This is a genomic window from Streptomyces sp. WAC 04229 (assembly GCF_003947455.1).
Taxonomy (GTDB): Bacteria; Actinomycetota; Actinomycetes; order Streptomycetales; family Streptomycetaceae; genus Streptomyces.
In genome coordinates this window covers 1-55,949 of record NZ_QHJH01000022.1, presented here as the reverse complement: position 1 = coordinate 55,949, position 55,949 = coordinate 1, and the positions used below count along the sequence as shown (strand labels likewise).

51 protein-coding genes and 3 pseudogenes (1 of these 54 running past the window's edge) are annotated in these 55,949 nt (G+C 73.1%); 16 read left to right on the top strand and 38 right to left on the bottom strand.

What is annotated here, in order from left to right; translation table 11 throughout:
* The 4 genes from DMH12_RS09470 to DMH12_RS09455 all read left to right on the top strand — a co-directional run.
* On the top strand, positions 1–306 hold the 3' portion of the coding sequence (locus DMH12_RS09470) for an alpha-glucosidase/alpha-galactosidase (protein ID WP_125491112.1). It extends 1,020 nt beyond the left edge of the window; the window shows 306 of its 1,326 coding nt (coding positions 1,021–1,326); its start codon lies off the left edge, out of view; the stop codon is at positions 304–306.
* Between the two features lie 83 nt (positions 307–389).
* A complete protein-coding gene (locus DMH12_RS09465) occupies positions 390–1,643 on the top strand; it encodes a Gfo/Idh/MocA family protein (RefSeq protein WP_125491111.1) in 1,254 nt (417 codons plus the stop codon).
* 221 nt (positions 1,644–1,864) lie between these two features.
* Entirely contained in the window at positions 1,865–2,983 is a 1,119-nt protein-coding gene (locus DMH12_RS09460; RefSeq protein WP_125491110.1) for a M23 family metallopeptidase, read from the top strand.
* Between the two features lie 113 nt (positions 2,984–3,096).
* Positions 3,097–4,629 carry a CYTH and CHAD domain-containing protein gene (locus tag DMH12_RS09455; RefSeq protein WP_125491109.1) on the top strand — a complete coding sequence of 511 codons (1,533 nt, stop codon included), beginning with the start codon at positions 3,097–3,099 and terminating at the stop codon, positions 4,627–4,629.
* Positions 4,630–4,681: 52 nt separating this feature from the next.
* On the opposite strand, the gene ppk2 is transcribed toward DMH12_RS09455, so the two are convergent.
* The 3 genes from ppk2 to DMH12_RS09440 form a co-directional block, all read right to left on the bottom strand.
* Positions 4,682–5,689 carry a polyphosphate kinase 2 gene (gene ppk2, locus DMH12_RS09450; protein WP_125491108.1) on the bottom strand — a complete coding sequence of 336 codons (1,008 nt, stop codon included), beginning with the start codon at positions 5,687–5,689 and terminating at the stop codon, positions 4,682–4,684.
* Positions 5,686–6,051, bottom strand: coding sequence for a hypothetical protein (locus tag DMH12_RS09445; RefSeq protein ID WP_125491107.1), 366 nt, complete (start codon positions 6,049–6,051; stop codon positions 5,686–5,688). The genes ppk2 and DMH12_RS09445 overlap by 4 nt, the downstream gene beginning before the upstream one ends.
* Positions 6,052–6,178: 127 nt before the next feature.
* Entirely contained in the window at positions 6,179–7,252 is a 1,074-nt protein-coding gene (locus tag DMH12_RS09440; RefSeq protein ID WP_125491106.1) for an aldo/keto reductase, read from the bottom strand.
* A gap of 119 nt (positions 7,253–7,371) precedes the next feature.
* Between DMH12_RS09440 and DMH12_RS09435 the strand changes: the two genes are divergently transcribed.
* Together DMH12_RS09435 and DMH12_RS09430 are read left to right on the top strand one after the other, a co-directional pair.
* Positions 7,372–7,992 carry a TetR/AcrR family transcriptional regulator gene (locus tag DMH12_RS09435; protein WP_125491105.1) on the top strand — a complete coding sequence of 207 codons (621 nt, stop codon included), beginning with the start codon at positions 7,372–7,374 and terminating at the stop codon, positions 7,990–7,992.
* Positions 7,993–8,156: 164 nt separating this feature from the next.
* On the top strand, positions 8,157–10,700 hold the full coding sequence (locus tag DMH12_RS09430) for a discoidin domain-containing protein (protein ID WP_125491104.1): 2,544 nt from the start codon (positions 8,157–8,159) through the stop codon (positions 10,698–10,700).
* 67 nt (positions 10,701–10,767) lie between these two features.
* Here DMH12_RS09430 and DMH12_RS09425 read toward each other — a convergent pair whose 3' ends face one another.
* The 5 genes from DMH12_RS09425 to DMH12_RS09405 form a co-directional block, all read right to left on the bottom strand.
* Entirely contained in the window at positions 10,768–14,142 is a 3,375-nt protein-coding gene (locus DMH12_RS09425) for a pyruvate carboxylase (RefSeq protein ID WP_125491103.1), read from the bottom strand.
* A gap of 106 nt (positions 14,143–14,248) precedes the next feature.
* Entirely contained in the window at positions 14,249–14,566 is a 318-nt protein-coding gene (locus DMH12_RS09420; protein WP_125491102.1) for a hypothetical protein, read from the bottom strand.
* Between the two features lie 68 nt (positions 14,567–14,634).
* Entirely contained in the window at positions 14,635–15,636 is a 1,002-nt protein-coding gene (locus tag DMH12_RS09415) for an ACP S-malonyltransferase (protein WP_125491101.1), read from the bottom strand.
* Positions 15,633–16,928 (bottom strand): beta-ketoacyl synthase, encoded by a 1,296-nt coding sequence (locus tag DMH12_RS09410; RefSeq protein WP_125491100.1) that lies wholly within the window; start codon positions 16,926–16,928, stop codon positions 15,633–15,635. The genes DMH12_RS09415 and DMH12_RS09410 overlap by 4 nt, the downstream gene beginning before the upstream one ends.
* The gene (locus DMH12_RS09405) at positions 16,925–17,203 is read right to left on the bottom strand and encodes an acyl carrier protein (RefSeq protein ID WP_125491099.1); all 279 of its coding nucleotides are present in this window, start codon (positions 17,201–17,203) and stop codon (positions 16,925–16,927) included. Before DMH12_RS09405 ends, DMH12_RS09410 begins: the two co-directional genes overlap by 4 nt.
* 415 nt (positions 17,204–17,618) lie before the next feature.
* On the opposite strand from DMH12_RS09405, the gene DMH12_RS09400 reads away from it, so the two are divergent.
* Entirely contained in the window at positions 17,619–18,467 is an 849-nt protein-coding gene (locus DMH12_RS09400; RefSeq protein ID WP_125491098.1) for a CAP domain-containing protein, read from the top strand.
* A gap of 6 nt (positions 18,468–18,473) precedes the next feature.
* Here DMH12_RS09400 and DMH12_RS09395 read toward each other — a convergent pair whose 3' ends face one another.
* Genes DMH12_RS09395 through DMH12_RS39705 form a run of 3 tightly spaced genes read right to left on the bottom strand, consistent with a single transcriptional unit; the run spans position 18,474 to position 20,802 of the window.
* The gene (locus tag DMH12_RS09395) at positions 18,474–19,793 is read right to left on the bottom strand and encodes a HAMP domain-containing sensor histidine kinase (RefSeq protein WP_125491097.1); all 1,320 of its coding nucleotides are present in this window, start codon (positions 19,791–19,793) and stop codon (positions 18,474–18,476) included.
* Entirely contained in the window at positions 19,790–20,479 is a 690-nt protein-coding gene (locus DMH12_RS09390) for a response regulator transcription factor (protein WP_163016167.1), read from the bottom strand. The genes DMH12_RS09395 and DMH12_RS09390 overlap by 4 nt, the downstream gene beginning before the upstream one ends.
* 53 nt (positions 20,480–20,532) lie before the next feature.
* Positions 20,533–20,802 carry a hypothetical protein gene (locus tag DMH12_RS39705; protein ID WP_260474152.1) on the bottom strand — a complete coding sequence of 90 codons (270 nt, stop codon included), beginning with the start codon at positions 20,800–20,802 and terminating at the stop codon, positions 20,533–20,535.
* 70 nt (positions 20,803–20,872) lie between these two features.
* On the opposite strand from DMH12_RS39705, the gene DMH12_RS09380 reads away from it, so the two are divergent.
* Positions 20,873–21,085 carry a hypothetical protein gene (locus DMH12_RS09380; RefSeq protein ID WP_125491096.1) on the top strand — a complete coding sequence of 71 codons (213 nt, stop codon included), beginning with the start codon at positions 20,873–20,875 and terminating at the stop codon, positions 21,083–21,085.
* Positions 21,086–21,091: 6 nt separating this feature from the next.
* On the opposite strand, the gene DMH12_RS09375 is transcribed toward DMH12_RS09380, so the two are convergent.
* Both DMH12_RS09375 and DMH12_RS09370 read right to left on the bottom strand, forming a co-directional pair.
* On the bottom strand, positions 21,092–22,714 hold the full coding sequence (locus tag DMH12_RS09375; protein ID WP_185832216.1) for a cellulase family glycosylhydrolase: 1,623 nt from the start codon (positions 22,712–22,714) through the stop codon (positions 21,092–21,094).
* Between the two features lie 216 nt (positions 22,715–22,930).
* Positions 22,931–24,154, bottom strand: a complete 1,224-nt coding sequence (locus DMH12_RS09370; RefSeq protein WP_125491094.1) for a saccharopine dehydrogenase family protein — start codon at positions 24,152–24,154, stop codon at positions 22,931–22,933.
* Positions 24,155–24,298: 144 nt separating this feature from the next.
* On the opposite strand from DMH12_RS09370, the gene DMH12_RS09365 reads away from it, so the two are divergent.
* The gene (locus tag DMH12_RS09365) at positions 24,299–24,997 is read left to right on the top strand and encodes a TetR/AcrR family transcriptional regulator (RefSeq protein ID WP_125491093.1); all 699 of its coding nucleotides are present in this window, start codon (positions 24,299–24,301) and stop codon (positions 24,995–24,997) included.
* A gap of 39 nt (positions 24,998–25,036) precedes the next feature.
* Here the strand turns inward: DMH12_RS09365 and DMH12_RS09360 are convergent, their stop codons facing one another.
* Positions 25,037–26,635, bottom strand: coding sequence for a molybdopterin-dependent oxidoreductase (locus tag DMH12_RS09360; protein WP_125491092.1), 1,599 nt, complete (start codon positions 26,633–26,635; stop codon positions 25,037–25,039).
* The gene (locus DMH12_RS09355; RefSeq protein ID WP_125491091.1) at positions 26,628–28,199 is read right to left on the bottom strand and encodes an alpha/beta fold hydrolase; all 1,572 of its coding nucleotides are present in this window, start codon (positions 28,197–28,199) and stop codon (positions 26,628–26,630) included. Before DMH12_RS09355 ends, DMH12_RS09360 begins: the two co-directional genes overlap by 8 nt.
* A 121-nt stretch (positions 28,200–28,320) precedes the next feature.
* Here DMH12_RS09355 and DMH12_RS09350 point away from each other — a divergent pair, with 121 nt between their 5' ends.
* Complete coding sequence (locus DMH12_RS09350) at positions 28,321–29,382, top strand: MerR family transcriptional regulator (protein ID WP_125491090.1); 1,062 nt, start codon at positions 28,321–28,323, stop codon at positions 29,380–29,382.
* On the opposite strand, the gene DMH12_RS09345 is transcribed toward DMH12_RS09350, so the two are convergent.
* From DMH12_RS09345 to DMH12_RS09330, 4 genes and pseudogenes are all read right to left on the bottom strand, one after another.
* Complete coding sequence (locus tag DMH12_RS09345) at positions 29,301–29,567, bottom strand: hypothetical protein (protein WP_125491089.1); 267 nt, start codon at positions 29,565–29,567, stop codon at positions 29,301–29,303. The genes DMH12_RS09350 and DMH12_RS09345 overlap by 82 nt on opposite strands.
* A 56-nt stretch (positions 29,568–29,623) precedes the next feature.
* Positions 29,624–30,624 (bottom strand): annotated as a pseudogene (locus DMH12_RS09340) (aminoglycoside phosphotransferase family protein).
* Between the two features lie 95 nt (positions 30,625–30,719).
* Entirely contained in the window at positions 30,720–32,936 is a 2,217-nt protein-coding gene (gene katG / locus DMH12_RS09335) for a catalase/peroxidase HPI (protein ID WP_125491088.1), read from the bottom strand.
* Positions 32,937–32,965: 29 nt separating this feature from the next.
* Positions 32,966–33,421 carry a Fur family transcriptional regulator gene (locus tag DMH12_RS09330; RefSeq protein ID WP_125491087.1) on the bottom strand — a complete coding sequence of 152 codons (456 nt, stop codon included), beginning with the start codon at positions 33,419–33,421 and terminating at the stop codon, positions 32,966–32,968.
* A gap of 199 nt (positions 33,422–33,620) precedes the next feature.
* Between DMH12_RS09330 and DMH12_RS09325 the strand changes: the two genes are divergently transcribed.
* Entirely contained in the window at positions 33,621–34,721 is a 1,101-nt protein-coding gene (locus DMH12_RS09325) for a DUF475 domain-containing protein (protein ID WP_125491086.1), read from the top strand.
* Between the two features lie 83 nt (positions 34,722–34,804).
* Positions 34,805–35,227, top strand: coding sequence for a DUF350 domain-containing protein (locus tag DMH12_RS09320; RefSeq protein WP_125491085.1), 423 nt, complete (start codon positions 34,805–34,807; stop codon positions 35,225–35,227).
* A gap of 13 nt (positions 35,228–35,240) precedes the next feature.
* Here DMH12_RS09320 and DMH12_RS09315 read toward each other — a convergent pair whose 3' ends face one another.
* From DMH12_RS09315 to DMH12_RS09280, 8 genes and pseudogenes are all read right to left on the bottom strand, one after another.
* Complete coding sequence (locus DMH12_RS09315; RefSeq protein ID WP_125491084.1) at positions 35,241–36,674, bottom strand: WGR domain-containing protein; 1,434 nt, start codon at positions 36,672–36,674, stop codon at positions 35,241–35,243.
* A gap of 107 nt (positions 36,675–36,781) precedes the next feature.
* On the bottom strand, positions 36,782–37,942 hold the full coding sequence (locus DMH12_RS09310; protein WP_125491083.1) for an oxygenase MpaB family protein: 1,161 nt from the start codon (positions 37,940–37,942) through the stop codon (positions 36,782–36,784).
* A 13-nt stretch (positions 37,943–37,955) separates the two neighbouring features.
* Positions 37,956–39,014, bottom strand: coding sequence for a polyprenyl synthetase family protein (locus DMH12_RS09305; protein WP_125491082.1), 1,059 nt, complete (start codon positions 39,012–39,014; stop codon positions 37,956–37,958).
* Positions 39,007–39,291 carry a polyprenyl synthetase gene (locus DMH12_RS09300; protein ID WP_125491081.1) on the bottom strand — a complete coding sequence of 95 codons (285 nt, stop codon included), beginning with the start codon at positions 39,289–39,291 and terminating at the stop codon, positions 39,007–39,009. The genes DMH12_RS09305 and DMH12_RS09300 overlap by 8 nt, the downstream gene beginning before the upstream one ends.
* Before the next feature lie 127 nt (positions 39,292–39,418).
* Positions 39,419–40,492, bottom strand: a complete 1,074-nt coding sequence (locus DMH12_RS09295; RefSeq protein WP_125491080.1) for a polyprenyl synthetase family protein — start codon at positions 40,490–40,492, stop codon at positions 39,419–39,421.
* 161 nt (positions 40,493–40,653) lie between these two features.
* Positions 40,654–40,776: a type B 50S ribosomal protein L36 gene (ykgO, locus tag DMH12_RS09290; protein WP_125491079.1), complete on the bottom strand. Its 123-nt coding sequence runs from the start codon at positions 40,774–40,776 to the stop codon at positions 40,654–40,656.
* Positions 40,777–40,807: 31 nt separating this feature from the next.
* Positions 40,808–40,957 (bottom strand): annotated as a pseudogene (gene rpmG, locus DMH12_RS09285) (50S ribosomal protein L33); the annotation flags it as partial.
* Positions 40,958–41,095: 138 nt separating this feature from the next.
* Positions 41,096–41,311: pseudogene (locus DMH12_RS09280) on the bottom strand (hypothetical protein); the annotation flags it as partial.
* A 153-nt stretch (positions 41,312–41,464) separates the two neighbouring features.
* Here DMH12_RS09280 and DMH12_RS09275 point away from each other — a divergent pair.
* Together DMH12_RS09275 and pepE are read left to right on the top strand one after the other, a co-directional pair.
* Positions 41,465–42,298 (top strand): IclR family transcriptional regulator, encoded by an 834-nt coding sequence (locus DMH12_RS09275; protein WP_125491078.1) that lies wholly within the window; start codon positions 41,465–41,467, stop codon positions 42,296–42,298.
* A gap of 40 nt (positions 42,299–42,338) precedes the next feature.
* Entirely contained in the window at positions 42,339–43,064 is a 726-nt protein-coding gene (gene pepE, locus DMH12_RS09270) for a dipeptidase PepE (RefSeq protein WP_125491077.1), read from the top strand.
* Positions 43,065–43,096: 32 nt separating this feature from the next.
* On the opposite strand, the gene DMH12_RS09265 is transcribed toward pepE, so the two are convergent.
* From DMH12_RS09265 to DMH12_RS09240, 6 genes are read right to left on the bottom strand one after another with little or no spacing between them, the layout of a single operon-like run.
* Positions 43,097–43,972 (bottom strand): phosphogluconate dehydrogenase C-terminal domain-containing protein, encoded by an 876-nt coding sequence (locus tag DMH12_RS09265; RefSeq protein ID WP_125491076.1) that lies wholly within the window; start codon positions 43,970–43,972, stop codon positions 43,097–43,099.
* Complete coding sequence (locus tag DMH12_RS09260; protein ID WP_125491075.1) at positions 43,972–44,772, bottom strand: sugar phosphate isomerase/epimerase; 801 nt, start codon at positions 44,770–44,772, stop codon at positions 43,972–43,974. The genes DMH12_RS09265 and DMH12_RS09260 overlap by 1 nt, the downstream gene beginning before the upstream one ends.
* On the bottom strand, positions 44,772–45,551 hold the full coding sequence (locus tag DMH12_RS09255) for a triose-phosphate isomerase family protein (protein ID WP_125491074.1): 780 nt from the start codon (positions 45,549–45,551) through the stop codon (positions 44,772–44,774). Before DMH12_RS09255 ends, DMH12_RS09260 begins: the two co-directional genes overlap by 1 nt.
* On the bottom strand, positions 45,551–46,033 hold the full coding sequence (locus DMH12_RS09250) for a ribose-5-phosphate isomerase (protein WP_122619189.1): 483 nt from the start codon (positions 46,031–46,033) through the stop codon (positions 45,551–45,553). Before DMH12_RS09250 ends, DMH12_RS09255 begins: the two co-directional genes overlap by 1 nt.
* Before the next feature lie 11 nt (positions 46,034–46,044).
* Positions 46,045–47,808, bottom strand: a complete 1,764-nt coding sequence (locus tag DMH12_RS09245) for a dihydroxyacetone kinase family protein (RefSeq protein WP_125491073.1) — start codon at positions 47,806–47,808, stop codon at positions 46,045–46,047.
* Positions 47,805–49,172: an MFS transporter gene (locus tag DMH12_RS09240; protein ID WP_125491072.1), complete on the bottom strand. Its 1,368-nt coding sequence runs from the start codon at positions 49,170–49,172 to the stop codon at positions 47,805–47,807. The genes DMH12_RS09245 and DMH12_RS09240 overlap by 4 nt, the downstream gene beginning before the upstream one ends.
* Positions 49,173–49,408: 236 nt before the next feature.
* On the opposite strand from DMH12_RS09240, the gene DMH12_RS09235 reads away from it, so the two are divergent.
* Positions 49,409–50,170, top strand: a complete 762-nt coding sequence (locus tag DMH12_RS09235) for a FadR/GntR family transcriptional regulator (RefSeq protein WP_125491071.1) — start codon at positions 49,409–49,411, stop codon at positions 50,168–50,170.
* Positions 50,171–50,258: 88 nt separating this feature from the next.
* Positions 50,259–51,485, top strand: coding sequence for a cytochrome P450 (locus DMH12_RS09230; RefSeq protein WP_125491070.1), 1,227 nt, complete (start codon positions 50,259–50,261; stop codon positions 51,483–51,485).
* A 14-nt stretch (positions 51,486–51,499) separates the two neighbouring features.
* On the opposite strand, the gene DMH12_RS09225 is transcribed toward DMH12_RS09230, so the two are convergent.
* The 5 genes from DMH12_RS09225 to DMH12_RS09205 form a co-directional block, all read right to left on the bottom strand.
* Positions 51,500–52,762 carry a cytochrome P450 gene (locus DMH12_RS09225; RefSeq protein WP_125491069.1) on the bottom strand — a complete coding sequence of 421 codons (1,263 nt, stop codon included), beginning with the start codon at positions 52,760–52,762 and terminating at the stop codon, positions 51,500–51,502.
* Positions 52,759–53,397 (bottom strand): ATP/GTP-binding protein, encoded by a 639-nt coding sequence (locus DMH12_RS09220; RefSeq protein WP_125491068.1) that lies wholly within the window; start codon positions 53,395–53,397, stop codon positions 52,759–52,761. Before DMH12_RS09220 ends, DMH12_RS09225 begins: the two co-directional genes overlap by 4 nt.
* The gene (locus DMH12_RS09215; protein WP_185832215.1) at positions 53,378–53,737 is read right to left on the bottom strand and encodes a DUF742 domain-containing protein; all 360 of its coding nucleotides are present in this window, start codon (positions 53,735–53,737) and stop codon (positions 53,378–53,380) included. The genes DMH12_RS09220 and DMH12_RS09215 overlap by 20 nt, the downstream gene beginning before the upstream one ends.
* Positions 53,734–54,153 (bottom strand): roadblock/LC7 domain-containing protein, encoded by a 420-nt coding sequence (locus DMH12_RS09210; protein ID WP_125491122.1) that lies wholly within the window; start codon positions 54,151–54,153, stop codon positions 53,734–53,736. Before DMH12_RS09210 ends, DMH12_RS09215 begins: the two co-directional genes overlap by 4 nt.
* A gap of 113 nt (positions 54,154–54,266) precedes the next feature.
* A partial coding sequence (locus tag DMH12_RS09205; protein ID WP_260474150.1) for an ATP-binding protein occupies positions 54,267–55,949 on the bottom strand: 1,683 nt, incomplete at its 5' end.

The window sequence follows — 55,949 nt, the reverse complement described above, 5'->3', positions numbered from 1 at the left end:
AACCTGCCCGCCCACGGCGCAGTCGAAGTCCCGTGCCTGGTCGACTCCTCGGGCATCCAGCCCACCCGCATCGGCGCGCTGCCCCCGCAGCTGGCGGCCCTCAACCGCACCTACCTGAGCACCACCGACCTGGTGGTGCGGGCCGCGACGGAGGACGACCCGCGGCACATCAGGCACGCCGCGATGACCGACCCGGCGACGGCGGCGACGCTGCGGGTCGAGCAGATCTGGGAGCTGTGCGACGACATGGTCCGTGCCCACGGTGACCGGCTCCAGCCGGGGCTGCGGGCGGTGCTCGGCAGCTGATGCGGGCGGTGCTCGGCCGCTGAGCCGACGCGACGAACACGACGAACACGACGAGGGACGAGTACGCCGAGGGAGGCGAGACGATGCCGCGAGTGACGCTGGCGGTGGTCGGTGCCGGTCTGCGCGGGCTGACGTACGCACGCCACGCCCGGGCCACCGGCGCGGGCGAGGTGGTGGCGGTGGCCGAACCGGACCCCGTGCGCCGGGCCGCGGCCGGACGGGAGCTCGGCGTGCCGGCGCACCGCCTGTACACCGGCTGGGAGGAACTGGCGGGGCGGGAACGGCTGGCGGACGCGGCGGTGGTCGCCACCCAGGACCGCCTGCACACGGCGCCGGCGGTCCGGCTGGCGGGCCTCGGCTACCACCTGCTGCTGGAGAAGCCGATGGCGACCGGGGAGCGGGAGGCGACGGCCATCGCCGAGGCCGCGGAGCGGGCCGGAGTCATGCTCGCGGTCTGTCACGTCCTGCGGTACACGCCCTACACGCGGGCCCTCAAGTCCCTGCTGGCCAACGGCCGGATCGGCAGGCTGACGAGTGTGGAGCACCTGGAGCCGGTCGGCTGGTGGCACCAGGCGCACTCGTTCGTGCGCGGCAACTGGCGCCGCAGCGACACCTCGGCGCCGATGCTGCTCACCAAGGCGTGTCACGACGTGGACTGGCTGGTCCACCTCGTCGGCAGCGCCCCGCGGCGGGTCTCGTCCTTCGGCTCGCTCACCCATTTCCGCGCCGACGCCGCGCCCGCCGGGGCGGCCGCACGCTGCCTGGACTGCCCGGTCGAGGCGGACTGCCCGTACTCGGCCAAGCGGCTCTACCTCGGCTGTCTGGGCGACGCGGACAGCGAGTTCTGGCCGCTGTCGGCGGTGACGGACGACTTCACCGAGGAGGGCGTACTGCGGGCGCTGCGCACCGGTCCCTACGGGCGTTGCGTGTACGCCTGCGACAACGACGTCGTGGACCACCAGGTCGTCGCCATGGAGTTCGCCGACGGCGCCACCTGCTCGTTCACCATGAGCGCCTTCACGCCGATGGGGCACCGGCGCACGCGGCTGCACGGCACGCACGGCTTCGCCGAAGGGGACGGGACGAGCATCCGGCTGGTCGACTTCCGCACGGGCGCCGAGTCGGTGGTCGATCCCGAGGTCACGGCGGGGGCTTCGGCGGCCGACGGGCACGGCGGCGGGGACGAGGCGCTGGTCGACGCGTTCCTCGACGCGGTCGCCACCGGTGACGCGAGCGCCCTGGCGTCGGACGCGGCCGCGAGTCTGGCGACCCACCGGGTCGTCTGGGCCGCGGAACGGGCCCGCCGTACCGGCGAGGTGGTCACGATCGGATCGTGACGCGGACGCTTGGTGCGGCCCCGCGTACGGGGGATGACACGGGGCCGCACCAGCAAGCTATCGAAGTAATCCGCGCCCGGCCAGACCCGGCGCCCCCGCGGTCGCCGTCCTCGGCCGGCTCTGCCCGTTCGGGCAGCCCCTTCTGCCTCGGCGTCTCCTGACTCTCCGGCACCGCCGCGTTACCGTCCTCGGGTGAGCATCACGTCCCGGCGAGCGGCCAGGTGAACGACGAACGGCTGACCGTGGCGGAGGCGACCGGCCACACGGACGAGGCACCGCCGGAGCAGGCGGAGCAGCCCCCGAAGCGGAAGCGCCGGGGCCCCGGACTCCTCACCCTGCTGCTGCTGCCGGCCCTGGTGACCGTCATCGGTGTGGCCTCCTTCCTCGCGCTGACGGGCGGACTGCCGAACCCCTGGCCCGACGATCCGGACCCGAAGCGGTCCTCGGGAGTCGATGTCGACCCCTCCTACATCCCGTGGCTGCGCAAGGCGGCCTCGGCCTGCACCGTCCTCGACCCGTCCGTGCTCGCCGCCCAGATCGACCAGCTCTCCGGCTGGAGCGACGACACGGACGAACTGTCGGGGCAGAAGGGCATCGCCGCCTTCACCGACTCGGAGTGGCGGACCTGGGGCAAGGACGACGACGGCAACGGCAAGGCCTCGCCGCGCGAACCGGCGGACGCCATCATGGCGCTGGGCCGGCGGGACTGCTCCCTGGCCGAGAAGGTGACCGAGCTGCGCACCGAGGGCCGGGTCAACGGCGACCTCGTGGACCTGACGCTGGCCGCGTACGCGACCGGAACGGACGCCGTGACGAAGGCGGGACGCGTCCCGGCGGAGGCGGAGACCTATCTCGCCGAGGTCCACAGGCTCCTCCCCCGCTACGAGGCGCTCGACCGGGAGGACCCCGCCGGTGCGGGCGGGGCGGCCGGTGCCCTGCTGACCGCCCCGGTCAGCCCGCTCACCGTCACCTCGCCCTACGGATCGCGCGAGCATCCGCTGACCGGCGTGACCAAGCTGCACACCGGCGTCGACTTCGCGGCGCCCCAGGGTGCGCAGGTCGTCGCCGCGCGCGGGGGGCGCGTGGTGTTCGCGGCGCCGACCCGCGCGTACGGCAACCGTGTCGTGGTGGACCACGGGGCCGTCCAGGGCAAGCGGCTGGAGACGACGTACAGCCATCTGTCCGCCCTGGAGACCGCCGTCGGGCAGTCGGTGGAGGCCGGGACACCGATCGGCCGGGTCGGCTCCACCGGCCTGTCCACCGGCCCCCACCTCCACTTCGAGGTCGTCCTCGACGGCTACTACACCGACCCGCAGCCCTGGCTGGTCAGCGGCGGCTAGCGGCCGCCGGAGAGGGAACTCCTTACAAGGGGGCGGGTATGCCCTCTCCTCCCGGCGCGGTGTCACTCCCGCCGCGCGTGTTTGATCCGCCGGATACCGTCCAGGGACACAACATGACCCAGTCGAAGCACGAGACAGAACGAAAGTACGAGCCCGCCACCCGCGGCGCCGGCGGGCTGCCCGACCTCACCGGTGTCGGTCCGGTCGCCTCGGTCACCGAGGCCGCGTCCGAGAAGCTGGACGCGGTGTACCACGACACCGAGGATCTGCGTCTCGTCGCGACCTCGGCCACGCTGCGCCGCCGGACGGGCGGTGCGGACGCCGGCTGGCATCTGAAACTGCCGCTGACCGGGGACACCCGGGAGGAGGTACGGGCCCCGCTGTCCGACGAGGTACCCCGGGCACTGCGCGAGCTGGCCCTGTCCCGCACCCGGGGCGCCCACCTGCGCCCGGTCGTCCGGATCCGCTCCACCCGGACCGTGCGGCACCTGCGCGACGCGGAGGGCAGGGTGCTCGCCGAGCTGAGCCTCGACGACGTGTGCGCCGACTCGCTGCTGCCGGGCGGCGGACGTGCCGAGTGGAGCGAGCTGGAGGTCGAACTGGCGGACGGGACCGACGCCGGTCTGCTGGACCGCGTGGAGAAGAAGCTCCGCAAGAAGGGAGTCGTCCGGTCCGACAGCCCCTCCAAGCTCGCCCGCGCCCTGCGGGACACCGGATCGGGAACGGGGCGGGAGGTGCCGCGCCCGGACGGTGTGGTCGCCGCCTCCCCCGGCTCGTATGTGCTCGGGTATCTGCGGGAGCAGGTCGGCAGGCTGGTCGCCCTGGACCCGGCGGTCCGGCGCGACCTGCCCGACGCCGTGCACCAGATGCGCGTCACGTGCCGCCGTCTGCGCAGCTGCCTGCGCTCGTACCGGTCGGTGCTCGACCGGCGGAGCACCGATCCGGTGCGCGCGGAACTCAAGTGGCTGGCGGGTGAGCTGGGAGTGGCGCGGGACCAGGAGGTACTGCGCGAACGCATCGGCACCGCGCTGGACGAGCTGCCCGACGACCTGGTGCTCGGCCCCGTCGCCGCCCGGCTGCGGGTGTGGGACGTGTCCCGCGGCGGCGACGCCCTGACCCGGACGCGCGAGGCCCTGGATGCGCCCCGCTACCTGCTGCTCCTCGACGCGCTGGAGGGGCTGCTGCGGGAGCCGCCGCTGCGGGCCAAGGCGTCGGGGAAGCCGGCCCGGACGATGGCCGCGGCGGTGCTGAAGGAGTACGGCCGCCTCGCCGGGCGGATGGAGCACGCCTTCGCGCTGGAGTCCGGCCCCGCGCGGGCGACGGCGCTGCACGAGGCCCGCAAGGCCGCCAAGAAGGTCCGCTACGCGGCCGAGGTCGCGCGTCCCGCGCTCGGCAAACCCGTCGCCCGGCTCGGCAAGCGGGTCAAGAAGGTGCAGAAGGTGCTCGGCGCGCACCAGGACGCGGTCGTCGCCCAGGAAGCCCTGCGGGCGCTGGGCGTGGCGGCGCACGCGGCGGGCGAGTCCGCCTTCACCTGGGGGCTGCTGCACGGCAGGGAGCGGGCGGGCGCACAGGCCCGGCAGCGGGAGCTGCCGGAGGTGTGGGGGGCGGCCTCGGACCCGGCGCTGCGCGCTCCGCTGGAGCACTGAGTACCGTCCGGCCCCTCGGAGGCCGTGTCTCCGAGGGGCCGGACGGCCGGGCTCAGTGCGTCGGGTCCGGATGGGTCCCGGGGCCGGGGCCGTCGCTGCGGTCGGCGAGCGGGGTCGGCGAGAGGTCGGCCGGTTCCTCGTCGGCCTCCAGCAGGGTGTCGGCGGGGCCCACGATCAGCGGGTCGGGCCGGCCCACGGCGCGGTGGTCCTTGGCGGGGTAGTCGCAGCGGTCCAGCAGGCTGCGCATCGCCTCCAGCCGGCCGCGGCGCTTGTCGTTGTTCTTGACCACCGTCCAGGGCGCGTGTTCGGTGTCGGTGGCCCGGAACATGTCGACCTTCGCGGTGGTGTAGTCGTCCCAGCGGTCCAGCGAGGCGAGGTCCGTCGGCGACAGCTTCCAGCGGCGTACCGGGTCGACCCGGCGGATCGCGAAACGGGTCCGCTGTTCGGCCTGGGAGACGGAGAACCAGAACTTCACCAGCAGGATGCCGTCATCGGTGAGCATGCGCTCGAACAGCGGCGCCTGCTGGAGGAACGCGCGGTACTCGTCCTCCGTGCAGAATCCCATCACGCGTTCGACGCCCGCCCGGTTGTACCAGGAGCGGTCGAAGAAGACGATCTCGCCGCGGGCGGGGAGATGGGCGACGTAGCGCTGGAAGTACCACTGACCGGCCTCCTTCTCGGTCGGTTTGTCCAGGGCGACCACGCGTGCGCCGCGGGGGTTGAGACGTTCGGTGAAGCGTTGGATCGTGCCGCCCTTGCCGGCCGCGTCGCGGCCCTCGCACAGCACCACGATCCGCTGTCCGGACTCCTTGACCCAGCGCTGCATCTTGAGCAGCTCGATCTGCAGGACCCGCTTCTCCCGCTCGTAGTCGGCCCTGCGCACCTTGCGGTCGTAGGGGTGGTTTTCCCGCCAGGTGTCGATGGGGGTCCGGTCGGCGTTGAGGAGGACCGGCTTCTCCGGTCTGCGCTCGTCGATCCGCAGGCCGTCGAGGAGGTTCGCCTCGGTGGGCTCTTCGTCGCGCCCCGTCCCGTCCTGGCGGCCCGCCCCGTCCCGGCTCACGCGGCACGCTCCCGCCGGGGCACCGCGCGCAAGGGTGCGGCCGGTGTGCGGGCGGCGCGCACGCGGTACGTCGTCCGCGCCGGGTCGGCGACGGGATCGCCGAGGGTGATCCGCCCGGCGGCGTGCAGCGCGTCGCACTCGGCGGTGGGCAGCGCGACGTAGCAGCCCCCTCTGCCGGTGGCGGAGTCCAGCGGGCGCCAGTAGCTGTACCGGCGGCGCCCGCCCTCGCGCACGGTGACGAAGACGGGGGTGCGCGCGTCGGCGACTATCCGCAGGACCTCGGCCTCACCCTGGCCGAGCGGGGTGTGGCGCGCGGTGGCACGGGAGGCGGTGGTCCGCGGTCGGACGGCGTGAAGCGGCATCGGCAATGGCCCTTCCAGGTCAGTGACTCGAGACCGCCTACCCGGTCCGGCCGGTGTTGATCTCGGTTACCCGCATTCTGCGCCACCACACTGACAACGGCGTGATCCGCGCGCCGGAACTCCCAGGTCAGCCGAGGGCGGAGGCGCTCGCGTGGCCGCCCGCGCGGCTCAGGGGGTGCGGGTTGACCCGGGCGAAACCCTCCTGGCGCTCGTAGGGGAAGTACGGGTAGGGGGCGGCCTTGGCGCTCGCGGCGTCGAGCCGGGCCACCTGGTCCTCGGTCAGGGACCATCCCACGGCGCCGAGGTTCTGCCTGAGCTGGTCCTCGTTGCGGGCGCCGATGAGGACCGAGGAGACGGTCGGGCGCCGCAGCAGCCAGTTGATGGCGATCTGCGGGACGGTCCGGCCGGTCTCCTCCGCGATCGCGTCGAGGCAGTCCGTGACGCGGAAGAGGAGGTCGTCCGCGACGGGCGGCCCGTAGTCGGCGGTGGCGTGCAGCCGGCTGCCGGGGGGCAGGGGCCGGCCGCGGCCGATCCGGCCGGTGAGCCGCCCCCACCCGAGAGGGCTCCAGACGACGGCTCCGACCCCCTGGTCGACGGCCAGCGGCATCAGCTCCCACTCGTAGTCCCGTCCGACGAGGGAGTAGTACACCTGGTGCGCGGCGTAGCGCTGGTACCCGTGGGTGTCCGCGTCGGCCAGCGACTTCATCAGCTGCCACCCGCTGAAGTTCGAGACGCCGGTGTAGCGGAGCTTTCCGGCGCGTACGAGGTCGTCCAGGGTGGTCAGCACCTCGTGCACCGGGGTGCCCGCGTCGTAGGCGTGCAGTTGGAAGAGGTCGATGTAGTCCGTGCCGAGCCGGCGCAGGGCCTGGTCGACGGCCTTGATCAGTCGCGTCCGCGAGGTCCCGGCGTCCCCCGGGCCGTCCCCCGTCGGCAGACCGGCCTTGGTGGAGATCAGCACCTGGTCGCGGCGTCCCTTGACGGCGGCGCCGAGCACTTCCTCCGAGGCGCCCGCGGAGTAGACGTCGGCGGTGTCGAACATGGTCACGCCCGCTTCCAGGCAGATGTCGACCAGCCGGCGCGCCTCGGCCGCCTCCGTGTCGCCCCAGGCGCCGAACAGCTCGCCGCGCCCGCCGAAGGTGCCCGCGCCGAAGCTCAGTGCCGGGACCATGAGCCCCGACGCGCCCAGTCTCCTGTATTCCACAACAGCATCCCCTCGTCCGGCCGTCGCGCACGACGGCGGCTTTTAACGGGACTTTCGTTCCGTTAATGTGGGGCACACGCTAGCACCAGTCACCGCATTACTGGAACAGGAGTCCCGTTATGGCGTCCGAGAGCACAGGCCACGGCACCGTTCGACCCGGCGGCCGCACCGCCCGGGTGCGGTCCGCCGTACTCGGGGCGGCGGGCGACGCACTGGCGGAGCACGGACTGGCCGGCCTCGACCTGGCCGACGTGGCGCGCCGCGCGGAGGTCGGCAGGACGACGGTCTACCGCCGCTGGGGAACCCCGGCCCACCTGGTCGCCGACCTGCTCGCGGACATGGCCGAGCAGTCGCTGCCCCGCACCGAGTCGGGCTCCCTCCTCGGCGACCTGCGGGCGAACGCCCGGCTGGTGCAGCGCACGCTGGCCGATCCCCGCCAAGGCGCCCTGTTCAAGGCCGTCCTGGCCGCCGCCACCTGCGACCCGCAGACGGCGGCCGCCCTGCAGCGGTTCTACGAGGTCCGCGTCGCGGAGTGGGAGCCCTGCGCCCGGCAGGCCGTGGAACGCGGCGAACTGCCGGCGGCCACCGACACCCGGGAGGTGATCCGGGCCGTCTCCGCCCCGCTCTACTACCGCCTGCTGACCACCGCCGACCCGCTCGACGAGGCGGCGGCCGACCGCGCCGCGGAGGCCGCCGCGGCGGCGGCACGGGCCGGGGTCTTCACCCGGCCGACGGCCTGACGGCCGGCCGAACGGAGCCGCCCGGACCGAAGAGTTGCCCGAACTCTTGCCCGGACTCTTGCCCGATCGAGGCCTCACTACTTAAATCACACCTTGAACTAAGCCGCCGCGTACTGCGGTTGGCGCTGGGCCACTCCTTGTCCGCACCCGCAGAAAGCCCACAGATGAGACTCAGATCCTTGGGTGTCGCGCTCGTCGCCACGGCGGCGCTCGTCACCCTTCCCGCGCCCGTCACGGCCACCGCGGCCGACACGCCCCTCTCCCAGGGCCGCACGGCCACGTCGTCGTCGGCCGAGAACGCCGGAACGCCCGCCGGGAACGCCGTCGACGGGAACGCGAACACCCGTTGGTCGTCGGCCGCGAGCGACGACCAGTGGCTCCAGGTCGACCTGGGCGCCACCGCCTCCGTCACCCGGGTCGTCCTCGACTGGGAGGCGGCCTACGGCAAGGACTACAAGATCCAGCTCTCCCCGGACGGGAGCTCCTGGACCGACGCGAAGACGGTGACCGGCGGCGACGGCGGCACCGACACCCTGGACGTCTCGGGTCAGGGACGGTACGTCCGCATGCAGGGCGTCCACCGGGCCACCGACTGGGGCTACTCCCTGTGGGAGTTCCAGGTCTTCGGCACCACCGGCCCCACCGCCCCCGGCACCTGCGACAGCGCGGACGCCGCGCGTGGCAAGCCCGCCTCCGCCTCCTCCGTCGAGAACGCCGGGACACCCGCCGCCGCGGCCTTCGACGGCGACGCCGGCACCCGCTGGTCCAGCCAGGCATCGGATCCGCAGTGGCTGCGGGTCGACCTGGGCGCGGTGCGCGACCTGTGCAAGGTGGACCTGCACTGGGAGGCCGCACACGCCAAGGAGTTCCGGATCGAGGCCTCCTCGGACGGACAGAGCTGGCAGACGCTGAAGAGCGTCACCGGCGCCACCGGGGGCAAGGCCTCCTACGACGTCAGCGGCTCGGGCCGGTACGTCCGCGTGTACGGCACCGCGCGTGCCACGGGCTACGGATACTCGCTCTGGGAGTTCGCCGTGCACACCGGCACGACCGGCACTCCCCCGATCGAGGGCGGCGGCGACCTGGGCCCGAACGTCATCGTGGTCGACCCCTCGACCCCGAACCTCCAGCAGCGCTTCGACCAGGTCTTCGCCCAGCAGGAGTCGGCCCAGTTCGGCAGCGGGCGCTACCAGTTCCTGCTGAAGCCGGGCACCTACAACGGCATCAACGCCCAACTCGGCTTCTACACCTCGGTCTCCGGCCTGGGCCTCAACCCGGACGACGTCCAGCTCAACGGCGACATCACCGTGGACGCCGGCTGGTTCAACGGCAACGCCACCCAGAACTTCTGGCGTTCGGCCGAGAACCTCGCCATCCGGCCCGTCAACGGCACCAACCGCTGGGCTGTGGCCCAGGCGGCACCCTTCCGTCGCATCCACGTCCAGGGCGGCCTCAACCTCGCCCCCGACGGCTACGGCTGGGCCTCCGGCGGCTACATCGCCGACTCGAAGGTCGACGGCACGGTCGGCCCCTACTCGCAGCAGCAGTGGTACACCCGCGACAGCTCGGTGGGCGGCTGGACCAACGGCGTCTGGAACATGACGTTCACGGGCGTCCAGGGCGCGCCCGCGGGCAACTTCGAGACCGGCCCGTACACCACGCTCGACACGACGCCGATCTCCCGCGAGAAGCCGTTCCTCTACCTGGACGGCAACGAGTACAAGGTGCGGGTGCCCGCCAAGCGGACCAACGCCCGCGGGGTGTCCTGGCCCGCCAACGCGGGCGGCACCTCGCTGCCGCTCAGCCAGTTCTACGTGGTCAAGCCGGGCGCGACGGCCACGACCATCAACGCCGCGCTCGACCAGGGCCTCAATCTGCTGTTCACGCCCGGGGTCTACCACATCGACAAGACCATCGAGGTCGACCGCGCCAACACCGTCGTGCTGGGCCTCGGCCTGGCCACGATCATCCCGGACGGCGGCGTCGACGCCATGCACGTGGCCGACGTCGACGGTGTGCGGCTCGCGGGCTTCCTGATCGACGCCGGGCCGCAGAACTCCGAGACTCTGCTGCGCATCGGGGCGCCCGGCGCGAACGCCGATCACTCGGCCAACCCGACCACCATGCAGGACGTGTTCATCCGCATCGGCGGCGCGGGACCGGGCCGGGCCACCGACTCCGTCGTGGTCAACAGCGACGACGTGCTGATCGACCACACCTGGATCTGGCGGGCCGACCACGGTGAAGGAGTCGGCTGGGAGACCAACCGCGCCGACTACGGAATGCGTGTCAACGGCGACGACGTCCTCGCGACCGGCCTGTTCGTCGAGCACTTCAACAAGTACGACGTGTACTGGAGCGGCGAACGCGGCCGGACCATCTTCTTCCAGAACGAGAAGGCGTACGACGCCCCGAACGAGGCCGCCATCACCCACGACGGCATCGTCGGCTACGCGGCCTACAAGGTCGCCGACTCGGTGAACGAGCACGAGGCGGTGGCCCTGGGCAGCTACTGCAACTACACGTCCGATCCGGGCATCGTCCAGCACCACGGGTTCCAGGTGCCGGTCAAACCGGGCGTCAGGATGCGGAACCTCCAGGTGATCTCGCTCGGCGGCATGGGCCAGTACCGGCACGTCGTCAACGACACCGGCGCGTCCACGTCGGGGACGAGCACCGTGCCGTCCAAGGTCACCCAGTTCCCGTGACCGGAGGGTAGGACGCGGCGACCCGCGCGCCCGGGGGTGGGCCCCGGGCGCGCGGGTCGCCGGCGGGTCAGGTGAGTTGCACGAGCAGGTCGCCGCCCTCGACCTGCTGGATGCGGTTGATGGCGAGACGGCTCACCGTGCCGGCCTTCTGGGCGGTGATCGTGGCCTCCATCTTCATCGCCTCGATGGTGGCCACGGTGGCACCGGCCGCCACCTCGTCGCCCTCGGCGACGGCGAGGGTCACCACACCCGCGAAGGGCGCCGCGACGTGGCCGGGGTCGGTGCGGTCCGCCTTCTCGGTGACCGGGACGTCGGAGGCCGCCGAGCGGTCGCGGACCTGGATGGGCCGGATCTGCCCGTTGAGCGACGACATCACGGTGCGCATGCCGCGTTCGTCGGCGTCGCCGACCGCCTGGAGTTCGATGAGCAGCCGCACGCCGGGGTCCAGGTCGACCGTGTACTCCTTGCCCGGACGCAGCCCGTAGAAGAAGTCCTTGCTGTCCAGGACGCTGGTGTCGCCGAACGACGCCCGATGGGTGTCGAACTCGCGCGCCGGCCCGGGGAACAGCAGCCGGTTGAGGGTCGCCCGGCGTTCCTTGGCCAGCCCCGTGCGGTCGTCGGCGCTCAGCTCGGGCACCGGCTTGGCCTCGGCCCGCCCCCGCAGCGCCTTGCTGCGGAACGGCTCGGGCCAGCCGCCGGGCGGGGTGCCCAGCTCGCCGCGCAGGAAGCCGACGACCGAGTCGGGGATGTCGAAGCGGTCCGGCTCCGCCTCGAAGTCCGCCGGGGAGACGCCGGCGCCCACCAGGTGCAGGGCCAGGTCGCCGACCACCTTGGAGGAGGGCGTGACCTTCACCAGGCGGCCCAGCATCCGGTCGGCGGCCTCGTACATCGCCTCGATGTCCTCGAAGCGGTCGCCGAGACCGAGCGCGATGGCCTGGGTGCGCAGGTTGGAGAGCTGCCCGCCGGGGATCTCGTGGTCGTAGACGCGGCCGGTCGGCGAGGCGAGGCCCGCCTCGAAGGGCGCGTAGACCTTGCGGACGCTCTCCCAGTACGGCTCCAGGTCGCCGACGGCCCTGAGGTCGAGGCCGGTGGGCCGGTCCGTGTGGTCGGTGGCGGCCACGATCGCCGACAGGGACGGCTGCGAGGTGGTGCCGGCCATGGACGCCACCGCTCCGTCCACGGCGTCCGCGCCGGCCTGGACGGCGGCCAGGTAGGTGGCGAGCTGACCGCCGGTGGTGTCGTGGGTGTGCAGGTGCACCGGCAGGTCGAACTCCCTGCGCAGCGCGGACACCAGGGTCGCCGCGGCCGGGGCGCGCAGCAGTCCCGCCATGTCCTTGATCGCGAGGACGTGGGCGCCCGCATCGACGATCTGCTCGGCGAGCCGCAGGTAGTAGTCGAGGGTGTAGAGCCGCTCGGCGGGGTCGGACAGGTCGGCGGTGTAGCAGAGGGCCACTTCCGCGACGGACGTCCCCGTCGCCCGTACGGCCTCGATGGCGGGGCGCATCTGCTCGACGTCGTTGAGGGCGTCGAAGATGCGGAAGATGTCGATGCCGGTGGCGGCGGCCTCCTGCACGAAGGCGTCGGTCACCTCGGTCGGGTACGGGGTGTAGCCCACCGTGTTGCGGCCGCGCAGCAGCATCTGGAGGCAGATGTTGGGCACGGCCTCGCGCAGGGCGGCCAGTCGCTCCCACGGGTCCTCGGCGAGGAAGCGCAGCGCCACGTCGTAGGTGGCACCGCCCCAGCACTCCAGGGACAGCAGTTCGGGCAGGGTGTGGGCGACCACCGGGGCGACGGCGAGCATGTCCTTGGTGCGCACCCGGGTGGCGAGCAGCGACTGGTGCGCGTCCCGGAAGGTGGTGTCCGTGACGCCGATGGTGGACGACTCGCGCAGCCGGCGGGCGAAGCCCTCGGGGCCCAGCTCGGCCAGCAGTTGCCGGGAACCGGCCGGGGGCTCCCCCGCGGGCACCGCCCGCAGCTTGGTCATCGGGTCGATCAGCTCGGGGCGCTCGCCGTGCGGCTTGTTCACGGTGACGTCGGCGAGGTAGGTCAGCAGCTTCGTGCCGCGGTCGGCGGAGTGCCGGGCGGTGAGCAGGTGCGGGCGCTGCTCGATGAACGAGGTGGTGACCTGGCCCGCCTGGAAGTCCGGGTCGTCCAGGACCGCCTGGAGGAACGGGATGTTGGTGGCGACGCCGCGGATGCGGAACTCGGCCACGGCGCGCCGGGCGCGGTTGACCGCGGTGGTGAAGTCCCGGCCGCGGCAGGAGAGTTTGACCAGCATCGAGTCGAAGTGGGCGCTGATCTCCGTACCGGCGTGGGTGGTGCCGCCGTCGAGGCGGATGCCCGAGCCGCCGGGCGAGCGGTAGGCGCTGATCTGCCCGGTGTCGGGGCGGAAGCCGTTGGCCGGGTCCTCGGTGGTGATGCGGCACTGGAGGGCGGCGCCGCGCAGGGTGATGTTCTCCTGCGCGAGTCCGAGGTCGGCCAGCGTCTCACCGGCGGCGATGCGCAGCTGGGCCTGGACGAGGTCGACGTCGGTGACCTCCTCGGTCACCGTGTGCTCGACCTGGATGCGGGGGTTCATCTCGATGAAGACGTGGTTGCCGTCGCGGTCGACGAGGAACTCCACGGTGCCGGCGTTGCGGTAGCCGATCCGCCGGGCGAAGTTCACCGCGTCGGCGCAGATCCGCTCGCGCAGGGCGGGGTCGAGGTTGGGCGCGGGCGCCAGCTCGATCACCTTCTGGTGGCGGCGCTGCACCGAGCAGTCCCGCTCGAAGAGGTGGATGACGTCGCCCTGCCCGTCGGCGAGGATCTGCACCTCGATGTGGCGGGGCTCCACGACCGCCTTCTCCAGGAAGACCGTGGAGTCGCCGAAGGCGGAGGCGGCCTCCCGGGAGGCCGCCTCGACGGCCTCCCGCAGCTGCTCGGGGTCCTCGACCCGGCGCATGCCGCGCCCGCCACCGCCGGCGACCGCCTTGACGAACACCGGGAAACCGATGTCGTCGGCGGCGCGGACGAGTTCGTCCACGTCGGTGGAGGGCGCGGAGGAGCCGAGGACCGGTACGCCGGCCTCGCGTGCGGCGGCCACGGCACGGGCCTTGTTGCCGGTCAGTTCCAGGATCCCGGTGCCGGGCCCGACGAAGGTGATGCCGGCCTCTTCGCAGGCGCGGGCCAGCTCGGGGTTCTCCGACAGGAATCCGTAGCCGGGATACACGGCGTCGGCCCCCGCGCGGAGCGCCGCGCGGACGATCTCCTGCACGGAGAGATACGCGCGCACCGGATGCCCCGGCTCCCCGATCTCGTAGGCCTCGTCGGCCTTCAGCCGGTGCAGCGAGTTGCGGTCCTCGTGCGGGAAGACGGCGACGGTGCGCGCGCCGAGCTCGTAGCCCGCCCGAAACGCGCGGATCGCGATCTCACCGCGGTTGGCGACCAGCACCTTGCGGAACATTCTTGATCCCTTCAGCCTGCCGGGTGACGAGACCATCGTGTCGGGGCCACCTCTGGTACGCCATGTGAGCCGGGCCACTCAAGGCCCGCGTTTCCCGCGGGCCGGTTCACACGTCGGAGTCGATACCGGTGACGACCGAGGGTCCGAGCGGTGTGCTGTCGCGGTCCAGGCCGGCGGCGCGCAGGGCGGAGTCCGCGACCTCCTGGGCCCGCCCCTCCGCGTGGGCGCGGGTGTCGGCCTCGACGGTGAGACGCATGGTGAAGGTGCCGTCGTCGTTGACCGAGAGGGCGTCCAGGTCCTCCTCGTCCCCCAGGTGGGTCCGGTGCGGGTCGTCGGGGCGCAGCGCGCGGGCGAGCGCGTCCGTCGTGTCGTCCTGGACCGCACCGGTGAACGTCCCCGGCACCGAGATGACGTATGTCGTCATGGCACTCCTCCTTTTGACCCCCTCCGCCTACCCGGATACGGCCGCGGGATCCGGCCGGAGGTGTTCTGTCACCCCAGGGCGGCGGTGAGGCGGTGGCGCAGGCGCTCCACGCCGACCGGGGTGCGGAAGGGGGCGGCGACGGCGCAGCCCGGAAGTGCCGCCCTGGCCAGGGTGGTCAGCAGGGCCCGCGGGCCGCTGTCGAGGTAGGTGGTGACGCCCGCCCGGCGCAGCGCGTGCAGCGTGGGGTGGAGGGCCATGGGCTCGGTGAGGTGGGCGGCGGCCAGGGAGCGCAGCTGAGCCGGGGTGCCCAGGGGACGGTCCGTGACAGTCGTGTACACGGCGAGAGCGGGTGGTGCGACGCGCTGCGCGCGCAGGAGGCGGCGGAAGGACCGGTGGACGTCGATGAGCAGGGGGTGGTGGTAGGCGGTGCGGCTGGTCAGCGGCGTGGCGCGGTGGCCGAGTGCGCGGGCCGCGCGCGCCGCGGTGGCCAGCTGGTCGTCGGGGCCGGCCAGGACCGTCTGGGTGGGCGCGTTGCGGGCGGCGATCCGCACCCGGGCCAGCGCCCGGGTGCGCAGCAGCTCCGCTGCCCGGTCGGCGGTCAGGTCGGTGCACAGCAGGCCCGCCGCGGGGAGCGCGGCGTCGCGCAGCAGCCGGTCGCGCAGGTGCAGCAGCCGGACGCCTTGTTCCAGGGTGAGTACCCCGGCTGCGGTGAGAGCCGCGAGGTCGCCCATGCTGTGGCCGAGCACCGCGTGGACGGGCCGGGCGGCGAGGTCGAGCAGGACGACGGCCAGGGCGGTCACCGCGGTGTAGGTGGCCAGGTCGAAGGCGAGGGGGTCGGTGTGCAGGAGCTGGTCGGGGTCGGGCGCGCCGGGGTCGGTGAGGAGACGGGCGACGGGTGGCCCGGTGGCGCCGAGGGCGGTGCTGTGGGCGTCCACCCTCCGCAGTACGTCCGCCACGGCCGGCAGGTCCCGCAGGTGGCGCAGCGCGCCGGGGAGGTAGGCCCCCTGGCCGGGGCACATCAGCACGGTGCGCGGTGTGTCTCCGGTGAGGGCGGGACCGTCGTGGCTCATGGGGCGCCGGTGAAGGCGAGCGCGACGTTGTGGCCGCCGAATCCCATGCTCGTGGTGACGGCCGCGAGGGGTCCGGGAGGCAGTGCCGCGGGGCTGGGTCCCACGACGTACAGGTCGATCTCGTCGATCTCGGGGTCGAGGCGTTCGAGACTGCACGCGGGCGGTGCGGTCCGCTCGCGCAGGGCGAGCACGGTGAGGACGGCCTCGACGGCGCCGGCCGCCCCGAGCGTGTGCCCGAAGGCGGCCTTGGTGGCACTGACCGCCACGTCCTTGATGCCCCCGGCGAAGATCCGGCGCAGGGCCTGTGCCTCGCCGAGATCGCCGAGCGGTGTCGACGTGGCGTGGGCGTTGACGTGCCGGACCTGCCCCGGACGGAGACCGGCGTCGCTCAGGGCCTCGTCGACGGCGGCGGCGCAGCCCGTTCCGCCGGGCGCGGGCTGGGCGACGTGGTGGCTGTCGTTGGTGATGCCGGCTCCGGTCAGCCGGCCGTGGACGCGGGCGCCGCGGCCGGCGGCGTGCGCGGCGCTCTCGACGACGAGCATGCCGGCGCCCTCGCCCATCACGAAGCCGTCCCGTTCGGCGTCGAAGGGTCTGGACGCGCCCTTGGGGTCGTCCAGGCGCCGGGAGAGTGCCCGCAGCCGCGCGAACCCGGCGAGGGCGAGCGGATGCAGGGCTGCTTCGGCACCGCCCGCGACGACGATGTCGGCACGGCCGTCCCGGATCATGCCGAGGGCCTGGGCGAGGGCCTCGGCACCGGAGGCACAGGCGCTGACCGGGGCGTGCACCCCGGCCTTGGCTCCCACCATCAGTCCCACCTCGGCCGCGGGGTGGTTGGGCAGCATGACGGGGATGGCGCGCGGGCTCACCCGCCCCGGGCCCCGGGTCCGGAGGCGGTGCTCGTGCTCCAGGATGCTGGTGAAGCCGCCCAGCCCGGTCCCCACGACCACGGCCACCCGCGAACCGCCCGCGGAGAGGGACGACGGGTCCTCGAATCCGGCGTCGCGCGTGGCCTCACGCGCGGCGACCAGGGCGAACTGCGCCGAGCGGTCGCAGTGCGCCGCCTTGGCGGAGGGCAGCGCGGTGCCGGGATCGACCGCCGCGGGCGCCGCGAGGTAGGTCTGCGCGGGGCCGTCCGGCGTCGCGAATTCGACGCGCTCGATGCCGCACACGCCGTCCAGCAGGGCCCGCCAGGTGGTGGGGACGTCGCCGCCCAGCGCGGTCGTCATGCCCAGCCCGGTGACGACGGCGTCCCGCTCGTGGCGGTCCGGGCCGGCCGCGTCTCGTGGGCTCACGCGGTTCCGCCCGTGGGAGCGGCGGCGATCTCGGCCAGGTGGGCGGCGATCTGCCGGACCGTCGTGAGCTGTTCCGCCTGTTCCTGGGACACCTCGATCTGCCAGCGGTCCTCGATCGCGGCGATCAGCTCCAGCATGGCCAGCGAGTCGACGCCCAGGTCGTCCTTGAGGGACGAGTCCGGTACGACTTCCTCGACGGACAGGTCCTCGACGGTGGCGGCCAGCAGTTCCCGCAGTTCGTCGAGCAGTTCGCGTTCCTCGGCGGTGGATGCCATGTCGGTTCCTCCTTCTCGTCCGGCGACCTGCCGGACGCACGCCGTCAGGCTGTCCGGCGCTCCGGCACGGCAAGCGCCCCGGAGGGGGTGACAGCGGGGTGCCGGGAGCACATGAGGGGCGTCGGCGGACCCCCGTGTCCTCCCTTCACGTTGAGGCGCCCCGCCGCGGGGCGAGGGCTGCGGGCGGTGAGCGCGTAAAGAGACCGCCTGGACCGGCCGGCCGGGGCCGTCGGTTCCTCAGCGGACTTTGGCGGCTCTTTTAAGGCTTTCTGAAGATGACCTTCGAACGGCCGTTTCCCGCCGTTCGGGTCCTAGGCTCTCGAACACCCCCCACAGTCCCGGTGGGCGCGGTCGCGTCCACCGGGTCCGGGTACGGGGTTCCGACAGCCGACAGACAAGCCGAGGTGTCCTGCGCATGGGTTCCCGCCGAGCCGCTCGCCCGTCCCGCTCCCACGCCCGCCCCCGCGGCGGGTTCCGGACCCGCGGTACCGCGCTGGTGCTCGGCGCGGTCACCCTGACGGCGGGTGTCGGGATCACCCTGGCGGTCGCGGACGGCGACGACGGCGGGGCCTCGGACCAGGTCAGCGCGAACGCCGCCGGCCAGACGCCGGACGCCGAGGACGCGGCGGGCGGCGCGTCGCCCCCGACGTCCCCGTCCGCGAGCCCGACCACCACGGCGAGCGGTTCGCCGAGCGCGAGCGCGGAGCCGACGAAGAAGCCGAAGAAGACGGCGAGCCCGTCCACCAGCGCCGCGAAGGCGGACCCTCCCGCGTCACGCACGCCCGGGAAGGTGACGGCGAAGAGCGGCGGCGACCGCTCGGCGGGCGGCGACGGGGGGTCGGACAGCGGGTCGGGGTCGGGTTCGGGCTCCAGTGGGCCGAGCGGTCCCGAGGCCCAGGTCCTCGCACTGGTGAACGAGGAGCGGGCCGCCGCCGGCTGCGCGCCCGTCACCGCCAACGACAAGCTGACCCGGGCCGCGGACGACTACAGCGACGTCATGGCGAGCAGCGGTGTGATGTCCCACACGGGCCCGGACGGCTCCACGATGACGAGCCGCGTCGAGGCCGCCGGTTACCAGTGGTCCACGCTCGGCGAGAACATAGCCCGCGGTCAGGCGGACGCCGCGGCGGTGATGGACTCGTGGATGAACAGCGAGGGCCACCGCGCGAACATACTCAACTGCTCCTTCAAGGAGCTGGGCGTCGGCGTCCACGTCGGCGACGGCGGCCCCTGGTGGACCCAGAACTTCGGCGCGAGCCGCTGACCCGCGTCACCGCTGAGCGCCCTCGCGGGCGCCGGCGAGCACGAACGACACCCGCACCCGCGCGCCGCCCATCGGCGCGCGGGTGATCGTCAGTTCACCGTCCGCCGCGCGGGCCGCCCGGGCCACGATGTCGAGGCCGAGCCCGGTGGAGCCGCCGACGCTGACGCCCCTGGTGAGCGCCGCCTCGGGATCCGACACGCCCGGCCCGGCGTCGTCGACGGTGAGGAAGACGTACCGCTCCTGCCGCTCCACGAGCACCGTGAAGGCGGTGCCCTGCGGGGTGTGCCGGAAGACGTTGCCGATCAGGGCGTCGACGACGGCCGCGAGGTCGTCCTCGGGGAACGCGACCGGTGCCGGGCGCGGAGTCAGCGAGCGCTGGTACGCCCGGCCCTGCTGACCCGCGAGGACGGACCAGAAATCCAGGCGCATGGCGACCACCTCGGCGACGTCGCACGGTTTCCCCGTGCCCGCCGCCCCGCCGAGCTGCGCCGCGGCCAGGGGGGTGCGCGCCGCCGCGATGATCGCGTCCAGCTCGCTCTCCAGCTGCCCGGCCGCCTCCGTGACCCGCCGGGCGCTCGGGGTCGCGCCCATCCGGTCGGCCTCCAGGTAGAGGGCGGTCAACGGGGTGCGCAGCCGGTGGGAGAGGTCGGCGACCAGCTCGCGTTCGACGGCCAGCAGGTCCACGACCCGGTCGGCCATGCTGTTGAACGCCACTCCGGCCTCCTGTAGTTCGGGCGGCCCGTCCGGTTGCACCCGTACGTCGAGGTCGCCGGAGCCGAGGGCGAGCGAGGCGCGCTTGAGGCCGCGCGAGGAGCGGACGACGCGGGCGCCGAGCCGGTCGGCGACCAGCACCGAGCCACCGACCAGGCCGAGGGCGAGCAGCGCCATGACGCCCCACGAGGCGGCGACGCCCCGGGTGAGGTCGGCGGCGGGGACGTAGGCCTCGACGACCGCGACCCGGTCGCCGCGCAGGACGACGGGCTGGAGGTAGACCCAGCCGTCGCCGGTGTCGACGGCGAGCGTCTCGCGCCCTCTGACCGCCCGGTCGAGCGCGCTCTCGGGGGCGTGCGGGGTGCCGACGAAGCCGCCGTCGGGGAGCCGGACCACGAGCTGGTCGGACGAGCCCAGCTCGGCGACGGCCTGCTGCACGTCGGCGCGCCGGGTGGTGAGGGCGAGCACCGGCGACAGGGCGGAGGCACGCTGCTCGGCGGCGGTGGTGACGCGGTCCCGGGCCTGTTCGCGCACGAGCAGGGCGAGCGGGATGAGGAACGACAGCGCCACCATCGAGGTGACGGCCAGGGCGATCCCGGCGAGGGCACGTCTCATGGCGAGCTGACCAGTTTGATTCCGATGCCGCGCACGGTGTGGAGATAGCGGGGCTTGCGCGCCTTCTCCCCCAGTTTGCGGCGGAGTGCGGAGAGGTGGACGTCCACCGTCTGGTCCTCCACGTACGGCTGCTGCCACACCTCGGCGAGTATCCGCTGCCGGGACATGACCTGGTCGGCGTTGGCCGCGAGGTAGGCGAGCAGGTCGAACTCGCGGCGGGTGAGGGGCAGTTCCCGGCCGGCGAGGTGGGCGGTGCGGGCGGTGGCGTCGATGCGCAGGTCGGCGACCTGGAGGACGGGCTGCCGCGCCGCGCGGACGTCGGCGGGCACCGAGCGGCGCAGCACGGCGGCGAGGCGGGCGGCGAGCTGGCCGCCGGAGAAGGGCTTGACCATGTAGTCGTCGGCCCCCGCGTTGAGCAGCCGGATCACCTCGGTGTCGTCGTCGCGCGCGGTGGCGACCAGCACCGGGACCCGGGAGATGCCCCGGATCATCCGCAGCACGTCGAGCCCGTCGAGGTCGGGCAGCCCGAGGTCGAGCACGACGATGTCCGGCGGGCTCTGGGTGATCTCGCGCAACGCCTCGAAACCCTGGTGCGCGGTCTTCACGGCGTAGCCGTGCCCGGTCAGGACCTCGATCAGCGCGGCCCGGATCACGGGGTCGTCCTCGACGACAAGTACGGAGGCCATGGGCAGGCACGTTAGCCGGTCCGTCACTATGGTGTCGTGCCCCGCCTTCTGCGCTACCTGATCATCTGGCTGTCGTGCACGGCGGCCAGTGTCACGGCCGTCATCATCACGATCCACTTCGTGGTGGGCTCGACCCGGCCGACGGCACCGGTCGCGCAGTCGGCGCCGAAGGAGCCGCCGGCCTCCCCCGCGCCCAGGCCGTCCAGGACCGCGAAGCCCTCCCCCAGCGCCTCGCCCACCAGCCGGAAACCCAGCCCGACGCCGTCCCGTACGAGCACGAAGCCGCCGAGCCCGGCTCCGAAGCCCACGCCGACCGCGCCCACCACCTCCCCGCGACCGCCGGGCGGCGGAGGCGACCCGGGGTGCGAGGAGGGCGGCGCGGGCGTCTACACGGTGCCTTCGGAGGGCGGCAAGGCGACCGTGCGGTTCGGCGGTTCCGGGGTGTGTCTGATCTCGGCGGTGCCGAACCAGGGCTTCACGGTGAGCACGGAGCAGAGCGAGCCGGAGAAGCTGACGGTGACGTTCTCGGCGAGCCGCCACCGCTCGGAGGTCACCGCGACGACGCGGCCGCAGAGCCAGGCCAACGTGCGTGAGGTGTCGTGGTGACGTCGGTCACGCCGTGGCGCAGGCGGACCCGTTCAGACGGAACGCGGCCGGGGCGGTGTTGGCGGCGCCCTTCCCGGCCGTGAAGCCGAGGGTGACCGTGGAGCCGGCCGGGATGGTGGCGGTGTAGGAGGCGGGGGCGACGCTGACCGCGCCGGCGTTCTGGGTGGCGGTGCCTCCCCACATGTTGGTGATGGTCTGGCCGTCCGTGAAGGCGAACGCCAGCGTCCAGGGGGCGATGGCGGCGGTGCCGGTGTTGCGGACGGCGATCTCGCCCTGGAAGCCGCCCGGCCACTCGCCGACGACCCGGTATCCGACGGAGCAGGCCGCGCCCGGGGTGCCGCCCTCGTCGGTGGTGACGCCGACGGTGGCCGAGCGGGCGGAGCGGTTGCCCGCCGCGTCCCGGGCGTAGACGGCGAAGGTGTAGGCCGTGCCCGCGGTGAGGCCGGTCACCGTGGCGGTGGTGCTCGTGGAAGCGGCGACCCGGGTCTCGGCGCCGCCGGCGACGCGGACGACGTCGTAGCCCCTCACGCCGGTGTCGTCGGTGGACGCGGCCCAGGTGAGCGTGACCGACGTGTCCGTGACCGCGGAGGCGGCGGGCGCTCCGGGTGCCGTCGGGGCCTCGGTGTCGCCCGGGGTGCCGCCGCCGTAGACGGTGGCCTCCTCGGCGGTCTGGGCGATGCCGTCGACGCCGTGGAAGATGCGCTCGCCCCAGGAGCTGAGCCGGCTGGGGTCGAAGTCGAGGGCGAGGTCGAGGACCGGGTCGGTGTTGCCGCTCCAGGACCAGGCCAGGTAGCCGAGGTCGAGCTGCTCGGCGGTGGCCATCATGGTGTCCTCGTCCGGGTCGCCCCACTGGTCGGCGGGGCCGCCGAACTCGCCGATGAGGATGGGCAGTCCGGCGTCGACGAAGGCGTTCAGGTAATCGGTGATCTCCTGGGCCGTGTCGTAGACGCTGTACATGTGGATCGAGAAGATCAGGTTGCCGGTGGGGTCGGCGTCGTACACGGACCGCGCGTTGGCCCGCATGACGCCCTGCCAGTCCTGGCCCCAGTTGGGCGCGTCCACCATGATCGTGTGCTGGAAGCCCGCGTCGCGCAGTTTCTCGACCGCCGCGATGGTCGGCCCGGTCCAGCCGGCGGGGTCGGTGTTGCCCCAGGGCTCGTTGCCGATGTTGACGACGACGTAGTCCTCCTGGCCGGCCAGCACGTCCTTGAGGCCGATCCAGTAGTCGGCCGCGTGGTCGAGGGTGCCGGCCGCGGCGTCCTCGCCGTAGCCGGTGGTGTCGTGCACCTCCAGCACGCAGATCAGCCGGTTGGCCTTGCACTGTCCGACGACGGCGGCGACGTCCTCGGGGCTGTTCTCGCTCCAGCGGTGCCCGTCGGACAGGACGACGCGGACGGTGTTGGCGCCCAGCGCCTTCACGTCCGCGAGGGACTGCGTCTCGCCGGGGTACCAGGTGTGGGCGTGGTTGACCCCGCGCATGACGAAGTCGTTGCCGTTGCCCTCCAGTAACCGGCCGTCGCTGATGTGCAGGCCGGTCGCCTGCGCGGCGGCAACCGACCGGGCCACTGCCACGGAGGGGCAGAGAGCGCCGGCGACGACCAGCCCGAGCAGGGCGGCCAGCCCCGCCATGAGCCGGGCCAAGGGGCGTTTCGACGTGTCTCGTCTTGCTGTGCGCACGGCGACTCCAGGAGTAGTGCGGATACGGGAAGACATGGTGTGGGAGCGCTCCCACACCACGCCCCATCCACTCACTGCGCCGCGTACACGTCAAGACGTCGCACAGAAAACGCTTGCCCCGCCGTCCAGCGTCTCCGGACGGCGGGGCGGTCCGGCCGCGGCCGCGGGTCAGCCCTCTTCGCGCAGGCCCCAGGGGGACCCGTACTCGGTGAGGAGGTCGAGGAAGGGGCGCGGCGGGAACGCCTCGGGACCGAGGACCCCGGTGCCCTGCCAGGCGCCGGTGGCGAGGAGTTCGAGGGCGACGACCGGGTTGACGGCGGTCTGCCAGACGACGGCCTGGGAACCGTACTCGCGCATCGACCACTCGTTGTCGACGACGTGGTACAGGTACACCTCGCGCGCCGCGCCGCCCCGACTGCCCCTGACCCAGGTGCCGGCGCAGGTCTTGCCGGTCATCCGGTCGCCCAGGCCGGCCGGATCGGGCAGGCAGGCGGCGACCACGTCGCGCGGGGACACGCCGACCGGGCCGTCCGCGCCGGGCACGGTCACCTCTGCGGTGGAGTCCAGGCCGAGTTCGTGGAGGGTCCGCAGCTTGGCGATGAAGTCCTCACCGAGGCCGTACTTGAACGTCACGCGCCGGGCGTCCACCCAGCGCGGGATGAGCAGGACCTCCTCGTGCTCGACGTTCACGCACTCCACGGGGCCGATGCCCTCGGGGAAGTCGAAGGTCTCGGGCTCGCTGAACGGCGCGGTGGTGAACCAGCCGCGGTCCTTCTCGAAGACGACCGGCGGGTTGAGGCACTCCTCGATGGTGGTCCAGATGCTGAAGGAGGGCGCGAAGTCGTAGCCCTCGACGGTCAGGTTCGCGCCGTCGCGGACCCCGATCTCCTCGATGTCGTCGAAGAGTTCGTCGGCGGCGTACCGCGCGAAGACGTCGGACAGGCCGGGCTCCACGCCCATGCCGACCAGGGCGACCCGGCCGGACTCGTCCCAGCGGCCGGCCAGGGCGAACTGGTCGTCGCCGAGCTTCACACCGCACTCCTCGTGCGGGCGGGAGGGGTGCGGGACGGACAGCGACATCGCCATGTCGAGGTAGTGCGTCCCGGCCGCCAGTGCCGCCTCGAACAGGGGCATCACGAAGCGCGGGTCCGTGGCGTTGAGCAGGACGTCGCAGCGCTGCTCGGTGAGCATCCGGCGTACGGCCTCGCCGTCCGAGGCGTCCAGCCGGCGGGCGCTGAAACGGTCGCCGTCCCCGCCGAGCGCGGCGACCGCCGCCTCCGCACGGGCGAGGTCGTAGTCGGCCACGACCATGTGGGTCAGGAACCGCCTGCGGGCCGCGATCCTGGTGACGGCGGTACCGACACCGCCCGCGCCGACGAGGAGTACACGCATGTCGGACACCTTTCTGGCTCGTCACGGAAGACGGGCGCCTCCCGGGTACCCCCGATGGAACGGGAGCCCGAACGGTAAGGTCAACCGTGTTGGCATAAGGCCGCCGCGGTGGCGGTGGCGGTCGCGGTGACGAGGAGGAGTGCGATGCCGAAGCCGGTGGTACGGGACGAGGCGCGGCGCAGGCGGCGGCCGACCCGGCAGGGCACGGTGCTGTCCGAGACGCTCATCGTGGACACCGCGCTGCGGCTGCTGCGCGAGCACGGCGGCAGCGGCCTGACCGCCCGGCGCCTGGGCCTGGCGCTGGGCGCGGATCCGAGCACCCTCTACCGGTACTTCGCGGGGATGGACGACCTCACGCGGGCCATCGGCGACGAACTGATGGGCCGGGCCCTGGGGAACTGGACGGCGACCGGTCGGTGGCGTGCCGACCTGCGGGCCCTGGGCCTCGCCATCCACTCGGCCTACCTGGCCCACCCGCAGGCCGCCGTGCTCACGGCGAGCCGGGTCACCGGGCGCCCCCGGGAGATCGCGGTGGACGAGACCATCCTCGGCATCCTGCGCGGCGCCGGTCTGCCGGACGAGGACGCGGCCCGGATCTACCACACCTTCATCGACCAGAGCCTGGCCTTCGCGGCGCTCGACGCCGGTGCGCTCGCGCTGACGGAGGAGAGCCGGACGGCGGACGAGGACATGTGGGCCACCACGTACGCACGCCTGCCGGCGACGTCGCACCCCCACATCGCCGCCACGGCCCCCCTCCTGGCCCGGCGGATGCCGCACAGCGCCTACCCGGTCGCCCTGGAGATGCTCCTCGACCACATGGCGGCGCGTCTGGAGCCGTGAGGGACGCGCTCTCACCGCGGGAGGACGGCTCGGCCCCGCTCAGTCCACGGTCACCACCACGGAGTGCCATCCGCTCGCGCCGTCCGGCACGGTCCCGGTGCGCTTCTCGGTCTGTACCTCGCCGGTGCGGTCGGTGGCCCGGACGGTCAGGGTGTGGCCGCCCTTCGTGGCCTTCCAGGCGTAGGACCACTGGCGCCACGTGTCGCGGGAGTCCTCGGCCGCGAGGGTGGCCTCCCGCCAGGGGCCGTCGTCGACGCGGATCTCCACCTTGTCGACGCCCCGGTGCTGTGCCCAGGCGACGCCCGCGACCATCACCGTGCCCGCCTCGGGCCGGCCGAACGGCTTCGGCGTGTCGATCCGGGACTGGGTCTTGATCGGGGCCTCGCGGGCCCAGTCGCGCTTGACCCAGTAGGCGTCGTAGTCGTCGAACCTCGTCAGCTCGATGTCCTGGATCCACTTGCAGGCCGAGACGTAGCCGTAGAGACCGGGCACGAGCATGCGGACCGGGAACCCGTGGTCGAAGGGCAGGGGTTGGCCGTTCATCCCGACGACGAGCATCGCGTCGCGGCCGTCCATGACGTCCTCCACCGGGCTGCCGATGGTCATGCCGTCCGTGGAGCGGGCGACGAGCTGATCGGCGGGGCCGCCGGCCGACGGCGGCCGCACGCCGCACTCCTGAAGGAGGTCGGCCAGCCGGACGCCGATCCAGCGGGCGTTGCCCACGTACGGGCCGCCGACCTCGTTGGAGACACAGGTGAGGGTGATGTCGCGTTCGATCAGCTCGCGCCGCAGCAGGTCGTCGAAGGTCAGGGTCTTCTCCCGGGTGACTCCCTTGCCGTGGACGCGCAGCTTCCAGGTCGTCGCGTCGACCTTGGGGACCACCAGGGCGGTGTCGACCCGGTAGAAGTCGCTGTTGGGGGTGAAGAAGGAGCTGACCCCGGCGACCCGTACCCGGGCGCGGCGGGGCACGGCGGGGGCGCCCGAGGCGGGCCGCGGCAGGGTGAGGTCGTCGCGGGACGCGACGGCTGCGCGGCCGCCTGCGCCGCTCAGGGCCCGGCCCAGGACACCGGCCCCGGCCGAGGCGGCGGCAGCGGCGGTCGCCGCGATCACGAACCGGCGCCGGTCCCAGTCCTCGCCCTGCCCCTCCGGGACGTCCCGGCCCGGTGCGGGCAGACGGCCGACGAGGAAGTACAGGAGCAGCGCCCCGGCGGCCGCCCCCAGCACGGAGGGCAGGGCGTCCGTGAGGCCCGTGGAGTCGGGCCGGCCGAGGGCGGCGGCGGCGCCGACGACACCGAAGACCAGGACGCCCGCGGCGCCCGTCCGCCGGTGGCGGAGGGCGAGCAGGCCGAGAGCCAGGGCGAAAAGCGTCAGGACGGCGAGGATGCCGAGCTGGAGGACCAGTTTGTCGTCGGTGCCGAAGGAGCGGATCGCCCAGTCCTTGACGGCGGCCGGCGTCCGGTCGATGGCGGCCCCGCCGACCGCGACGACCGGACCGGCCTGCGGTCGCACGGCCGCCGCCGCCAACTCGGCGGCGGCGAGCGCCGCGCCGCCCGCCAGCAGACCGCTCAGCGCCCCCGGTCCGAGACGCGCCCGTGCCGGGACCGGATGATGGCGCGGGGTCCTGTCGTCGTCACTCACGTCGGTAATCCGGGGCCGGACGGCGGGCGGATTGGTGACCGCGCGTGTCCGGCCCGAAGGCGAGACGCAGGACCGACCGCATGGCGTGCCGTATCGCCGCGCGTGCCTCGTCGGTCCGGTCGATGGTCTCGAAGCCGTGGTGGCCGTTCGGCACGTCGATCACCTCCACGTCCGCGCCGTGGTCCTTCGCCGCCGCCAGGAACTCCTCGACGGTGGCGGCGATCTCGGGCATCTCCCGTCCCACCCGGGTGAGTACGAGGGGCAGCGCCCCGGCGTTCGCCAGCGCCCGGGCCGGGTGGAAGCGGGTGCCGGACAGACCCCAGTTGGGGAGCGGGGCGAGGACCGGGTACGTGGCGGCGAGGCAGCGCAGCCACGCCGGGGGCGCGGACAGCCAGTCGACGGTGAGCAGGCCGCCGCCGGAGAAGAACCACAGTGCGATCCGGTCGGCGTCCACCCTGGGATCGGCCCGGACCAGTTCGACGGCGGCGGCCACGTCGGCGGCGGCCCGCTCGTAGTCGCCGAGGTCGTGCAGCCGGTGGTCGAGGAGCACGCCCACCGCGCCTTCCGCAGCCGCGTACCGGGCGTGCCCGGTCAGTCCCGGCCAGCCGCGCGGGGTCGGGGTCGCGTCGGCGGGTACCGGACCGCCGTGCACGAACACCACGGCGGGGCGCGGCTCCTGGGCGTCGGGCAGGTACAGGTCGACGTTGCCGTGCCGTTCCCGGGGGACTTCGGGGACGTCCAGCAGGAACGGCCTCAGGTGCGCGGGCGGTTCGGCGGCGTCGACGGGCGTCAGGCGGTGTCCCTCGCCGGCCGCGGCCCGCAGCAGTACGTCGCCGAGTTCGGCCGGGCGGGAGAGCATCGGCCAGTGCCCGGTGGGGAGTTCGAAGAACGTCACGCGGCGGTCGGTCAGGGCGCGCAGCGCGGGATCGCCGAGGCCCACCAGCATCTGGATCAGTTCGATGCTGGTGCCGTTGCCGGTGCAGAGCACTCCGGTGGAGGGCACCGTGTCGACGGCGCCGGTCAGCCGCAGCGGCTGGAGCAGGGTGCCGAGCGGCTGCGGGGCGGCGAGCGCGGTGAGCCGGTCCAGGGCCGCGGCCGGGACGCCATCGGTGCTGCCCCAGCGCTGCCACGCGTCGTGGGCCGCCGGGGGCGGCAGCAGTCCGTCGTGGCTCTCCTCCCCGCCCAGCCGCTCGCGCAGGGACTGGTCGGGCACCGCGGCCAGCGCCGGGACCCCGTCCCGCGGCAGGCCCGAGTCGAGGTGCACGATCCGGGCGACGCGGTCCGCGCGCCGGTCGGCGGCGCCGACGGCCGGGTGGATGCCGTAGTCGTGCCCCACCAGGACGACCTTGCCGTCCGGCCCGGTCTCCACCGAGTCGATCACCGCGAGTACGTCCGCGATGTGGGTCTCCAGGTCGACGCCGGTGCCCGGCGCGGCGCGCGGCCCGTCGAGCCCGGTGAGGGCGACGGTGTGCGCCCGCGCGCCGGCGGCGGTGAGGCGCGCGGCGGTGTCCTGCCAGATGTGGGTGCCGGTGAACATGCCCGATACCAGGATGAAGGTGGTCATGGTCGCTCCCTCGTCGCGGAGTCCGGTACGGCGTCGCAGCGATGCCGTACGTCCGCGGACCGGGCCGATCACCGGTCCGCGTTCGCGGGTACGGTAGGAACTCCCCCTGAGGGAGGTTCAAGTGGTCACGTCGTACGACGATCTGTGCGGCATCGGCGAACTCGCCGAGCGGGCGGGTGTCACCGTCAAGACCGTCCGCTTCTACTCCGACGGCGATCTGCTGCCGGAAGCCTCCCGCAGCACGGGCGGGCACCGGCGGTACGGCCCCGAGGCGCTCGACCGGCTGCGGTTGATCCGGTCGCTGCGCGCGCTGGGTCTGTCCGTGCCCGAGGTGCGCCGGGTCCTCGAGGAGGAGGACGAGACCGGTGGACGGGGCGGCGAGGGCGGAACGCTGGAGGCCGCGGTCGCCGGACGGTTGCGCGAACTCGGCTCGGAGCTGCGGGCGATGCGCTGGCGGGAGGCGGCGCTGCGGCTGGTGCAGGAGTGCCCGCCCGGGGATCGGGCCGGCCGGCTGCGGCTGATCGGCGCCGTGTCCCTGCCGCCCAGCACGGCGCCGCTGGTCCGGTTCTGGCGCGGCTGGCTGCCGGCCCGGATGCCGGCGCCCGCGGCCGCGGCGTTCCTGGACGTGGCGGTTCCGCAGCCGCCCGACGACCCCGCCCCGGACCAGCTGCTGGCCTTCGCCCGTCTCAACGCCCTCACGCTCGCCCCGTGCCCGGGCACCGCGCAGCCGCAGCCCGAGGCGCACCGGGTCTCCGGGGCCCGGGGTGCGGCCGTGCTGTACGCGGGGCTGGCGGAGGCGTACGAGCTGGCCGGTGTGCACCTGCGCCGGGACCGGGAGCCGCGGCCCGGCGAGGCGCTGGACGGTTTCGTCGCCGCGTACACGAGCGCGTACGGCGTCCGGGACACGCCGGGCTTCCGGCACCGGCTCGCCGGGCAACTCGCCGCCGACCCGCGGCTCGACACCTACTGGGAACTGGTCTCCCAGGTGCGTACGCCGCCGGGTGGCAGGCCCGAGCCGACCCCCGGGGCCGCGCACGACTGGCTGCTCGCGGCGCTGGCCTCGGAGACCGGGGCGTTCGGGGAGACCAGGGAGGCCGTGGGTCAGGGCACGTCGCCGCGCCAGTCGAAGCGGCGTGGGTCCCCCGGCCTGGGCGCGTACGCGGAGCGGCCGCCCGCGCCGTAGTGGCCGATCTCGGTGGCCAGGGACACGCCCCGGCCGCGCTCCCGGTCGGTGAGGTCCGTGACGTCGAGCAGCAGGCCGTCCAGGGGACCGCCCACCAGGTGCGCGTACACGCGTCCGGCGCGGGGTCCGGGGCTGTCGTGATCGGCGCCGTAGACCCTGCCCCGCATGAACTCCACTTCATCCATGACGCGCAGCCTCGCATCCGCCACTGACAACGGCCGGGGTCCCGGGCCGGGCCGGGCTAGAGCGGCGGGTCGTCGAGGAGTTGCAGGAGGCAGCGGGCGGCCGCCTCGGCGGTGGCGGCGCCGGCGGCGCCGGACGCGGCGGGGAACAGCCTGCCGTAGGCGGCCGCGCGGCCGAGTGCGCTGAGCCGCCAGGCGAGGCCCACCGCCCTCCGCAGGTCCGCCGTGCTCCGGCCGGCGCCGGTCCAGGGCTCCAGGTAGGCGTCACGCAGGCGGGGCAGTACCCGAGGCCCGTGTTCCTCGCGGGCCCGGCGGGCGGGGACGGCCAGGCTCGCGAAGGGGTGGGAGACGATGGCGTCGCCCCAGTCGAAGAACGTGAACCTGCCGGGCCCGGGGCGGAACACCTGGCCGTCGTGCAGGTCGGCGTGGTCGAGGGAGTCCGGGACGCCCAGGGCCGTGAGCTCCGCGCACCAGTCCGGCAGGCGGGGGCGCAGCTTCCGCAGGCTCGCGCGTTCGTGCGGTGGCAGCGGGGTGTCGTCGATCCGGTCGAAGACGCCGGGCAGCGCGGTGACGGGAACGCCGGGTACACCCAGCCGCGTGATCGTGGGGGTGTGCGGGGTGAGGGCGTGCTGCACGGCCGCGTACTGGCGCACCAGTTCCTCCCAGGCGCCGGGGCCGGCCGTCCCCGTGCGAGGACGTCCCGGAAGAGCGGTCCTCCGTCGGGGAGCAGCGACCAGCCGCGGCGGGCGTCCACGGCCAGCGGCTCCAGTACCCGCCCGGGCACCCAGCGGGCCAGTGCCTCGGTCAGGGCGCCTTCGAAGGCACTGGCCGGCGGATTGGCCTTGAAGCAGACCGCGTCACGTCCCTCGACGGGCACGCGGACCAGGACGGACCACGGGCGCAGCCGCACCCGCCACTCCCCCGCCGGTCGCAGGCCCCGCGCGGCCAGCGCGCCCGCCGTCCAGGCGAGCGCGTCGGCCCGCCAGGGCCGCTCCTCCCAGGGGGTCACGGCATCCTGGTACCGCCCCCGGTCCACCACCACCGGCACGTCACCGAGCATCACGCCATCCCAGCACCGTGTGCCGCGGGCGGCCAGCGCTTTTCGCACCCGTCCGGGCCGGCCGGTGTGCACCGGCCGGCCCGGACGCCGGTGGATCAGGCCAGGTCGAAGCGGTCCAGGTTCATGACCTTGACCCAGGCGGCGACGAAGTCGTGCACGAACTTCTCCTTGGCGTCGTCGCTCGCGTAGACCTCGGCCAGCGCCCGCAGCTCGGAGTTGGAGCCGAAGACCAGGTCGGCGCGGCTGCCCGCCCACTTGACCTCGCCCGTGTCGGCGTCGCGGCCCTCGAACGTGGTCTGGTCCTCGGACGTCGACTTCCACGTGGTGCCCAGGTCGAGCAGGTTGACGAAGAAGTCGTTGGTCAGCACGCCGGGGGTCCGGGTGAGCGCACCGAGCTGGGACTGCTGGTGGTTGGCGCCCAGGACTCGCAGTCCGCCGACCAGTACGGTCATCTCGGGGGCGCTCAGGGTCAGCAGGTTCGCCCGGTCGAGCAGCAGGTACTCGGCCGGCAGGCGGTTGCCCTTGCCGTGGTAGTTGCGGAAGCCGTCGGCGACCGGCTCCAGTGCCTCGAACGACTCGGCGTCGGTGTGCTCCTCCGTCGCGTCGACGCGGCCCGCGGTGAAGGGGACCTCCACCTGGAAGCCGGCCTCCTTGGCCGCCTTCTCCACGGCGGCGGAGCCGCCCAGGACGATCAGGTCGGCGAGGGAGACCTTCTTGCCGCCGGAGTTGAACTCCTGCTGGACGCCCTCCAGGACCCGCAGCACCTGCGCCAGCTCGTCGGGCTCGTTGACCTCCCAGCCGCGCTGCGGCTGCAGGCGGATGCGGGCGCCGTTGGCGCCGCCGCGCTTGTCGCTGCCGCGGAAGGTGGACGCCGAGGCCCACGCGGTGGACACCAGCTGCGCGACGGACAGGCCCGACTCGAGGAGCTTGGTCTTGAGCGTCGCGACGTCCTCGGCGCCGATGGCCTCACCGTCGGGCTCCGGCAGCGGGTCCTGCCACAGCAGGGTCTCCTCGGGGACCTCCGGGCCGAGGTACAGGGACTTCGGGCCCATGTCGCGGTGGGTCAGCTTGTACCAGGCGCGCGCGAACGCGTCCGCGAATTCCTCCGGGTTCTCGTAGAACCGGCGGGAGATCGGCTCGTAGATGGGGTCGAGGCGGAGCGACAGGTCGGTGGTGAGCATCTTCGGGCGGTGCTTCTTGGACGAGTCGTGCGCGTCCGGGACGATCTCCGGGGCGTCCTTCGCCACCCACTGGTTGGCGCCGGCCGGGCTCTGCTCCAGCTCGTACTCGTACTCGAACAGGTTCTTGAAGAACCCGTTGCTCCACTGGGTGGGGGTCGTGGTCCAGGTGACCTCCAGGCCGGAGGTGATGGCGTCCCCGCCCTTGCCCGTGCCGTGGGTGCTCTTCCAGCCCAGGCCCTGCTGCTCCATGGAGGCGGCCTCGGGGTCGTCGCCGACGGCGTCGGCGGGACCGGCGCCGTGGGTCTTGCCGAAGGTGTGGCCGCCGGCGATCAGCGCGACGGTCTCCTCGTCGTTCATCGCCATGCGGCGGAACGTCTCACGGATGTCGCGGGCGGCGGCGATCGGGTCCGGGTTGCCGTTCGGGCCCTCCGGGTTGACGTAGATCAGGCCCATCTGGACGGCGCCGAGCGGGTTCTCCAGCTCGCGGTCGCCGGTGTAGCGCTGGTCGTCGAGCCAGGTGGTCTCCGGGCCCCAGTAGACGTCCTCCTCGGCCTCCCAGACGTCGGCGCGGCCACCGGCGAAGCCGAAGGTCTCGAAGCCCATCTGCTCCAGGGCGACGTTTCCGGTGAGGACCAGCAGGTCGGCCCAGGAGATGCTCTGGCCGTACTTCTTCTTGACCGGCCACAGCAGGCGGCGGGCCTTGTCGAGGTTGCCGTTGTCCGGCCAGCTGTTGAGCGGGGCGAAGCGCTGCTGGCCGGCGCCGGCGCCGCCGCGGCCGTCGCTGATGCGGTAGGTGCCCGCGCTGTGCCAGGCCATGCGGATCATGAGCGGGCCGTAGTGGCCGAAGTCGGCGGGCCACCAGTCCTGGGAGGTGGTGAGCACCTCGGCGATGTCCTGCTTCACGGCGGACAGGTCGAGGTTGCCGAACGCCTCGGCGTAGTCGAACTCCTCACCCAGCGGGTTGGCCACGGCCGGGTTCTTGGCGAGGATCTTCAGGTTGAGCCGCTCCGGCCACCACTGACGGTTGCCGCCGCCCTGCGTGGGGTGCGGGGCGCGTCCGTGGGCGACCGGGCAGCCCCCCGTCTCCTCGGTTTTCGCGTCGGTGACGATGGCGTCGTGGTTCTCGGACATGCGAGGGAAATCCTTCCGAACGGGGCGGATCAAGGTGCTGGGGAACTGCCGGGGGTGGAGCAGTCGGGGCACAGGCCCCGGTAGATGACCTCGGCCTCGTCTATCGCGAAGCCGTGGTCGTCGGAGGCGGTCAGACAGGGCGCGTCGCCGACGGCGCAGTCGACGTCGGCGAGGGCTCCGCAGGACCGGCACAGGACGTGGTGGTGGTTGTCGCCGACCCGTCCCTCGAACCGCGCCGGGCTGCCGGGCGGCTCGATGCGGCGCACGAGCCGGGCCGCGGTGAGCGCGTGCAGGGCCTCGTACACGGCCTGGAGGGAGACCTGCCCGACGCGTCGGCGCACCCCGGACGCGACCGCCTCGGCGTCGAGGTGGTCGCCCTCCCGGACCGTCTCCAGCAGCGCGACGCGGGCGGCGGTCACCCGCAGGCCCACCGCGCGCAGCTCGGCGGCGGTGGTCTGGTTCCGGGAGTGCCGGGATGCCGTCATGGCCGTGAACCTACTCCCTGGAACACGAATGACTCAAGGAAACGAACGATTCCATTCTTGGTTGTCGTCCAGGTCATCGTCCGGCACCGGCCGTCCGGGTCCTGTCCGGCCGGGGCCGGATGATCGTGGTAGACAACCTGCGTGGCGGGCACTGGCAGGGGATGCCCCACCCGCACGTGACGACAGGAATGAGTGGCCGGTGCTTCTGAAGACGTTCCGCTGGGCTTTCGCCGTCACCGCCCTCGGCCTGGCCGTGGGCGTGCTCTACGACGGCTGGACGGCGCTCGGCATCGTGGCGATCCTCTCCGTCCTGGAGGTCTCGCTGTCCTTCGACAACGCGGTGATCAACGCAGGGATCCTGAAGAAGATGAACGCCTTCTGGCAGAAGATCTTCCTCACCGTGGGCATCGTGATCGCCGTGTTCGGGATGCGGCTGGTCTTCCCGGTGGTGATCGTGGCGATCAGCGCGCGGCTGAGTCCCTGGAGCGCGGTGCATCTCGCGCTCACGGACAAGGAGCGCTATCAGGAACTGGTGACGGACGCGCATCCGTCGATCGCCGCCTTCGGTGGCATGTTCCTCCTGATGATCTTCCTCGACTTCGTCCTCGAGGACCGGGAGATCAAGTGGCTCGGTTGGCTGGAGCGCCCGCTGGCCAAGCTCGGCAAGGTCGACATGCTGTCGGTCTGCGTCGCCCTGGTCGTGCTGCTGGTCTCCGCGATCACTTTCGGCGCCCACGCCCACCAGCACGGCGGCATCCACGCCGACAAGACGGAGACGGTCCTGCTGGCCGGTGTCGGCGGTCTGATCACCTACATGGTCGTCGGCGGGCTCTCCGGCTTCTTCGAGCAGAAGCTGGAGGACGAGGAGGAGCGCGAGCACGACGCGGAGCGGCAGGCGGAGCGCGGCCAAGGCTCCGGTTCACCGGTCAAGCTGGCCGGCAAGGCCGCGTTCTTCATGTTCCTCTACCTGGAGGTCCTGGACGCGTCGTTCTCCTTCGACGGCGTCATCGGCGCCTTCGCCATCACCAACGACATCGTGCTGATGGCCCTCGGCCTCGGCATCGGCGCCATGTACGTCCGGTCGCTGACCGTCTACCTGGTCCGCCAGGGCACCTTGGACGACTACGTCTACCTGGAGCACGGCGCCCACTACGCCATCGGCGCCCTGTCGGTCATCCTGCTGGTGACCGTCCAGTACGAGATCAACGAGATCGTCACCGGCCTGATCGGCGTGGTCCTGATCGGCTCCTCCTTCTGGTCCTCGGTACGCCGCAACCGCGCGCTGCGGACCGCCTCCTGACGCTCCGAACGGGTGCGCTACATTTTGCAGCGCCTTGACCACGATCATTCGCGATCCCTCAACCCAACGGAGCCGGCTACCCCATGAGCGACATCGTCAACGGACTCGGCCGGGCCGCCGCTTACGGCGGCCTCGGTCTGGTCCTCCTGGTCCTCGGGATCGTCCTCGTCGATCTGCTGACCCCCGGCAAGCTCGGCCGGCAGATCTGGGAGCAGCGCAACCGCAACGCCGCCCTCGTGCTCAGCTCCGCGCTGCTCGGCATCGGCGGCATCGTCTTCACCTCGATCTGGACCACGTACGAGGACTTCGGCAAGGGCCTGGTGTCGACGGCGGTCTTCGGGCTGCTGGGGCTCGTCATGATGGCCGTGGCCTTCCTGGTGGTCGACCTGATCACCCCGGGGCGGCTGGGCGCGACGCTGGTCGAGCAGGAGCCGCACCCCGCGGTGTGGGTGACGGCGTCCTGCAACGTCGCGGTCTCCGCGGTCATAGCGGCGTCGATAGCCTGACGCCGCCGCCCGGTCACTGCAGGCGCCTGATGTCCCCGCGCACCCGGTAGAAGCCGCCCGAGGCGGCGTGCAGCGCGTCGACCACGTACCGCGCGCCGGGCTCCCGTATCGCCCTCGGGAACTGGACGTTCCAGGAACGGTCGTACCCCTCCGACACCACGTGGATGCGGGTCCGGCCGTTCTCCTGGACACACTCCACGACGACGGAGCCGGCGGGCGCCACGGCCACGGTCGTGACGGCGCCGGCCGCGGTGGCGGGCGCGTACGTCGGCAGGGTGGCGGCGAGCTTGACGTCGCGGGCGACGGGCACCGAGCCCTGCTCCGCCGCCTTCACCGCGGTCTCGCTCGCGTCCACGCAGGCCAGGGAGCCGTCCGTGGCGACCAGGAACAGCCGCTCGTCGCGGTACTGCATCGAGAGCGCGGAGCCGCCGCCGGTGCCCAGCTTCCACAACCGCGTGCCGTCCCGGTCGAAGCAGTAGACCGAGGAGGCGGAGTCGCCCGCGAACACGTACCGGCCGCCGGGCGAGGTGGCGCAGGAGTAGACCGGGCTGTCGCAGTGGTAGGTCGCCTCGATGGTGCCGGTCGTCTTCGACAGCCGCTGGACGGTGTGCCGCGCCGTGCCCGCGTACACCGCGTCGTCCTCCTGCCAGCCGAAGAGCACGGCCCCCTGGGTGGGCGTGTGCCACAACTCGGTGCCGCCGTCCGGGGCGTGGGCCGTCACACCGCGCGTGTGCCCGTGGTAGACGGCCCGGTCGTCGGCGCGCACCATCCAGGCGTGCTCACCGCGCCCGCCGCGCGCCCACTGGTGCTCGTCCTCGTGGTCGATGACGGTGAGGCGCCCGGCGCGGTCCGCGACGTTCAGCACGCCCTCGTGGATGTCGAGCCAGAAGATGTCGACGTCGGCGGCGATGTCGTAGGCGGCGAACGGGAGTTTGGACGACAGGTCGTACACCCGGCCGTCGTCGCAGCCGGCGTAGATCCAGAAGTCGTCGGCGACCAGGCACTTGACGCCGTCCGGCAGCTGGTAGTGGGCGAGGACCTCGCCGCCGTGCGCCAGGGTGTAGACGTCGCCCGACTGGTTGCCCACCCAGCAGCGCTCCTCGTCGATGTGGATGCCGAACGCGGCGGAGCCGGTGCGGAAGCGCCACAGGACCGGGGCGACCGCGCGGGCGGTGGAGGGCGCGGAGGCCACCTGCCTGCGGGTGACGGCGCGCGGCGCGCGCTGTCCCTGGACGGCCGGGGCGTATCCCTTGCGGACCTTCTCGCCTATCTTCTTGGCGGCGGCGGCCGCGGCCTTCTCGGCGGTGGGGAAGGTCGACGTCTGGGTCTGTCCGGCGGCACCGATCCTGCCGTAGCGCACCGACACGACCTGTCCCTGGACGGTGACTTCGTAGAACTTGTGCGCGCTCCCGTCGTCCTGTGACAGCTCCAGGTACGTCTTCGACATGTCAGACCTCTCCCCGCCCGGTCCCGCGGCGTGTTCCGCGGGTCCCACTGCCTGAACAGTAGGAGGTCCCACTGACAATCGGTCCGTCGACCGGGTGGCCCGGTCGTTCAGGAGACGGTCGCGGGCGGCGGGGCCCAGCGCCTGGTGCGGGCGGCGGCGCCGGAGACGCCGTACCCCTCCTTCAGATGTTCGGGGATGGCGTAGTGCATCACGCGTCCACGCGTCAGGGAGGACAGCTCCAGGACGGTGGTGAGATGGCCGAGCCGGTCCAGGGCCCACGCGCCGAGCGGTGAACGGTCCTCGATCGTCTCCAGGACGCCGAGGAGGTGCGGGGCGGCGCGCACCAGGGTGTCCCAGGCGGTGCTCGGTACGCCCAGCCAGTCGGCGCAGGTGTCACCCACGAGGTGGCGGATCAGTGCGGAGACGACCGGGTCGAAGAGGGTGCCCGGGACGACTTCCTCGTACAGGTCGATCAGTTGCCTCGTCAGGTGGACGCCCTCCTCGGAGGGACCCATGTGGCGCAGCATGTACAGGTCGAGGAACCGGCGTGCCTCGTCGAGCGTGGTCGGGACCGCCGACTGGTCGACTCCGAGGACGGCGCCTACGACGCGCCAGGCGTAGAAGTAGGCCTCAGCTCCTTCGACGGACATGTGGATGCCGAGTCGGTGGAGGCTGTCCAGGACGAGCAGGGAGAAGAACATCTGCCCGCCGATCATGTCCTCCTGGCAGATCGGCACGCCGAGGGTCCGGGTGTCCCAGCGGTCCTCCCGCTTCAGGTGGTGACGGATGGCGGCGTGCAGCAGGCGTACCTTCTGGGCGGCGGGGATGAAGCGCCCGCCGGCCTCGAAGGCGTCCGGCTGCATGAGGTAGACGGTGAACTGGCCGGTCTCGGCCATGCGTTTGGAGGGGTAGTCCAGCCCGTGGGTGGCCGACAGCAGCCGGGCGACGTGGGGGACGAGGTAGCAGGCGGGCATGGACGCGAACGACAGCGCGGTGGAGATGTGCACGTTGTTGTCGAGGAAGAAGGCGCGGGCTCGTTCCATCTCCTCCCAGTCGACCCAGTCGGGCGGCGTGCCGGTCGTCCGCAGGTACTCCCGGGCCACGCCGGGAAGGCCGTCCGGCAGTTGCTGACCGGTGGTGGAGACGTAGCGCATCAGTGAGTTGAACTTGCCGACCTCGCCGCGCTCGAACAGCGTGGCGACGACCGCGTCGGCCAGTTCGTCTCCGCTGTGGCGCAGGGCCTCCATCGACGTCTCGGTACAGGTCATCGCGGGCTCCTCGTCAGTGCGTGCGGTCGGTGGCATGGAGGGCGAGTTCGCGCAGGGCCCGGCGGGCGTGCGGCGGTGTCCCCCCGCCGTCCAGGGCACGGGTGGCGCGCTCCACTCGGGCGGCGATCATCCGCTCGATCCGTTGGGGCGCCTTCAGCTCGAGCATGAGACGGCGCACGTCGCGCAGATGGGTTCCGTCCAGGTCGTCGCGGCCCAGCAGGCCGCGCAGCCAGCCCCGTTGCGCGTCGTCGGCCGCTTTCCACGTCTCGGCCAGCAGGGCGGTCGGCCGGTGGCCGCGCACGTCGTCCAGGCTCGACTTCCCGGTGCGTTCCCGGTCGCCGAACAGGCCGAGCAGGTCGTCACGGAGCTGGAAGGCCTCCCCGAGCGGCAGGCCGTAGTTGCGGAAGGTGTCCTGCAACGCGGGGGCGGCACCGGCGAGCAGGCCACCGATGAGCAGGGGGTGTTCGACGGTGTACTTGGCGGTCTTGTACCGGACGACCTTCAAGGAGGTGTCGGTGTCCGGTCGTCCACCGGTGTGCAGGATCTCCAGGCACTCACCGGCGATGAGTTCCCTGGCGAGGGCGGCCCACAGGTCCCGGGCCCGCGCCAGATAGGCGGCCGGCAGACCACTCGTGGTGAACAACCGGCCCGCGAGGGCCATCAGGTGATCGCCCACCAGCATGGCCAGGGACCGCGCGGCCGTGTGGGCCTCGTGGCGGCCGCCACGGACGAGCACGGCTTCCAGGGCGACGTGGGCGGTGGGCAGGCCGTGGCGCAGGCGGCTGTCGTCGATGAGGTCGTCGTGCACGATCGCGGCGGCGTGCACCAGCTCCATGGAGGCCGCCGCTCTGACCAGCGCGTCGCTTTCGGGCTGTCCGGTTGCCCGCCATCCCCAGTAGCAGAAGGCCGCCCGCAGTCGTTTGCCGTGCCCGGCCGACGTCCGCAGCTGCTCGGCCACGGGCGCGAGAGCGTCGTCGACCGCCACGAGCAGGCGGGCCTCCTCGTCCAGGAAGTCCCGCAGGACGCCGTCGACGCGGGCTCTGAAGGCGTCCGGGTCCCAGCGCTCAGACATCGCCGCCGTCGGCCGTCCGCCGGGCCTTCACGTGCTGGGCGAGAACCTCCAAGTGGGCGGGGGGCACTCTCGTGTACCGGTCCAGGGCCAGTCTGCCCCGGGCCCGCAGGTCCCCTTCCACGTCCCGCACCAGGTCCGCGGTGTCCGAACGGCCGAGGAGCCCGCGGAGCCCGCCCACCGCCGAGCCGACCGTGCTCACCGCCAGGTCGGCCAGGCCGGCGACCAGCAGCACGGCCCGTTCGTCCCTGCCCGAACCCCGTCGCGTCGCGTCCGTCATGCTTCTCCCCACCGGTCACGTCATCGGCACGGATGCACCTGGTCGGCGGAGCACCCGGTCCGATCATGGCCGGGCATACGGGGCGGAAGATCCTGAATACCCCTTCGAGTGACGTGGGGAACTGGTGTCAGGCGGCCCGCGCCACGCTCCACGCGGGCAGCCGCTCGAAGAACGCCACCGCGTCCTCGCGCCACCGCGGCCGCCAGCCCCGCGCCACCAGGCCGGCCTGCTCGGCGTAGTGCGCCATCTCGGCGCGCATGCGGTCGTCGACGCCCCGGCGCTCGCCGACCGCACGGATCTCGGCGACGGTCGCCGGCGTGCAGCCGGGGTCGCCCAGGGCCTCCCGCACGAAGTCCCGCTCGGGGCCGCTCACGGCGGACAGGAGCCGGGCGACGGCGTAGCTGTGCCTGCCCTCGCGGAGGTCGGTGCCGGTCGGCTTGCCCATCGTGTCCGCGTCGCCGAACAGGTCGAGGTAGTCGTCGCGCATCTGTCCGCAGATGCCGACGAGGCGGGAGTAGCGCCGCAACTCGCCCTCGTGGGCCGCCGGTTCCTCGCCCGCGGCGATGAGCCCGAGGGTCATGGGGGCGAGGATCGAGTACCGGGCCGACTTCCGGTCGGCGACGTCGTGCAGCACCTCGTCGTCCGGGACCGTGTCGGTGAAGTCGCGTTCGAGGTCGGCGATCTGGCCCACGAAGGTGTCGGCCGCGGCCCGCGTCTGCACCTCGACCATGGCCTGGCGCACTTCGGCCGGCAGCCCGGCGTCCAGCAGCGCCTGCAGCGAGAGGGCGAGCGCGAGGTCGCCGGCGAGCACGGTGAGGGCGAGCGCCGCTCGCGGCTGCCCGGGGAACCTCTCCCGGTAGGCGTAGTACGTCGTCGGGCCGCCCCTGCGGGTCGCGCTGTCGTCGATGAGGTCGTCGTGGACGAGGCCGTGGGTCTGGAGCAGCTCCACGCTCAGGGCGGCGGCGTCCAGCCCTTCGACGGGCTCGTCGGTGACCAGCCGGGCGGCCTCGTGCAGCAGCACGACCCGCATCCGCTTGCCGCCACGCAGGGACAGGTCGCGCAGCAGCTGCACGCACTCAGGGGTGAAGCGGCTGAAGGACGGCGCGTCCAGTGTCCGGGCGAGGTCGTCGAAGTACTCCGTGAAGAGCCTGTCGAACCGGCGCCCGTGGCGGGCGAGGCGGGCCGGCGGCTGCTCGGTCATGACGAAGTCCTCCTGAGGGCGGGCGAGTGACGCGCTCAGCAGTGTGTCAGCCGAGGCTCGCGGCTCCGCCCCGCGGGCTGCCGCCCGGCACCGGTGACCGGTACGGACCACGTACGCGAAAGAGCCCGGCCCCGCGAGCGCGGGGCCGGGCACGGGGCCGCTCAGCCCTGGCGGGCCTTGAAGCGCGGGTCCCGCTTGTTGATCACGTAGGTCACGCCCCGGCGGCGCACCACCTGGGCGCCGGGCCTGGCCTTGAGCGAGCGGAGGGAATTGCGCACCTTCATGGGGTCCTCCTCGTTCCGTGGTGGCGCGGGATCAGCGGTCCTCGCGGAACGCCACGTGCGCCCCCGCGACCGGGTCGTACTTGCGCAGCACGAGGCGGTCGGGAGCGTTGAGCCGGTTCTTGCGCGTCACGTAGGTGACGCCGGTGCCCGCCGTCGACTTCAGCCTGACGACCGGGCGTGCGTTCTGCGTGCCATGGGTGCTCCTTCCGACCGAGCCCGCGGTGTCCGTCCTGTGCTGACCCGCGCATGTCAGTCGCACGTCTCAACACCGTCCCCCGCCGGCGCATTCCCGCGGTCGCGAGGGCCTGCCGGGCGGGGATCAGCAGTCCTGCCACAACCGCGTCCTCACCCGCACCCCGAACCGCAGCCCCTCCAGCGGCACCCGCTCGTCCACGCCGTGGAAGAGGCGGCCGTAGTCGAGGTCGTGGGGCAGCTTCAGGCCCTTGAAGCCGAAGCAGCGGATGTCCAGCTTGGTGAAGGCCTTCGCGTCGGTGCCGCCCGGGTTGCAGTACGGCACCGGGTGGCCGTCGGGGTCCACTAGGTCCAGGACGTACTTCAACATGGGCAGTTCTCCTGATCCGCACCGGGAGCGGTGCTGACAGCAGGTTCGGGATCGACTAACGTTCTCCGCAACTGTTTCCCGTTATATGCAATACGCGTCTGCATGGCGAGACGGAGAGGAGTCACCGTGGCCGACCCGCCGGTACAGCCCGCGGACCGGAAGACCCCGGCCGGGGCCCTCCAGACCGTCGACCGCGCCCTGCTGGTGCTGCTGGCCTTCGAGCGCACCCGGCCGGACTGGGGCGTCACCGAGATCGCCGCCGAGTTCGGCTGGGACACCTCGGTCGCCCAGCGCCTGCTCTCCACGCTCGCGGGCCGCGGCTTCCTGGTCTCCGACCCGGCGACCCGGCGCTACCGCATCGGCCCGGCCGCCCTGCGCCTGGGCCGTCTCTGGGAGCGCTCGGGCTCCCTGGAGCTGCTCGCCGAGCCCGTCCTCCAGGAGCTGCGGGCGGCCACCGGCGACACGGTGCTCTTCTGCCTGCCCGACAACTTCCACATGCGCTGCGTCGCGGCCGTCGAGGGCGAGGAGGGGCCGCTGCGCTACTACCCGCTGGTCGGTGAGCTGTACCCGGCGCACGCCGGGGCCACCAGCAAGTCGTTCTACGCCTTCCTGCCCGACGACCAGCGCCACCGCCTCTTCCGCGGCCGCCCCATGGCCCGCTTCACCGAACGCACCGTCACCGACGCCGACCAGCTGGAGCGCGAGTTCCGCCAGGTCCGCGCGCAGGGCTACGCCTGGACGGTCGGCGAGTACGACGCCGGCATCGGCGCCGTCGCCCTGCCCGTGTTCCTCGGCGCGGAGCCCTACGGCAGCCTCAGTCTCGGCGCCGCCAAGGAGCGCTTCCCCGAGGGCCCCGAGGACCGTCTGGAGGTGCTGCGCCGGGCCGCCCGGCTGCTGGAGCAGCGCCTGACGCATCCGCCCCAGCACCACCGGCGCCCGCGCCCGCCGCGCACCGCCTGACCCGCACCACCGATCCACCCCCGTCGACGAGGATGACCCCGTGAATCTCCTGCTCCTGTCCAACTCCACCCAGCACGGCCGCGGTTACCTGGAACACGCCATGGACACCGTGACCGGCTTCCTGCCCGCGGGCGGGCGCCTGGTCTTCGTGCCGTACGCCCTCGCCGACCACGACGCCTACACCGCGAAGGTGCGCGGCGCGCTCGCCGGGGCGGGGATCGAGGTGCGGGGCGTGCACGAGGGCGGCGACCCGCTCGCGCGGCTCGGCGAGGCGGACGCCGTGTTCGTCGGCGGCGGCAACTCGTTCCGGCTGCTCTCCGCGCTGTACCGTACGGGGCTGCGGGAGGCGCTGATCAAGGCCGTCGGCGCGGGACTGCCGTACATGGGGGCCAGCGCCGGCACCAACATGGCGGCGCCGTCGCTGCGCACCACCAACGACATGCCGATCGTCGAGCCGCCCTCCTTCGAGGCGCTCGGCCTGGTCCCGTTCCAGATCAACCCGCACTACCTCGACCCGGACCCGGCGTCCACGCACAAGGGCGAGACCCGCGAGGAACGGCTGACGGAGTTCCTGGAGGAGAACGACGTGCCGGTCCTCGGCCTGCGGGAGGGCTCCTGGCTGCGCGTCGACGGCGGGCGCGCGACCCTCGGCGGCGCGCGCGACGCCCGTCTCTTCCGCCGCGCCACCGCCGCCCGCGAGATCGCTGTGGGCGCCGAACTGTCCGAACTGCTCGACACAACCCCGGCGTTCGACTCGCGGGCGTAGACAGGCGCGCCGCGCACGTCCCGGCGGACGTCCTAGCGGCGGATCTCCTTGATCTTCAGCATGCGGGTGATGACCTTGTCCAGCTCCTCGTCGTCGAAGACCTTCTTCCAGTCCTCGCGGACGATGGACTCACGGCCGTAGTCCATGGCGATCAGGCAGGCGTCCGAGAAGGGGTTGGAGCCCTTCAGGGTGTTGGCCAGCGCGACCTGGGTGTGGCCGAGCAGCATCGCGCGAGCGGCCTTCTCCGGGACTCCGACCGTGTGGACGGTCTCGTGCAGCGCCTCGGTCAGCAGGGCGCCGACCATGCAGGCGATGGTCTCCACCAGGGTCGGCTCCAGGACGGCGAGCTGCTTGACGGTGACCCAGTGGACGTCGACGACCGGGGCGTACATGGCCCGGACGACGGCGTCGGCGAGCTCCCGCTTGGTCTCGTCCCCGCCCTCGTAGGCGGCGACGACCTCCTGGGGCGCGGCGATGCCGCCGAAGGTGTCCTGCCACTCCTCCTTGGTGGTCCGCTCCAGGAACACCGAGGGGTGGCAGGGGTGCGCGCAGGCGTAGTGGACGTCCTCGCGTGCGTGCAGCAGGCCGGCGTAGGCGGCGGCCGGGTCGAGGGTGAGGACGACGGTGCCGGGCCTCATCAGCGGCACGAGTTCCTCGGAGACCTTGCCGAGAACCACGTCGGGCACCGCGAGGACGACGACGTCGGCCTCGGCGACGGCGTCGGCCGAGTCGGTCAGTTCGCGGCCGAGGCCGCGGATCAGCTCCTGGCCCGCCGGGGACGCCTCGCTGAAGAGCACCCGGAAGTCGCTCTCGACCAGGTTGTCGGAGACGCGCCGGCCCATCTTGCCGGCGGCCCCGATGACGGCGACGGTCGTGACGTCGGCCCGGGTGTGGATCTCGGTGGGCATTACTCGCTCCTCAGGAGGGTGTTGATGCTGTGCTGCGTCCACTGGTGTTCGAGCCGGGCGGTGGCGTCGTAACCGCCGTCCTGCCACGGGAGCCAGTGCTCCACGATCTGGTTGATGCCGCGCTCCCCGGGGCGTACGGCGGCGACCATGCCGGCGTGGTCCAGGAGGCCCTCGCCGAGCGGGCAGCCGGCGTAGGTGAAGCCGACCCAGCCGTCGCGGCGGGTGAAGGCGAAGTCCTTGACGTGGATGTTGACCACGTACGGCGCGGTGGCGGCCACGACGTCGGCGGGGCGTTCCAGCCGGGCGACGCTGTTGCCCGGGTCCAGGACGATGCCGAGACGCGGACTGTCGACGGCGCGTACGACGCTCACCAGGTCGTCGGTGGCGACCTGCTCGTAGGTCTCCAGGCCGAGGGTCACGCCCGCGTCGGCGTAGCGGGGCACCGCCTCCTGCAGCAGGGCGACCGCCTCGTCGGTGTCCGGCCGGTGGTCGGCGGTGTTCAGCATGGAGCGGACCAGGGTCACCCCCAGTTCGCCCGCCATGTCGAGGTACGTGAGCAGGTGGCCGGGCCGGATGCCGCGGGTGCCGAGTTCCAGGGTCAGTCCGAGGTCGTCGGCGGTGGCGCGGAGGTCGGCGAGCCGCGCGCGGTCGTAGGTCTCGACGGGCGCGTAGTCGCAGATCTGGAAGACCCGGCCGCCGAGTTCCGCGGTGTCGCGCAGCATCGCGGTCAGGCTCATCGGCTCGGGGGCGAGGGCGGAGTGGCGCCAGAAGTACGCGTAGGTGCTGATGCCGTACGCCATCACGCCACCGCCGCCGGGGCCGGGGAGCGGATCTCGTCGAGGACCGCCTCCACGTTCGCCGGGTCGTGCGCGAAGCGGCCGAGGAACAGGCCCTCGGCGGTGCCGGCCAGCCGGGTCAGCAGTCCGGGGCCCGCGCTGCCGCCGTAGATGACGGTGGAGCCGGCGTGCCGCGGACGGCGGTCGAGCCAGTCGCGCAGGGCGGTGCAGACGGTCGCGATGTGCTCGGCGGAGGCGGGTTCGGGGGCGCCGATGGCCCACTGCGGTTCGTAGGCGAGGACGACCGCGCCGTCCAGGCCGTGCAGCAGGCGTTCCGCCTCGGCGACCGTGCGGGCCGCCGCGTCGGCCGGGTCGGCCTCGTCGCGTTCGCCGACGCACAGGACGGGCGTGAGGCCGTTGCGCAGGGCGGCGGCGGTCTTGGCGGCGACGACCGTGTCGCCCTCGCCGTAGAGGCGGCGGCGTTCGGCGTGGCCGACCTCGGCGTAGCGGCAGCCGATCTCCTTGAGGACGGGGCCGCCGACCTCGCCGGTGTAGGGGCCGCCGTCCTCGGTCGCGATGTCCTGGGCGCCGAGGGCGACGCCGTAGGGGGCGAGGATGCCGGTGGCGGGCACTAGGGCCGGGAAGGCGGGGAGCACGAAGAGGCGGGCGGCGCCGGAGGTGACGGCGGGGTGCCGCTCGGCGAGGGCGGCGATCCGGCGGGCCCAGTTCAGCGTCTGGTGGTGGCCGAAGTACATCTTCAGGCTCACCCCCAGCAGTACGGGGGACGGTGCGGCGGCGGGCATCAGGCGGCCGCTCCGTCGCCCGAGGCGGTCTCGTAGTCGCACATCAGCTGGACCTTGGCGGCCGACGCCGAGCTCTCGTCGAAGCGGTAGGTGAGCCACTCGGCGGCCAGGCGGCGGGCGAGTTCGAGGCCCACGACGCGCTGCCCGAAGGTCAGGATCTGCGCGTTGTTGGAGAGGACCGCCCGCTCGACGGAGAAGGAGTCGTGGGCGGTGACGGCGCGGATGCCCCGGACCTTGTTGGCGGCGATGGCGACGCCGAGCCCGGTGCCGCACACCAGCAGGGCGCGGTCGGCGTCGCCTCGGGCGACCATCTCGGCGGCGGCGATGGCGACCTTGGGGTAGGCGGTGTGGCCGTCGGCGTCGACACCCACGTCCGTGACGGCGGCGACCAGGCCGCTGCTCTCCAGGTCCTGCTTGAGGGCTTCCTTGTACTGGTAACCGGCGTCGTCGGACCCGACGACGATGCGGAGCTTGTCGGTCATCTCGGCTTTCCTCAGTGGTGGTCGTGGGGGTGGTCGAGCAGGGCGCCGTGGACGGCGCGGGTGATCAGGGCGAGGGAGTGGGCGCCCGCGTCGGGGGTGCCGAGGGACTTCTCGGCGTGCGGTCGGGCCCGGCCCATGCGGGGCAGCAGGCGGGCCGTTGCGGCGGCCGCGTCGGTGGCCGTGGTGGCCGCGCGGTCCCAGGCCTCGGCGAGGGGCAGGCCCTCGGCCGTGGCGGCGGCCAGTGCGTCGGCGAAGGGCACGAGGACGTCGACCATGGTCTTGTCGCCGACTTCCGCGCCGCCGAGCCTGCGCACGGCCGCGGAGGCGTCCGTGACCCCGCCGCTGACGCGGGCGGCGTCCGGGGTGTCCCGGTCGCCGAGGGCGGTGCCCAGGGAGCGCAGGACGGTGCCCCACAGGGCGCCGGAGGTGCCGCCCGCCCGGTCGGCCCAGGCGTCGCCGGCGCGGGTCAGGACGGTGCCGGCGCCCGCGCCGCGCTCGTGGGCCTCGGCGGCGGCCTCGCGGGCGGCGGTGGAGCCGCGCAGCATGCCGATGCCGTGGTCTCCGTCGCCGGCGACGGCGTCGATCCGGCCGAGTTCGTCGGCGTGCGCCTCGACCACGGCGGCCACCGCGTCCAGGGCGGCCAGGACGGTGCGGGCGGCGTGCCGTGAGGCATCCGCCGCCGGGGGCGGGCCGGCGTCCGGGAACGGGGCGGTCTCCGGGCGTACGGGGGTCTCCGGACGTACGGCGGTGTCGGGCTCGGCGGCGTCGAGGGCACCCTTGCGGTAGGCGGGCGTGTCGGCGGGGGCCCGCCACAGCTCCTCCAGGCCCTCGTCCAGCCAGGTCAGGGTGAGGGAGACACCGGCCATGTCGAAGCTGGTGACGAGTTCGCCGACCTCGGGGTCGACGATCTCGACGCCCGCCTCGCCGAGCAGGGCCGCGACCTTGCGGTAGACGACGAACAGTTCCTCGTACTTGACCGAGCCGAGCCCGTTGAGGACGACGGCGGCGCGCTGTCCCGCCGGGCCGGGGACGTCCTCGGGCAGTTCCTTCAGCAGCGTCCGGACCAGGAGCCGCGCCGCCTCGTCGGCGGTGGGCAGGTCCTCCTCGCCGATGCCGGGCTCCCCGTGGATGCCGAGGCCGACCGCCATCCGGGCCTCGGGGACGGTGAACAGGGGGTGGTCGGCGCCGGGCAGGGTGCAGCCGGAGAAGGCGATGCCGAAGGACCGGGTGCGGGCGCCCGCCCGTTCCGCGGCGCGCACCACCTCGTCCAGGGGACGGCCCTGCTCGGCCGCGGCGGCGGCGGCCTTGAAGACGGGCAGGTCACCGGCGATGCCGCGCCGCTTGGCCGACTCGTCCGGACCCGCGCTGGAGATGTCGTCGGCGACGGCGAAGGTACGGGCGTCGATGCCGTCGGCGGCCAGCCGCTCGGCGGCCTGGCCGAAGTGCAGGACGTCACCGGCGTAGTTCCCGTACATCAGCAGGACTCCGGCGCCGCCGTGCGCCGCCCGCGCCACGGAGCGGATCTGCTGGGCGGAGGGCGAGGCGAAGACGTTGCCGACGGCCGCGCCGTGCGCCAGGCCGCGGCCGACCAGGCCGGAGAAGGCCGGGTAGTGGCCCGATCCGCCGCCGATCACCACGGCCACCTGGCCGGCCGGGGTGGCGGTGGCCCGGACGACTCCGCCGGTGACCGGCCGGACCCAGCGCCGGTGCGCGGCGGCGAAGCCCTCCAGCGCCTCGTCGGCGAAGGCGGCGGGGTCGTTGAACAGGCGGGTCATCGCAGGGCCTCCTCGGCCTGGTGGGCGGGGGCGGGGACCGGTTCGTCGGTGCGGTGGCGGGCGGCGAGCCACACCATCAGCGCGGCGGACAGCAGCATGAAGAAACCGACGAGGTAGAGCGGTACGTAGTACGCGCCCGTCAGGTCCTTGAGCCAGCCGGTGATGTAGCTGGAGGCGAAGCCCGCCACGTTGCCGGCGGTGTTGATCAGGGCGATGCCGGCCGCGGCGGCGGCTCCGGTCAGGAAGCGGGAGGGCACCGACCAGAACACCGGCAGGGCGGCGAAGATGGCGCAGGCGGTGACGGTGATCACGGCGACCGTGGCGGCCGGGGAGCCCATGTACAGGGCGAGCGGGATGGAGACACCGCCGACGACGGCCGGTCCCGCCACGTGCCAGGTGCGGGTGCCGTGACGGGTGGCGTGCCGGGTCCAGAAGAACAGGACGACGGCGGCCGGCAGGTACGGGATGGCGGTGATCCAGGCCTTGTCCATCACGCTGAACGTGGTGTCGTACTGGTCCTGGAAGCCGTTGATGATCGTCGGCAGGAAGAAGGCGAGGGCGTACAGGCCGTACACGAAGCCGAAGTAGACGACCGCGAGGGTCCAGACCCGGCCGCTGCTGAAGGCGGTCTTCAGGTCGCCCTTGGCGTGCTTGCCCTCGTGCCCGGTCTTCTGGGCGTTCTCGGCGGCGAGTTCGGCCGTCAGCCAGTCGCGTTCGGCCGGCGTGAGCCACGTGGCGTCGGCGGGCCTGTCGATCAGGTAGAACCAGGCGACGACGCCCAGGATGATCGCCGGCAGCGACACGAACAGAAACATCACGCGCCAGCCCTCGAGGCCGAACAGGCCGTGGCGGCCGATCAGCCAGCCCGCGAGCGGGGCGCCGAACACGGTGGTCAGCGGCTGGGCGAGGTAGAACAGGCCGAGGATCTTGGTGCGGTGGCGGGACGGCACCCACTGGCTGAGGAAGAGGATCGCGCCCGGGAAGAAGCCCGCTTCGGCGACACCGAGCAGAAAACGCAGCGTGTACAGCTGGCCGCTGCTGCTGACCCAGGTGAACAGCAGCGAGACGACACCCCAGGTCACCATGATCCTGGCCAGCCACCGGCGGGCCCCGAAGCGGTGCAGGGCCATGTTGCTGGGGACCTCGAGCACGATGTAGCCGAGGAAGAAGATCCCGGACGCGAAACCGAACTGGGCGGCGGTCAGGGCGAGGTCCTGTCCCATGCCGTTGGGTTCGGCGAACGAGACGGCCGTGCGGTCCAGGTAGTTCACGAAGAACATCAGCGCCACGAACGGGACGAGGCGGACTGAGACCTTCTTGATGGCAGTTCTCTCGACTGCCTCGGATGGCGCTTGGGCACCCATGGGCGACTCCTCGGCTCGCCCGGACAGCTCCGTCCGGGGTCGGTCACACCGGATGTCCGCCGCGGAAGGCGGCCGACCGGTTCGCCCTCACGCTATGCCTCGGATCAAAATTGGTCACCAATTTACCAGTGTGGCGAGCATCATAGATCCACTACCGACCCAACTCTTGACAAACCGCACCCAAGACCGGGGTGAACTGCCTGGTCAGCCGGGTCGGCCCGGCATCTGGTTGACTGGTGACCGTGACCAGTCAGCCTGATCAGCACAGCTCCGCGGCCGCTCCGGACCTCGCGCGGCTGCTGCGGCCCGTCGTGCGCGAGTCGTCCGTCAGCGAGGTCGCCAAACGGCTCCTCGACCACCTCTCGGCCGGCGACATCCGGCCCGGCACGCGGCTGCCCGCCGAGCGTCAGCTGGCCGAGGCGCTGGGTGTCGCACGGTCCAGCGTGCGCGGCGCCCTCTCCGCCCTGGACGTCCTCGGGATCATCGAGATCCGGCCGGGTTCCGGCTCCTACGTGCGCGAGGGCACCTCGGAGTTCCTGCCCCGCGCGATCAACTGGGGGCTGATGCTGGGCCAGCGCCGGACCCAGGACCTGGTCGAGGTGCGCACGTACATGGAAGGGGTGTCGGCCCGGCTGGCGGCGGAGCGGGCCGGCGACGAGGACGTGGCACGACTGGAGGAGCACCTCCAGCACATGCGCGACGCGGGCGGCGACGTCACGGCGTTCATCGACGCCGACATCGCCTTCCACCTGGAGACGGCCCGCATCGCGCGCAACACCGTCCTCAGCGACATCCTGCACAGCATCCGGGCGCTGCTCCAGGTCTGGATGGAGCGCGTCAGCGACATCGAGGGCACCGTCAGCGGCACGCTCTGCGAGCACGACGCGGTGCTCCGGGCGATCCGCGCGCGCGATCCGGAGGCCGCGGACCGGGCGATGGCCGAACACATGCGGATGGCCAGCGCCCGGCTGCGTGCCTCGGTGGACGGCGGCGCCTGACCGGGACCTCGTCCCGTCCGCGGTCTGTCGGCGTCGTCGTGTCGTCAATAGCCTGGTGCCGTAAGGCCGTTGTCGACCGAGGAGCCCCATGTCCACCGCGCAGCAGGTCCCCGACATCCTCTCCCCCGAGTTCGCGGCGAACCCCTATCCGGTCTACCGGGCGATGCGGGAGAGCGCGCCCCTCGTCTGGCACGAGGCCACGCGGAGCTGGATCGTCTCGCGCTACGACGACGTGGAGCGCGTCTTCAAGGACCGGAACGGGCAGTTCACGACCGAGAACTACGACTGGCAGCTCGAGCCCGTGCACGGCAGGACGATCCTCCAGCTGAGCGGCCGGGAGCACGCGGTCCGGCGCGCGCTGGTCGCGCCGGCGTTCCGCGGGGCCGATCTCCAGGAGCGGTTCCTGCCGGTGATCGAGCGCAACTCCCGCGAGCTGATAGACGCGTTCCGGCACACCGGACGCGCCGACCTGGTCGCCGACTACGCGACCCGCTTCCCGGTCGACGTCATCGCCGACATGCTGGGTCTGGACAAGGCGGACCACGACCGGTTCCACGGCTGGTACACGTCGGTCATCGCCTTCCTGGGGAATCTCTCGGGAGACCAGGAGGTGGCGGCCGCCGGTGCGCGCACCCGCGTGGAGTTCGCCGAGTACATGATCCCGGTCATCCGGGAGCGCCGCCAGAATCCGGGCGACGACCTGCTGTCCTCCCTGTGCGCGGCGGAGGTCGACGGGGTCCGGATGAGCGACGAGGACATCAAGGCCTTCTGCAGCCTGCTGCTCGCGGCGGGCGGTGAGACCACGGACAAGGCGATCGCCAGCATCTTCGCCAACCTGCTCGCCCATCCGGAGCAGTTGGCCGCCGTGCGCGAGGACCGGTCGCTGATACCGCGCGCCTTCGCGGAGACGCTGCGCTACACCCCGCCGGTGCACATGATCATGCGTCAGTCGGCGTCCGAGGTGGAGCTGAGCGGCGGCACCATACCGGCGGGCGACACCGTCACGTGTCTCATCGGCGCCGCCAACCGGGACGGGAGCCGCTACCGCGACCCGGACCGCTTCGACATCCACCGCGAGGACCTGACCACCACGACCGCCTTCTCGGCCGCTGCCGACCATCTCGCCTTCGCGCTGGGCCGGCACTTCTGCGTCGGGGCGCTGCTGGCGAAGGCGGAGGTCGAGATCGGCGTGGGGCAGCTGCTGGACGCCATGCCGGATCTGCGGCCGGACGACGGCTTCGACGCGGTGGAGCGCGGGGTGTTCACCCGGGGCCCGCAGTCCCTGCCGGTGCGGTTCACACCGGCAACGGGCTGACGCGGGCAGGCCCGTCAGACCACCACGGGGGTGAACAGGGCGGGCAGGGCGGTGAGTCCGCGCATCCAGATCGACGGACGCCAGGTCAGTTCCTCGGGCTCCACCGCGAGGACGAGGTCGGGGAGGCGTTCCAGCAGGGTCTCGACCGCTGTGCGGGCGACGACGTCGGCGAGCAGCGGTGCCGGGTACGGGCACCGGTGCTCGCCGTTGCTGAAGGACAGGTGCGCGGAGTTCTCGGCGCCGACGTGGGCCTCGGGCCAGAGCTGCGGGTCGGTGTTGGCCGCGGCCAGGCCGAGGACGAGGCAGTCGCCGGCGCGGATCTGCCGGCCGCCCAACTGGGTGTCGTTCACGGCCCAGCGGCCGATGAAGTTCTGTGTCGGCGTGTCCAGCCACAGCACCTCGTTGAGCGCCTCCCCCACGCTGAGCCGCCCGCCCGACACGTTGAGGGCGAAGCGGTCGTCGGTGAGCAGCAGCCGGAGCGTGTTCCCGATCCAGTTGGCGGTGGGCTGCTGGGCGGCGGCGATGACGGAGATCAGGTCCTGCACCGTCTCCTCGTCGGTCAGGCCCGCCGGGTGGGTCAGCATCCGCGAGGTGACGTCGGGGCCGGGACGCTCGCGCTTGTGCCGGACCAGGCCGTGGATGCGCTCGCCCACACGCGTGTACGCCGCGACCGGGTCGTCGCCCTCCGCCGCGTCGAGGGAGATGCGCAGGTCCTCGACGAGGTGCTGGGTCTCGGCACCGCTGTGCGGCATCCCGCACATGCGTACCGCGGCGCGCATGGGCAGGGCGTGCGCGTAGCCGCTCATCAGCTCGGCCCGGCCGCTGCCGGCGAAGCCCGCGATGAGCCGGTCGGCGAGCTGCCGGCAGTCCCGGGCCAGCTCGAACTGGTCGACGCCGGCCAGGGCCTGGGTGATCACGTCGGCCCGGCGCCGGTGTTCCTCGCCCTCGGTGAACAGCACCGAGGGCTGGTGTCCGACGTAGGGCATGAGCGGCCAGTCGGGCGGGATGCGGTCCCACTGGTTCCAGCGCCGCGAGTCCCTGGCGAACAGCTCGTCGTGGCTGGTCACATAGCTGACCTCGGGGTAGCCGAGGACCAGCCAGGCGGGCACCCCGCCGTCGAGGAGCACGGGTGCGACGGCGCCGTGCTCGCCCCGCAGTCCGCGGTACAGCTCCGACGGCGTCTGCTGGTACGCGAGCCCGGCCAGCGGGACGGCGTCCGGGTGGGCGGGGCAGATCGGTGCGACGACGGGGTGCGGAGCGGGGTCGATGTCGGTCACGGTGCGCCCTCCTGGGCCAGGGCCAGTTGGTAGAGGTGGTCCACAAGGGTGACCAGCACGTGCTTGCCGGACGCGCGTACCCGGGCGTCGCAGTCGACCAGCGGTACGCGCTCCGGCAGCGCGAGGGCCAGGCGGATCTCGTCCAGGGAGTGCCGGGCGGTGTCGTCGTCGAAGCGGTTGACGGCCACGACGAACGGGGTGCCGTGGTGTTCGAGCCGGTCTATCGCGTACCAGGAGTCGTCCATGCGGCGGGTGTCGACGAGGACGACGGCGCCGAGGGTGCCGGAGAAGAGACGGTCCCACAGGAACCAGAAGCGTTCCTGGCCGGGGGCGCCGAACAGGTACAGCACCATGCGGTCGTTGAGGCTGATCCGGCCGAAGTCGAAGGCCACCGTGGTGGTGGTCTTCGCGGTGACGTCGCCGGTCTCGTCGACGCCTACGCCGGCCTGGGTCATCACCTCCTCCGTGTTGAGGGGCCTGATCTCGCTGACGGAGCGGACCAGGGTGGTCTTGCCGACACCGAACCCGCCCACGACGACGATCTTCAGGCCGGTCTCCGCGGCGTCGGTCAGGGGTGTGCGGCCGGAGGCGGCGGGGTGCGCGGGGGCCGGTGAGTCAGAGGTTGCGGAGCCCATGGAGCACCTCCTGGAGAAGGGCGGTGTCGGGGCGGTGCGACGCGGCGGACCGCCCCAGGCGCGGATGGCGGGCGGTGATGCTCCCGGTGGCGAGCAGGTCGCCGAGCAGGATGCGGACCACCGTGATCGGCAGTGCCAGTTCGGCGGCGAGTTCCACCACGGCCGTGGGGTGCCGGCACAGTTCCAGGATCCGGATGTGTTCCGACTGCATGCCGGCCGACGGTTCGCACTCGCCGACCACCAGGGTGACGAGGTCGAAGGAGTCGCCGGCGCGGCTGCGTCCGCCCGTGACCGTGTAGAGCCGGTCGGGTGCGCCGGTGTCCACGGGCCTGCGCGTCACGACGGGCCGCTCCCGCGGAGGGCGTGGCGCGGCGCGGCCCGCAGGTGCTCGCCGATCTGCTCGACCAGCTCGGTCATCTGGTGGCCCACCACGCCGGGGTCGGCGTCCTCCACCGCGACGACGGCCAGGTGTGCGCCCTCGCCCGCCTCGACGATGAACAGCAGCCCTCCGTGGAACTCGGTCATGGAGTGCCGTACGCCGCCGGTTCCGTTGCCGAACTCGACGGAGGCGCCCTGGGCGAGGGCCTGGATGCCGGAGCAGATCGCGGCGAGCTGGTCGGCCCGGTCCAGGGTGAGGTGTTCGGTCCAGCAGAGCCGGAGGCCGTCCCGGGACAGGACGAGGGCGTGGCGGGTACCGGGGGTGCTGTCCAGGAGGTTCTGGAGGAGCCAGGTGAGGCTGTTGTCGGTGGTCTGCATGATGGGTGAGGGGACGGTGGGTGCTGCTGCTCCGGTCACCGGCCCGTTCCTCCAATCTCACGAACTCGGGGGCGAGGGGGCGCCGTTGTGCGCCGTGCGGTGGGGCGCGCGGTCTACCCCGACGCGGGCGGTTCCGGCGTGGGCGCCCCGCCGGCGGCTCCGGACCGGCGCCCGCGGTGGAAGGCACCGAAGCTGGACCCGGCGTCGCGGGACGCCGTCGCCGGCCGGTCGGTGGGCCGCGGGGGCGGGTCGCGCAACTCGCGCTCGGCCTCGGCCTCGGCCATGGTCCGGCCCGGGGAGCGCACGGGCAGTCCGCCCGGCGTCGCGGACTGCGGGCGGGTTCGCGGCGCCTGCTCGGGAGGAACGGTCCGCTCGGCGTCACGGACGTCCGGCAGGCGCGAGGCGGCCAGGGGGGCCTCCGCGGCGGGCGCGGGTCCGGGGACGGGGACGCGGGCCGCGCCGCCGAAGGTGCGGCCGGTCAGGGCGGGTTGCGGGTCCCGCTGCTGGGCGAGCAGTTGCGGCGGCACCAGGACGACGACGCCGGTGCCGCCGCGGGACGAGGGGCGGTAGCTCACGCCGACGCCGTACTTGGCGGCGAGCCGTCCGACCACGGCCAGGCCGAGCCGGGTGCCCTGGAGCGAGGCCAGGTCGGTCGCCCGTCCCGACACGGCCTCCTCGGCGTGGTGCATGGCGGCGTCGGCCATCTTGAGGCCGCTGTCCTCGATGGTGACGACGATCCCGGCGGTACGTTCCTCCACGTACACGTGGACCTCGTCGATGGGTGGCGAGAAGTTGGCGGCGTTGTCCATCAGTTCGGCCAGCAGGTGCATGACGCCCTCGGCCGCGTGGCCGGAGATCGCGGCGGTGGTGGAGCAGTGCATGCGGACGCGCTGGTAGGCGGCGATGCGTCCTACTGCGCCGCGCAGGATGCTCTCCATCACGATGGGCCTGTTCCAGGCGCGGCTGGAGCGGCCGCCCATCAACAGGGCCAGGCGGTCGGTGATGAGGCCGAGCTGGGAGGTGCTGTGGTCGAGCCGCAGGAGGTCGCCCAGGACGTCCTCGCCGTGCCGGTCCTGCATGTCCCGCAGGTCGGCGAGCATGCGTACGGCCTTGGCCTGGACACGGCCGAGGGACTTGGCGGAGGCGGCCTCGGCGGCGGCGGTGCGCCGCTCGCTGTGGGCCAGTTCCCGGACGAACAGTTCGGCGCAGGCGCGCAGGTGCGGACGCCGGGGCCAGTCCAGCTCGGCGAGGACGACCTCCGCGGAGGTGCCGTCGCGCAGTCTCCGCACCGCGGCGGGCAGGGTGCTGCTCGTCAGGTGTTCCAGCTCCCCGGTGGCGCCGCGCGTCTCACGCAGCGCCTCCTGGTGCCGGGTCTCGGCCTCCGTGGTGTGCCGTACGGCGTCGGCCGTGAGGGAGGCGAAGCTCTGGACGACCTGCCGCAGGTGCGGCCCGGGGACGGGGGCGGTGCGGGCGACGGCCTCGTCGGCGCCGGCACCCTCGCGCACCTGCTGGGCGACGCCCGGCAGCGTGACGTTGACGAGGTGCACCAGGCCGGCGTTCTCCTGGGCGAGGCGGGCCTTGAGGGTGCCGATCTCGGCTCTGCGGTCGGCCGCGGTACGGCGGGCCCGTCCGACCAGGTGGGAGGCGAGGACCACGGTGACGGCGACGCAGAGCCAGGACGTCAGGGCGAGGGTCGCGGTCCAGCCCCGGGCGGCATCGGGCGCCGCGGCCCAGGCGGCACCGGCGCCCGCGGCGGTGGCGGGCAGCACGACCAGGGCGACGGCGGGGGTGCGGTG

Coding starts and splice junctions, on each gene's coding strand:
- DMH12_RS09465 (WP_125491111.1), top strand. CDS start 390: ATGCCGCGAGTGACGCTGGCGGTGGTCGGTGCCGGTCTGCGCGGGCTG.
- DMH12_RS09455 (WP_125491109.1), top strand. CDS start 3,097: ATGACCCAGTCGAAGCACGAGACAGAACGAAAGTACGAGCCCGCCACC.
- DMH12_RS09445 (WP_125491107.1), bottom strand. CDS start 6,051: ATGCCGCTTCACGCCGTCCGACCGCGGACCACCGCCTCCCGTGCCACC.
- DMH12_RS09435 (WP_125491105.1), top strand. CDS start 7,372: ATGGCGTCCGAGAGCACAGGCCACGGCACCGTTCGACCCGGCGGCCGC.
- DMH12_RS09430 (WP_125491104.1), top strand. CDS start 8,157: ATGAGACTCAGATCCTTGGGTGTCGCGCTCGTCGCCACGGCGGCGCTC.
- DMH12_RS09425 (WP_125491103.1), bottom strand. CDS start 14,142: ATGTTCCGCAAGGTGCTGGTCGCCAACCGCGGTGAGATCGCGATCCGC.
- DMH12_RS09420 (WP_125491102.1), bottom strand. CDS start 14,566: ATGACGACATACGTCATCTCGGTGCCGGGGACGTTCACCGGTGCGGTC.
- DMH12_RS09415 (WP_125491101.1), bottom strand. CDS start 15,636: ATGAGCCACGACGGTCCCGCCCTCACCGGAGACACACCGCGCACCGTG.
- DMH12_RS09405 (WP_125491099.1), bottom strand. CDS start 17,203: ATGGCATCCACCGCCGAGGAACGCGAACTGCTCGACGAACTGCGGGAA.
- DMH12_RS09400 (WP_125491098.1), top strand. CDS start 17,619: ATGGGTTCCCGCCGAGCCGCTCGCCCGTCCCGCTCCCACGCCCGCCCC.
- DMH12_RS09395 (WP_125491097.1), bottom strand. CDS start 19,793: ATGAGACGTGCCCTCGCCGGGATCGCCCTGGCCGTCACCTCGATGGTG.
- DMH12_RS09390 (WP_163016167.1), bottom strand. CDS start 20,479: ATGGCCTCCGTACTTGTCGTCGAGGACGACCCCGTGATCCGGGCCGCG.
- DMH12_RS09375 (WP_185832216.1), bottom strand. CDS start 22,714: ATGGCGGGGCTGGCCGCCCTGCTCGGGCTGGTCGTCGCCGGCGCTCTC.
- DMH12_RS09370 (WP_125491094.1), bottom strand. CDS start 24,154: ATGCGTGTACTCCTCGTCGGCGCGGGCGGTGTCGGTACCGCCGTCACC.
- DMH12_RS09365 (WP_125491093.1), top strand. CDS start 24,299: ATGCCGAAGCCGGTGGTACGGGACGAGGCGCGGCGCAGGCGGCGGCCG.
- DMH12_RS09355 (WP_125491091.1), bottom strand. CDS start 28,199: ATGACCACCTTCATCCTGGTATCGGGCATGTTCACCGGCACCCACATC.
- DMH12_RS09345 (WP_125491089.1), bottom strand. CDS start 29,567: ATGGATGAAGTGGAGTTCATGCGGGGCAGGGTCTACGGCGCCGATCAC.
- katG (WP_125491088.1), bottom strand. CDS start 32,936: ATGTCCGAGAACCACGACGCCATCGTCACCGACGCGAAAACCGAGGAG.
- DMH12_RS09330 (WP_125491087.1), bottom strand. CDS start 33,421: ATGACGGCATCCCGGCACTCCCGGAACCAGACCACCGCCGCCGAGCTG.
- DMH12_RS09320 (WP_125491085.1), top strand. CDS start 34,805: ATGAGCGACATCGTCAACGGACTCGGCCGGGCCGCCGCTTACGGCGGC.
- DMH12_RS09315 (WP_125491084.1), bottom strand. CDS start 36,674: ATGTCGAAGACGTACCTGGAGCTGTCACAGGACGACGGGAGCGCGCAC.
- DMH12_RS09310 (WP_125491083.1), bottom strand. CDS start 37,942: ATGACCTGTACCGAGACGTCGATGGAGGCCCTGCGCCACAGCGGAGAC.
- DMH12_RS09305 (WP_125491082.1), bottom strand. CDS start 39,014: ATGTCTGAGCGCTGGGACCCGGACGCCTTCAGAGCCCGCGTCGACGGC.
- DMH12_RS09300 (WP_125491081.1), bottom strand. CDS start 39,291: ATGACGGACGCGACGCGACGGGGTTCGGGCAGGGACGAACGGGCCGTG.
- DMH12_RS09295 (WP_125491080.1), bottom strand. CDS start 40,492: ATGACCGAGCAGCCGCCGGCCCGCCTCGCCCGCCACGGGCGCCGGTTC.
- ykgO (WP_125491079.1), bottom strand. CDS start 40,776: ATGAAGGTGCGCAATTCCCTCCGCTCGCTCAAGGCCAGGCCCGGCGCC.
- DMH12_RS09265 (WP_125491076.1), bottom strand. CDS start 43,972: ATGCCCACCGAGATCCACACCCGGGCCGACGTCACGACCGTCGCCGTC.
- DMH12_RS09260 (WP_125491075.1), bottom strand. CDS start 44,772: ATGGCGTACGGCATCAGCACCTACGCGTACTTCTGGCGCCACTCCGCC.
- DMH12_RS09255 (WP_125491074.1), bottom strand. CDS start 45,551: ATGCCCGCCGCCGCACCGTCCCCCGTACTGCTGGGGGTGAGCCTGAAG.
- DMH12_RS09250 (WP_122619189.1), bottom strand. CDS start 46,033: ATGACCGACAAGCTCCGCATCGTCGTCGGGTCCGACGACGCCGGTTAC.
- DMH12_RS09245 (WP_125491073.1), bottom strand. CDS start 47,808: ATGACCCGCCTGTTCAACGACCCCGCCGCCTTCGCCGACGAGGCGCTG.
- DMH12_RS09240 (WP_125491072.1), bottom strand. CDS start 49,172: ATGGGTGCCCAAGCGCCATCCGAGGCAGTCGAGAGAACTGCCATCAAG.
- DMH12_RS09230 (WP_125491070.1), top strand. CDS start 50,259: ATGTCCACCGCGCAGCAGGTCCCCGACATCCTCTCCCCCGAGTTCGCG.
- DMH12_RS09220 (WP_125491068.1), bottom strand. CDS start 53,397: ATGGGCTCCGCAACCTCTGACTCACCGGCCCCCGCGCACCCCGCCGCC.
- DMH12_RS09210 (WP_125491122.1), bottom strand. CDS start 54,153: ATGCAGACCACCGACAACAGCCTCACCTGGCTCCTCCAGAACCTCCTG.